Source organism: Stutzerimonas stutzeri (genome assembly GCF_024448895.1).
Taxonomy (GTDB): Bacteria; Pseudomonadota; Gammaproteobacteria; order Pseudomonadales; family Pseudomonadaceae; genus Stutzerimonas; species Stutzerimonas stutzeri_Q.
Map to the genome: position 1 here is coordinate 1 of NZ_JAMOIC010000005.1, position 57,398 is coordinate 57,398.

The 57,398-nt window shown below is 60.6% G+C and carries 51 protein-coding genes and 3 pseudogenes (1 of these 54 running past the window's edge); 25 read left to right on the forward strand and 29 right to left on the reverse strand.

From position 1 onward, the window contains the following. The first annotated feature begins 311 nt into the window (after positions 1-311). The 4 genes from treS to NA619_RS07450 all read left to right on the forward strand — a co-directional run bounded on the left by treS (position 312) and on the right by NA619_RS07450 (position 4,808). The gene (treS, locus tag NA619_RS07435) at positions 312-2,381 is read left to right on the forward strand and encodes a maltose alpha-D-glucosyltransferase (RefSeq protein WP_255961153.1); all 2,070 of its coding nucleotides are present in this window, start codon (positions 312-314) and stop codon (positions 2,379-2,381) included. Between the two features lie 85 nt (positions 2,382-2,466). Next, positions 2,467-3,081 carry a DUF4157 domain-containing protein gene (locus tag NA619_RS07440; protein WP_423836812.1) on the forward strand — a complete coding sequence of 205 codons (615 nt, stop codon included), beginning with the start codon at positions 2,467-2,469 and terminating at the stop codon, positions 3,079-3,081. 83 nt (positions 3,082-3,164) lie between these two features. Continuing rightward, complete coding sequence (locus NA619_RS07445; RefSeq protein ID WP_255961154.1) at positions 3,165-3,347, forward strand: hypothetical protein; 183 nt, start codon at positions 3,165-3,167, stop codon at positions 3,345-3,347. Between the two features lie 153 nt (positions 3,348-3,500). After that, entirely contained in the window at positions 3,501-4,808 is a 1,308-nt protein-coding gene (locus NA619_RS07450) for a diguanylate cyclase domain-containing protein (RefSeq protein WP_255961155.1), read from the forward strand. 43 nt (positions 4,809-4,851) lie between these two features. Here NA619_RS07450 and NA619_RS07455 read toward each other — a convergent pair whose 3' ends face one another. Continuing rightward, positions 4,852-6,624, reverse strand: a complete 1,773-nt coding sequence (locus tag NA619_RS07455; protein WP_255961156.1) for a sensor domain-containing phosphodiesterase — start codon at positions 6,622-6,624, stop codon at positions 4,852-4,854. A 465-nt stretch (positions 6,625-7,089) separates the two neighbouring features. On the opposite strand from NA619_RS07455, the gene NA619_RS07460 reads away from it, so the two are divergent. The 7 genes from NA619_RS07460 (at position 7,090) to NA619_RS07490 (ending at position 17,228) form a co-directional block, all read left to right on the forward strand. Beyond that, positions 7,090-8,091 (forward strand): NAD(P)H-quinone oxidoreductase, encoded by a 1,002-nt coding sequence (locus tag NA619_RS07460; RefSeq protein ID WP_255961157.1) that lies wholly within the window; start codon positions 7,090-7,092, stop codon positions 8,089-8,091. A 339-nt stretch (positions 8,092-8,430) separates the two neighbouring features. Further along, positions 8,431-10,497: a hybrid sensor histidine kinase/response regulator gene (locus NA619_RS07465; protein ID WP_255961158.1), complete on the forward strand. Its 2,067-nt coding sequence runs from the start codon at positions 8,431-8,433 to the stop codon at positions 10,495-10,497. A 182-nt stretch (positions 10,498-10,679) separates the two neighbouring features. Then, on the forward strand, positions 10,680-10,877 hold the full coding sequence (locus NA619_RS07470; protein WP_255961159.1) for a DUF2934 domain-containing protein: 198 nt from the start codon (positions 10,680-10,682) through the stop codon (positions 10,875-10,877). Between the two features lie 118 nt (positions 10,878-10,995). Continuing rightward, positions 10,996-13,044, forward strand: a complete 2,049-nt coding sequence (locus NA619_RS07475; protein ID WP_255961479.1) for an ATP-binding protein — start codon at positions 10,996-10,998, stop codon at positions 13,042-13,044. A gap of 246 nt (positions 13,045-13,290) precedes the next feature. Beyond that, on the forward strand, positions 13,291-13,947 hold the full coding sequence (locus tag NA619_RS07480) for a 3'-5' exonuclease (RefSeq protein WP_255961160.1): 657 nt from the start codon (positions 13,291-13,293) through the stop codon (positions 13,945-13,947). A 214-nt stretch (positions 13,948-14,161) separates the two neighbouring features. Beyond that, positions 14,162-16,408: an AAA family ATPase gene (locus tag NA619_RS07485; RefSeq protein WP_255961161.1), complete on the forward strand. Its 2,247-nt coding sequence runs from the start codon at positions 14,162-14,164 to the stop codon at positions 16,406-16,408. Positions 16,409-16,496: 88 nt separating this feature from the next. After that, the gene (locus tag NA619_RS07490) at positions 16,497-17,228 is read left to right on the forward strand and encodes a hypothetical protein (RefSeq protein WP_255961162.1); all 732 of its coding nucleotides are present in this window, start codon (positions 16,497-16,499) and stop codon (positions 17,226-17,228) included. Between the two features lie 154 nt (positions 17,229-17,382). Here NA619_RS07490 and NA619_RS07495 read toward each other — a convergent pair whose 3' ends face one another. Further along, positions 17,383-18,156 carry a nuclease-related domain-containing protein gene (locus NA619_RS07495; protein ID WP_255961163.1) on the reverse strand — a complete coding sequence of 258 codons (774 nt, stop codon included), beginning with the start codon at positions 18,154-18,156 and terminating at the stop codon, positions 17,383-17,385. Positions 18,157-18,465: 309 nt separating this feature from the next. Between NA619_RS07495 and NA619_RS07500 the strand changes: the two genes are divergently transcribed. Then, positions 18,466-19,032 (forward strand): DUF1993 domain-containing protein, encoded by a 567-nt coding sequence (locus NA619_RS07500; RefSeq protein ID WP_255961164.1) that lies wholly within the window; start codon positions 18,466-18,468, stop codon positions 19,030-19,032. A gap of 59 nt (positions 19,033-19,091) precedes the next feature. Here NA619_RS07500 and NA619_RS07505 read toward each other — a convergent pair whose 3' ends face one another. From NA619_RS07505 to NA619_RS07540, 8 genes and pseudogenes are all read right to left on the reverse strand, one after another. Beyond that, positions 19,092-19,478, reverse strand: coding sequence for a cupin domain-containing protein (locus NA619_RS07505; RefSeq protein WP_255961165.1), 387 nt, complete (start codon positions 19,476-19,478; stop codon positions 19,092-19,094). 91 nt (positions 19,479-19,569) lie between these two features. Continuing rightward, a complete protein-coding gene (locus tag NA619_RS07510; RefSeq protein WP_255961166.1) occupies positions 19,570-20,382 on the reverse strand; it encodes an AraC family transcriptional regulator in 813 nt (270 codons plus the stop codon). 101 nt (positions 20,383-20,483) lie between these two features. Further along, complete coding sequence (locus NA619_RS07515; RefSeq protein ID WP_128119777.1) at positions 20,484-20,681, reverse strand: helix-turn-helix transcriptional regulator; 198 nt, start codon at positions 20,679-20,681, stop codon at positions 20,484-20,486. Further along, entirely contained in the window at positions 20,678-21,055 is a 378-nt protein-coding gene (locus NA619_RS07520) for a hypothetical protein (protein ID WP_255961167.1), read from the reverse strand. Before NA619_RS07520 ends, NA619_RS07515 begins: the two co-directional genes overlap by 4 nt. 289 nt (positions 21,056-21,344) lie before the next feature. Continuing rightward, positions 21,345-21,509, reverse strand: a pseudogene (locus NA619_RS07525) (IS3 family transposase); the annotation flags it as partial. A gap of 106 nt (positions 21,510-21,615) precedes the next feature. Continuing rightward, complete coding sequence (locus tag NA619_RS07530) at positions 21,616-24,141, reverse strand: TonB-dependent siderophore receptor (protein ID WP_255961168.1); 2,526 nt, start codon at positions 24,139-24,141, stop codon at positions 21,616-21,618. 240 nt (positions 24,142-24,381) lie between these two features. Next, positions 24,382-25,338: a FecR domain-containing protein gene (locus NA619_RS07535; RefSeq protein WP_255961169.1), complete on the reverse strand. Its 957-nt coding sequence runs from the start codon at positions 25,336-25,338 to the stop codon at positions 24,382-24,384. Beyond that, positions 25,335-25,826 carry a sigma-70 family RNA polymerase sigma factor gene (locus tag NA619_RS07540; RefSeq protein ID WP_255961480.1) on the reverse strand — a complete coding sequence of 164 codons (492 nt, stop codon included), beginning with the start codon at positions 25,824-25,826 and terminating at the stop codon, positions 25,335-25,337. The genes NA619_RS07535 and NA619_RS07540 overlap by 4 nt, the downstream gene beginning before the upstream one ends. A 670-nt stretch (positions 25,827-26,496) precedes the next feature. Between NA619_RS07540 and NA619_RS07545 the strand changes: the two genes are divergently transcribed. Continuing rightward, a complete protein-coding gene (locus NA619_RS07545; RefSeq protein WP_255961170.1) occupies positions 26,497-26,928 on the forward strand; it encodes a nuclear transport factor 2 family protein in 432 nt (143 codons plus the stop codon). A gap of 103 nt (positions 26,929-27,031) precedes the next feature. On the opposite strand, the pseudogene NA619_RS07550 reads toward NA619_RS07545, so the two are convergent. From NA619_RS07550 to NA619_RS07600, 11 genes and pseudogenes are all read right to left on the reverse strand, one after another. Further along, positions 27,032-27,463 (reverse strand): annotated as a pseudogene (locus tag NA619_RS07550) (HipA domain-containing protein); the annotation flags it as partial. Between the two features lie 341 nt (positions 27,464-27,804). Beyond that, a complete protein-coding gene (rbsD, locus tag NA619_RS07555) occupies positions 27,805-28,209 on the reverse strand; it encodes a D-ribose pyranase (protein ID WP_255961171.1) in 405 nt (134 codons plus the stop codon). Continuing rightward, positions 28,206-29,114, reverse strand: coding sequence for a ribokinase (gene rbsK / locus NA619_RS07560; protein WP_255961172.1), 909 nt, complete (start codon positions 29,112-29,114; stop codon positions 28,206-28,208). The genes rbsD and rbsK overlap by 4 nt, the downstream gene beginning before the upstream one ends. Positions 29,115-29,161: 47 nt before the next feature. Beyond that, complete coding sequence (locus NA619_RS07565) at positions 29,162-30,160, reverse strand: LacI family DNA-binding transcriptional regulator (protein ID WP_255961173.1); 999 nt, start codon at positions 30,158-30,160, stop codon at positions 29,162-29,164. A gap of 6 nt (positions 30,161-30,166) precedes the next feature. After that, positions 30,167-31,150, reverse strand: coding sequence for an ABC transporter permease (locus NA619_RS07570; RefSeq protein ID WP_255961174.1), 984 nt, complete (start codon positions 31,148-31,150; stop codon positions 30,167-30,169). Next, positions 31,147-32,715, reverse strand: a complete 1,569-nt coding sequence (locus NA619_RS07575; protein ID WP_255961175.1) for a sugar ABC transporter ATP-binding protein — start codon at positions 32,713-32,715, stop codon at positions 31,147-31,149. Before NA619_RS07575 ends, NA619_RS07570 begins: the two co-directional genes overlap by 4 nt. Further along, the gene (locus NA619_RS07580) at positions 32,712-33,668 is read right to left on the reverse strand and encodes a sugar ABC transporter substrate-binding protein (RefSeq protein WP_255961176.1); all 957 of its coding nucleotides are present in this window, start codon (positions 33,666-33,668) and stop codon (positions 32,712-32,714) included. The genes NA619_RS07575 and NA619_RS07580 overlap by 4 nt, the downstream gene beginning before the upstream one ends. Before the next feature lie 146 nt (positions 33,669-33,814). Continuing rightward, positions 33,815-34,987, reverse strand: coding sequence for a patatin-like phospholipase family protein (locus NA619_RS07585; RefSeq protein WP_255961177.1), 1,173 nt, complete (start codon positions 34,985-34,987; stop codon positions 33,815-33,817). Between the two features lie 279 nt (positions 34,988-35,266). After that, positions 35,267-35,677, reverse strand: coding sequence for a hypothetical protein (locus NA619_RS07590; protein WP_255961178.1), 411 nt, complete (start codon positions 35,675-35,677; stop codon positions 35,267-35,269). A gap of 1 nt (position 35,678) precedes the next feature. Next, positions 35,679-36,635: pseudogene (locus NA619_RS07595) on the reverse strand (DUF6402 family protein). 9 nt (positions 36,636-36,644) lie between these two features. Continuing rightward, positions 36,645-37,157 carry a PAAR domain-containing protein gene (locus NA619_RS07600; RefSeq protein WP_255961179.1) on the reverse strand — a complete coding sequence of 171 codons (513 nt, stop codon included), beginning with the start codon at positions 37,155-37,157 and terminating at the stop codon, positions 36,645-36,647. Positions 37,158-37,345: 188 nt separating this feature from the next. Here NA619_RS07600 and pnuC point away from each other — a divergent pair, with 188 nt between their 5' ends. From pnuC to NA619_RS07635, 7 genes are all read left to right on the forward strand, one after another. Next, positions 37,346-37,909 (forward strand): nicotinamide riboside transporter PnuC, encoded by a 564-nt coding sequence (pnuC, locus tag NA619_RS07605; RefSeq protein ID WP_255961481.1) that lies wholly within the window; start codon positions 37,346-37,348, stop codon positions 37,907-37,909. Between the two features lie 112 nt (positions 37,910-38,021). Further along, the gene (locus tag NA619_RS07610; protein WP_255961180.1) at positions 38,022-38,393 is read left to right on the forward strand and encodes a hypothetical protein; all 372 of its coding nucleotides are present in this window, start codon (positions 38,022-38,024) and stop codon (positions 38,391-38,393) included. A 2-nt stretch (positions 38,394-38,395) separates the two neighbouring features. Continuing rightward, entirely contained in the window at positions 38,396-38,581 is a 186-nt protein-coding gene (locus NA619_RS07615; RefSeq protein ID WP_255961181.1) for a DUF1289 domain-containing protein, read from the forward strand. Between the two features lie 266 nt (positions 38,582-38,847). After that, positions 38,848-40,683 (forward strand): ABC transporter ATP-binding protein, encoded by a 1,836-nt coding sequence (locus NA619_RS07620; protein WP_255961182.1) that lies wholly within the window; start codon positions 38,848-38,850, stop codon positions 40,681-40,683. 125 nt (positions 40,684-40,808) lie between these two features. Further along, positions 40,809-41,333 carry an AAA family ATPase gene (locus NA619_RS07625; RefSeq protein ID WP_255961183.1) on the forward strand — a complete coding sequence of 175 codons (525 nt, stop codon included), beginning with the start codon at positions 40,809-40,811 and terminating at the stop codon, positions 41,331-41,333. A gap of 107 nt (positions 41,334-41,440) precedes the next feature. Further along, a complete protein-coding gene (locus tag NA619_RS07630) occupies positions 41,441-42,070 on the forward strand; it encodes a Type 1 glutamine amidotransferase-like domain-containing protein (RefSeq protein WP_255961184.1) in 630 nt (209 codons plus the stop codon). Between the two features lie 185 nt (positions 42,071-42,255). Continuing rightward, positions 42,256-42,660, forward strand: a complete 405-nt coding sequence (locus tag NA619_RS07635) for a hypothetical protein (RefSeq protein ID WP_255961185.1) — start codon at positions 42,256-42,258, stop codon at positions 42,658-42,660. Positions 42,661-42,911: 251 nt separating this feature from the next. On the opposite strand, the gene NA619_RS07640 is transcribed toward NA619_RS07635, so the two are convergent. Next, positions 42,912-44,834, reverse strand: a complete 1,923-nt coding sequence (locus NA619_RS07640; RefSeq protein ID WP_255961186.1) for a methyl-accepting chemotaxis protein — start codon at positions 44,832-44,834, stop codon at positions 42,912-42,914. A 398-nt stretch (positions 44,835-45,232) separates the two neighbouring features. On the opposite strand from NA619_RS07640, the gene NA619_RS07645 reads away from it, so the two are divergent. After that, complete coding sequence (locus NA619_RS07645; protein WP_255961187.1) at positions 45,233-46,708, forward strand: YdgA family protein; 1,476 nt, start codon at positions 45,233-45,235, stop codon at positions 46,706-46,708. Positions 46,709-46,793: 85 nt separating this feature from the next. Here the strand turns inward: NA619_RS07645 and NA619_RS07650 are convergent, their stop codons facing one another. Both NA619_RS07650 and NA619_RS07655 read right to left on the reverse strand, forming a co-directional pair. Beyond that, positions 46,794-47,954, reverse strand: coding sequence for a sensor histidine kinase (locus NA619_RS07650; protein ID WP_255961188.1), 1,161 nt, complete (start codon positions 47,952-47,954; stop codon positions 46,794-46,796). A 245-nt stretch (positions 47,955-48,199) separates the two neighbouring features. Next, complete coding sequence (locus NA619_RS07655; protein ID WP_255961189.1) at positions 48,200-50,011, reverse strand: bifunctional metallophosphatase/5'-nucleotidase; 1,812 nt, start codon at positions 50,009-50,011, stop codon at positions 48,200-48,202. Between the two features lie 221 nt (positions 50,012-50,232). Between NA619_RS07655 and NA619_RS07660 the strand changes: the two genes are divergently transcribed. Further along, positions 50,233-50,724, forward strand: coding sequence for a DUF4126 family protein (locus tag NA619_RS07660; RefSeq protein ID WP_255961190.1), 492 nt, complete (start codon positions 50,233-50,235; stop codon positions 50,722-50,724). Between the two features lie 286 nt (positions 50,725-51,010). On the opposite strand, the gene NA619_RS07665 is transcribed toward NA619_RS07660, so the two are convergent. The 3 genes from NA619_RS07665 to NA619_RS07675 all read right to left on the reverse strand — a co-directional run bounded on the left by NA619_RS07665 (position 51,011) and on the right by NA619_RS07675 (position 54,284). Further along, the gene (locus NA619_RS07665; RefSeq protein WP_255961191.1) at positions 51,011-51,817 is read right to left on the reverse strand and encodes a hypothetical protein; all 807 of its coding nucleotides are present in this window, start codon (positions 51,815-51,817) and stop codon (positions 51,011-51,013) included. A gap of 517 nt (positions 51,818-52,334) precedes the next feature. Then, positions 52,335-53,174, reverse strand: a complete 840-nt coding sequence (yghU, locus tag NA619_RS07670; RefSeq protein ID WP_255961192.1) for a glutathione-dependent disulfide-bond oxidoreductase — start codon at positions 53,172-53,174, stop codon at positions 52,335-52,337. Positions 53,175-53,381: 207 nt separating this feature from the next. Further along, positions 53,382-54,284, reverse strand: a complete 903-nt coding sequence (locus NA619_RS07675) for an alpha/beta fold hydrolase (protein WP_255961193.1) — start codon at positions 54,282-54,284, stop codon at positions 53,382-53,384. Positions 54,285-54,384: 100 nt separating this feature from the next. Here NA619_RS07675 and NA619_RS07680 point away from each other — a divergent pair, with 100 nt between their 5' ends. Next, a complete protein-coding gene (locus NA619_RS07680) occupies positions 54,385-54,966 on the forward strand; it encodes a TetR/AcrR family transcriptional regulator (protein ID WP_255961194.1) in 582 nt (193 codons plus the stop codon). Between the two features lie 107 nt (positions 54,967-55,073). Here the strand turns inward: NA619_RS07680 and NA619_RS07685 are convergent, their stop codons facing one another. Next, positions 55,074-55,856 (reverse strand): IclR family transcriptional regulator, encoded by a 783-nt coding sequence (locus tag NA619_RS07685; RefSeq protein WP_255961195.1) that lies wholly within the window; start codon positions 55,854-55,856, stop codon positions 55,074-55,076. 612 nt (positions 55,857-56,468) lie between these two features. Here NA619_RS07685 and rpmB point away from each other — a divergent pair. Continuing rightward, positions 56,469-56,705, forward strand: coding sequence for a 50S ribosomal protein L28 (rpmB, locus tag NA619_RS07690; protein WP_019339373.1), 237 nt, complete (start codon positions 56,469-56,471; stop codon positions 56,703-56,705). A gap of 11 nt (positions 56,706-56,716) precedes the next feature. Beyond that, positions 56,717-56,872 carry a 50S ribosomal protein L33 gene (gene rpmG / locus NA619_RS07695; protein WP_045423166.1) on the forward strand — a complete coding sequence of 52 codons (156 nt, stop codon included), beginning with the start codon at positions 56,717-56,719 and terminating at the stop codon, positions 56,870-56,872. Between the two features lie 219 nt (positions 56,873-57,091). On the opposite strand, the gene NA619_RS07700 is transcribed toward rpmG, so the two are convergent. Continuing rightward, a protein-coding gene (locus tag NA619_RS07700; protein WP_255961482.1) for an aspartate aminotransferase family protein crosses the window boundary here: on the reverse strand, positions 57,092-57,398 show its 3' portion. 1,019 nt of this gene lie beyond the right edge of the window; 307 of the gene's 1,326 nt are visible here — the last part of the coding sequence; its start codon lies beyond the right edge, outside the window — the gene reads right to left on this strand; the stop codon is at positions 57,092-57,094.

Below are 57,398 nucleotides of genomic sequence, written 5' to 3' on the forward strand. Positions count from 1 at the left end.
TACGTTGAGCTGGGTGCAGCCATACTGCTTTCGTTGAAAGGTTCAGGACTAACGATATCTATTGCCCAGTATCGGCACAGCGCCAGCTGTAGGAGCCAGCTTGCTGGCGATCTTTTCGGCACACCGCGGAGGTCCGGATCGCCAGGGAGCTGGCTCCTACGAAAACGCGTGGTGGCGCGGATTGAGGTTGAGGTGGGTAGAAGGCTGCTTTTGCTGAAGTAGTGATCCACGCGATTTCAATGCAACGATGCCGGCCCGCCCTACTCAAACGTCTACATTTCCCCTCAGCGCACCGGGAACCAGACGTCGTTATGAGCACACCAGACAATACCTACATCGAATGGCTGGAAAGCCAGTCCATGCTTAAAGCAGCCCGTGATCGGGCCCGACTCTACGCCGGTCAGGCGCGGCTCTGGCAGCGCCCTTACGCCCAGGCGCGACCGCGTGATGCCAGCGCGATCTCCTCGGTATGGTTCACTGCCTACCCAGCGGCGATCATCACGCAGGAAGGTGGTTCGGTGCTGCAGGCGCTGGGCGATGATCGTCTCTGGAGTGCCCTGTCGGAGCTTGGCGTGCAGGGCATCCACAACGGCCCGATGAAGCGCTCAGGTGGCCTGCGTGGGCGTGAATACACGCCAACCATCGACGGCAACTTCGACCGCATCAGCTTCGACATCGATCCCAACCTCGGCACTGAGGCGGAGATGCAGCAGCTCAGCCGCATGGCGGCCGCGCACAACGCCATCGTCATCGATGACGTCGTCCCGGCGCACACCGGCAAAGGCGCGGATTTCCGTCTTGCCGAAATGGCTTACGGTGATTACCCCGGTCTCTACCACATGGTCGAGATCAACGAAGAAGACTGGCCCCTGCTGCCCGACGTGCCCAAGGGCCGCGACGCGATCAACCTGTCGCCGCCGGTGGTCGACCAGCTGAAGGAAAAGCACTACATCGTCGGCCAGCTGCAGCGGGTGATCTTCTTCGAGCCGGGCATCAAGGACACCGACTGGAGCGTCACCGGCATCGTGACGGGCGTCGATGGCAAGCGTCGGCGCTGGGTCTACCTGCACTACTTCAAGGAAGGCCAGCCGTCGCTGAACTGGCTCGACCCCACGTTCGCTGCCCAGCAACTGATCATCGGCGATGCGCTGCATGCCATCGACGTCTCAGGCGCGCGCGTCTTGCGCCTGGATGCCAACGGCTTCCTGGGTGTCGAGCGTCGCGCTGAAGGCACCGCCTGGTCCGAGGGCCATCCGCTGTCGGTGACCGGCAACCAGCTGATTGCTGGCGCGATCCGCAAGGCCGGTGGTTTCAGCTTCCAAGAGCTGAATCTGACCATCGACGACATCGCCTCGATGTCCCACGGTGGCGCGGATCTGTCCTACGATTTCATCACCCGCCCGGCCTATCACCATGCGCTGCTCACCGGTGACACCGAGTTCCTGCGGCTCATGCTGCGCGAGGTGCACGCGTTCGGCATCGATCCGGCCTCGCTCATCCACGCGATGCAGAACCACGATGAGCTGACCCTGGAACTGGTGCATTTCTGGACGCTGCACGCCTACGACCATTACCACTACCACGGCCAGACACTGCCCGGCGGCGTCCTTCGCGAGCATATCCGTGAGGAGATGTACGAGCGCCTGACCGGCGAGCATGCGCCGTACAACCTCAAGTTCGTCACCAACGGGGTGTCCTGCACCACGGCCAGCGTCATCACCGCGGCGCTGGGTATCCGCGACCTGAATACAATCAAAGCGGCCGACATCGAACAGATTCAGCGCCTGCATATCCTGTTGGTGATGTTCAACGCCATGCAGCCCGGCGTGTTCGCCCTTTCCGGCTGGGATCTGGTCGGCGCGCTGCCGCTGGAAGCCGAACAGGTCGAGCATCTGATGAATGAAGGCGACACCCGCTGGCTGCACCGCGGCGGCTACGATCTGGCCGACATCGCACCGGAAGCCGAAACGTCCTCGGAAGGCCTGCCCAAGGCGCGCGCGCTGTATGGCAGCCTGGTCGAGCAGCTGAAGAACACCGGCTCGTTCGCCTGTCAGCTCAAGCGCATCCTCAGCGTGCGCCGTGCCTACGACATCGCCGCCAGCAAGCAGATCCTGATTCCCGATGTCCAGGCGCCGGGCCTGCTGGTCATGGTCCATGAGCTGCCTGCGGGCAAGGGCGTGCAGATCACCGCGCTGAACTTCAGTGCTGAAACCATCAGCGAGACGGTCACCCTCCCCGGCGTTGCGCCCGGCCCGGTGGTGGACATCATTCACGAAAGCATCGAAGGCGACCTCACCGAAAACGGCGAGATGACCTTCAACCTCGACCCCTACGAGGGGCTGGCATTGCGGGTCGTGAGCGCGGCGTCGCCGGTGCTCTGATCCCGTCGGGAGGCGCTTCGCCTGGCGGTCCGGCGCGGCTATAGTGCGCGCCGGCTGCACCGCCGTGTCCTGACGAGCGTTTCCCGTGAGAGTGTTCCGTAATCTGCGCGCAGCCCTGGCTGCTGCGCTCAGCGTCCTGGCGTTCGCCGCTCATGCCCAGACCGTTTGCCCGACCGGGCAGCAGCCAGTCTGTCTCAGCAGCTGTGTGTGCTTACCTGTTTCCCCGCAGAACTACGAAGCCTTATCCGAGCGAGTGCATTGGCTGGCCGCCGCCGGGCTCGAAACCTGGATACGCCAGTCCCGCGATCAGCTGGCGCTGCTGGAAAGTCAGCCCATTCCGCTGCATATCCGCTCGCAGCTGGAGCCCTATTTCGATCTTGCGGTGCTGGAGACCGCCCGCTACCGGGTCGGCGACGACAACGTGTTGACCGCCGCGAACACCCTGCTGCGCAATCCCGACATCGTCGCCGTGACGCTGATCGACATCATCGTTTTCCGCAATGCGGCCGACGCCCAGGACAACGTCGCGCTCTGGGCACACGAGCTCAAGCACGTGGAGCAATACCTGCAATGGGGCGTAGGCGAATTTGCCCGCCGTTATACCCGCGATTTTCGCAGCGTCGAGCAGCCCGGCTACGCCATGGAGCTGCAGATCGAGCGAGAAGCCGCCTTGCGTGAGGGTGCCGAAGGCGCGCCCTGACACCATTCAGCCGATTGCGGCAAACAGAGGGATCGGCTGCAGCCCCGTCCGGTCACACCCTTATCGTCCATAAGGAGTGCGCCATGTCTGTCACCGTGACCAAGCTTCAAGGCAACGAGATCCCGCCGGATATGCGTGGGCCTGACGTCGAGGTCGTGTTTCGGGTCATCGATCAGCAGGGCAACGAGCAATACCTGCTCGACGATGTCGAGGCTGCGCAGCTCGCCGTGCGTGCCAGCGACGAAGACGCCTCGCCGAACAGTTGATTCGGCGCCCGCATATTCACATCCATCCTCAGGTTATTTCGAATACGACTAACCGTTGAATCCCTTCGTGATCATCCTCTGCCAAGCCGAGCCGATATCCATGGAACAGCCATAACGGCACTCCACCCTTCGCCCGCCTGAGGTTTTGCGGCCGTGGATTCAGCGACACCCCTACCCGATCCGGTGCTGATCCAGGCGCTGCTCGATGCAATACAGGAATTCATTGTCTTGAAAGACGGTGAAGGTCGCTGGCTCATCGTTAACCGGATCGTGCTCCAGGCCTACCATCTGGAAGGCGTCGATTACCTCGGCAAGACCGATCTCGAGCTCGCCCGGTCGAGCCCGCAGTTCACCGACGCCTTCACCTACAACGTGCACACCGACGAGCAGGCCTGGCAAAAGGGATCGGCACTGATGGTCGAGAAGTCGTTCATCGGCCTCGATGGCCGACTCAACACCTGGGAAGTCGTCAAGACGCCCTACTTCGACGCCCAGGGGCGGCGTGAGCGGATGGTCATCGTCAGCCGCAACATCACCGAGCGTATAGACGCCCAGCACGCGCGTCGGGAGAGCGAGCGCAAGTACCGACTGATCGCCGAGAACATGAGCGACATCATCGGCGTGTTCAACATCGACGCTTCACTGAAATACGTATCGCCCTCTCTGGCGACGGTGCTGAGCTATCAGGCCATCGATGCCAGCGCCGCGGCGGTGATGAGTATCGTGCATCCCGACGAACAGGCGGCGATGCGACGCGCTTTCCAGACGCTGGTTCAGCGCAAGGCCGTGCAGGAAAAGGTCGAAGGCCGACTGCGCAACGCCAACGGCAAATACCTCTGGTTCGAAATCGGCTATTCCATGGTCATCGCCGACGATGGCGAAACCCTCGAAGGCGTGGTGTTCGCCTGCCGCGATATCACGGCACGCAAGGAACATGACGAGCTGATGCGGCTGATGGTCAATCAGGACCCGCTGACCGGCGTGCACAACCGGCGTTATCTGATGGATCAGTTGCAGGCCCGGCTTGGCCCGCATGCTGCCGGCCGACGTGCTTTCGCCGTGCTGTACATGGACCTGGATCGCTTCAAGAGCATCAACGATTCGCTCGGGCACGCCATCGGCGACGAGTTGCTGTGTCAGGTGGTCGATCGGCTGCGGCAGGGCCTTCGTGCCAACGACCTGCTGGCGCGCATTGGCGGCGACGAGTTCGTGATGGTGCTGGCCGATGTGGATCAGGATCAGGCGCGATACATCGCCGAACGGCTTTGCGCCAGGCTTCAGGACAGCTGGGAGCTGTCCAGCGGCGCGCTGCGAACCACCTCATCGGTGGGTGTCGCCTTGTATCCGCGCGACGGAGATTCGGCTCACACCCTGCTGCGCCGTGCGGACGAGGCGCTGTACGCCGCCAAACGCGCCGGGCGCTCACAGGTGAAATTCATCTGCGAAGTCATCCCGGCCTGACGCGCTTCCTGCCGGCGCAGCCTGCGCCGGGATTCCCTGTCGTTCAGCTTGCCTGAGCGTGATCCCCGACCCAGCCCAGCAGCCGGTCAGCTTCCATCGGCCGCGCGATATGGTAGCCCTGCCCTTCGTCACAGCCCCACTCGGCGACCAGATCACACACCGCCTGGGTCTCGATGCCCTCGGCCACGACGCGCAGATCGAGACGCTTGGCCAGATCGATGATGGTGCGCACCAGGCGGCGATCCTTTTCATCGGCGCCGAGGTTGCGGATGAAGGATTGGTCCAGCTTCACCGAAGTGGCCGGCAGGTCGCGCAGATAGGTCCAGTTGCTGTAGCCGGTGCCGAAGTCGTCGATGGCCACCTCCATGCCCAGCGAGCGCAGCCGGTGCAATTGCCGGCTGACCTCCGCGGGGTTGGCCATCAGCGCGCTTTCGGTGAATTCCACTTCAAGCGCCCGAGGGTCCAGATGATAGGTATCCAGCAGCCCGGTGACGTGGTCGGCAAACGAGGGCCCCTCCAGGTCGGACGCCGATACGTTGATCGCGACCTTGAAGCGCGCGCCCAGTCGCTGCCACATCGCTGCCTGTGCAATCGCCTGCTCGGCCACCCACAGGCTCAGTTCGCGGATCAGCGCCGTTTTCTCCGCCAGCGGGATGAACTCGGCAGGCCCGATGGCGCCGAGCGTTGGATGGGTCCAGCGCAACAGCGCCTCGACCGATGTGCACCTGCCGTCCGCCAGGCTGATCCGTGGCTGGTACACCAGCCTCAACTGCGCGCCCGTGCGCAATGCCTCGGAAAGGCCGCTTAGCAAGGTAAAGGAACGCTGCTGAGCGGCGTCGAGGCCCGGCTCGTAAGTGGCCCAGCCGATGCCGCACTCGCGAGCATCGTCAGCCGAACTGATCGCCAGTCGCAGCCAGTCCTGCTCGAGAATGCCTGCCTCCAGCGGCAGCACACCCACACCAATTCGGGTCCTGATCGGAATGCTGTTGCACATCACCGGGGATTCGAAGGCCGTGATGATCTGGTCATAGAGCATCGCAGGCGTGCCCTGCGGGACGTCATTGGTAAGAAAGGCAAATCGCGTGGGGCTGATGCGGTACAGGCAACTCCCGGCGGGAAGCTGCGCCTGCAGCCTGTGCTTCATGCTCTGCATCAGCGCGACGGAGAAGTCGTAACCCAGCACCCGGACAATATCGTTCAGACGCGTCGGTGCGATCACATCGACCACCACCAGCACCATGCCCTCGTGAGCGGCGATCTGCGCCACGTCGTCTTCCAAACGCACGCGGTTGAAAAGCCCGGTGGGTTGATCGATGAAATTGGCGCGGCGCAACGACAGGATGCGTGCCATCGTCAGCTTGGCCAGATGGTTCAGCATCGACAGCTCATGGCTGCTCAGCGCCCCACGGGGTTTGGTATCGATGACGCACAGGCTGCCCAGGCCCAGCCCTTCAGGCGTGATCAGCGGCATCCCGGCATAAAAGCGAATGCCGGGCTCGCCGGTGACCAGCGGGTTGTCCATGAAGCGCACATCCTTCGCGGCATCGAGCACCTGGAACGGCTCGTTGGCGAGGATCGCGTAGGCGCAGAACGAATCCCGGCGGGGCGTCTGCTGCGCGCTCAGCCCAACCCTGGCGGTAAACCATTGTCGCTGCTCGTCGACGATCGAAATCAGCGCGATGGGTGCGTTGAAGTATTCAGCCGTCATGGCCACGATCTGCTCGAACACGTCGTCTGGCGTCGAGTCCAGTCGGCAGAGTTGAGTCACCTGTAATTGACGCTGCGCTTCGTTGATGGGGGTAGGAGCACCAGCCATAGGATCTACTGCCTGGAAATGATGTGGACGGGCCCCTCGAGCGAAGGCCGGTGGATGTAAGGTCGAGCAGGGACACAACGAATCGTGGCGCTGGCATCGCGTCTTGAGGCGTATCGGCCGGTCCGTTTGTTCCTTGATGGGCATGTCGACAAGAGGCGCACCGCGCTCCGAGGCTCTAGAACGTGGCATTCGAAGCCTCGGAGCACCGCGCGCCCGGACGCGCACCTGCCTACGCAGTGCGTTGAACGACACAAGGGTGTGCGAGCCTAAAAGCAGGAACGCCAAGGCGACACGGTGAGCCCAATCACTATCGGTCCATATCTGAACGGGCCTGGTTACAGCCGAGACGCTACGTGATGGATACCCGCGCCAGCGTTGCCTGTTGGCACGTGGGCAGCCTGGCACTACCGTGTGGCTACGGCTCAGAACGAAACCTGGCTATCTGGCCAATGAAAGGAGTACTGCATGACTGTGGAAAACATGCGCCATGTCGATCACCGTCCGGGTGGCGACGCCGATTGTCTGCGGCTGGTTGACGGCCCCGTGCCCCAGCCGGGCCCGACGGATGTGCTGGTCAAGGTCGCCTATGCCGGCATCAATCGCCCGGATGTCTTCCAGCGCTCCGGCAGCTACCCGCCTCCGCCGGATGCCTCGCCGCTGCTCGGTCTGGAAATCGCTGGGGAAATCGCTGCCCTGGGTGCCGAAGTGGATGGCTGGAAGGTCGGCGACAAGGTCTGTGCGCTGACGCCCGGCGGTGGCTACGCCGAATACTGCGTGGCGCCGGCGGAACACTGCTTGCCGGTTCCTGCTGGGTTTTCCCTGCTCGAAGCGGCTGCCCTGCCTGAAACCTACTTCACCGTCTGGAGCAACGTCTTCGAGCGCGGCCGTTTGCAGCCCGGCGAATCCTTCCTCGTGCACGGCGGTTCCAGCGGCATCGGGCTGACGGCGATTCAGCTCGCCAAGCAGTTCGGCGCCAAGGTCTTCACCACGGTCGGCAATGGCGAAAAAGCTGAAGCCTGCCAGCGTGCCGGGGCCGATCGGGTCATCAACTATCACGAGGAGGATTACGTCGAAGTCATCAAGCAAGCCACCGACGGCAATGGCGTGGATGTCATCCTCGACATGGTGGGCGGCGACTACATCGCGCGTAATCTGAAGTCGCTGGCCATCGAAGGGCGGATGGTGCAGATCGCCTTCCTGAAAGGCAGCAAGGTCGAGCTGGATACCTCGGCGATCATGCGCAAGCGCCTCACCTTTACCGGCTCGACCCTGCGTCCACGCAGCCGTGAGGACAAGGCCGGTATCGCCAAGGCGTTGCAGTCGAAGGTCTGGCCATTGCTGGAACAAGGCCTGTGTCACCCGGTGATCCACGCCACCTTCCCGCTGGCCGAAGTGGCAGAAGCGCATCGCTTGATGGAAAGCAGCAAGCACATCGGCAAGATCATGCTGGAAGTCGCACCGCAATAACGGACCAGCCCCGAGCGCGCCCACGCACTGCCTGGGCGCGCTGCCGGGATGTCTGCATCTGCACCTTCCGTGCCCGTAGAACGTTGGCCGGGAGAAGCGGCTATCGCCTACCCTTCATCTCTCCAGTCCCGACCCGCGATCGCCACCGGCCATGCCGCGCGCGCCGCCGTCACGAGCATTGGGTTCGTCGCGCCATGCATGCAGGCGTGAACGCTTGAGACGCCTCGCTGTTCCAAGCTAGACAGCCACAAGCCTTTCGCGGCCTCTGCCCGAGCGGTTGAATGCATGACCGCCTGCTGCCGATACACCCTGATCGCGGCTTCAACATAGAACGCTGATATGTCCGACAAGAATTCCAACGACCCAGCCTTCCTGCATGGCGGCGGTGAAATGGGCGCGCTGATGCGGGCTCACGATTGGGCCGCCACGCCATTCGGTCCCGTCGATGGCTGGTCACAACCCCTGCGCTCGATGGTCGGCGCCTGCCTGAACTCGCCATTGCTGGGCACGGTGCTCTGGGGCCCGGAACTGCGGATGCTCTATAACGACGCTTATGTTCCGTCCCTGGCTGACCGTCACCCGGCCGCGCTGGGTCGGCCGGTAGCGGAAGTCTGGGGTGAGGTCTGGGACATGGTGGCCGCGCCTTTCTATCATGCGATGCGCACCGGTGAAGGTTTCGCGCAGGACCGGGTCGAGCTGCCCATGGTGCGTAACGGTCAACTGGAAACCACTTATTGGAACTTCAGCGCCACGCCGATCTTTGGCGAAGACGGCAGCATCGTCGGATTGCTCAATCAGGGCATCGAGATCACCGGCCAGGTCATCGCCGAGCGCCAACGCCAGGCGGCCAAGCAGCAGTTGCGTGAGATGAACAAGCAGCTTGCGCATGAGGTCGTTATCCGCACGGAACAGCGCAACCTGATGTGGGACACCTCCCTCGACCTGATGATCGTGATCGACTTCAACGGCGTAATCCAGCGGGTCAACCCGGCCTGGACGGCGCTGCTCGGGTATGAGCCTGACGAGTTGATAGGCCATCACGTCAACGAGTTCATCGCCCAAGAGGACCACCAGGATACGGTCAATGCCTACCTCTCAACCGCCGTCGGCAACCCTGTGCGGATCGTCAACCGGTACCGTCACAAGAACGGATTGCTGCACTCGATTTCCTGGGTAGCCGCACCAGCCGGCGATATGACCTACGCTACCGGCCGCGACATCACGAAGGACATAGCGCGCCAGGCCCAACTCGACTCGACCCATGAACAGCTGCGTCAGGCGCAGAAAATGGAAGCGGTCGGCCAGCTCACTGGCGGGCTGGCCCATGACTTCAACAACCTACTCGCGGGTATTTCCGTCAGCCTGGAGATGATCGATAACCGCATCGGCCAGGGCCGGCTGGGCGACATCGCCAAGTACCTGACCGTCGCCCATGGCGCCACCAAGCGTGCCGCCGCCCTGACCCACCGCCTGCTGGCGTTTTCCCGCCGCCAGACGCTGGCACCGAAGCCCACCGATGCGGCTGCGCTGGTCAATGACATGCTCGACATGATCCGCCGCACCGTGGGCCCGAACATAACCGTCGATAGCGTCCCTGCGCCGGACCTGTGGCCCGCGCTGGTGGACCCCTCGCAGCTCGAGAACGCCCTGCTCAATCTGTGCCTCAATGCCCGTGACGCGCTGGTGGACAGCGGCTGTATCGTTATCGAGATGAGCAATCGCGTGGTCGACGCCGATGGCGCCCGGCAGCAGGACATTCCCGAAGGGCAATACCTGGCGTTGCACGTAACCGACAATGGCACCGGCATGTCGCCCGAGGTGCTGGCCAAGGTCTTCGAGCCGTTCTTCACCACCAAGCCGATCGGAGAAGGTACGGGCCTCGGCCTGTCGATGATCTACGGCTTCGCGCAACAGTCAGGTGGGCAGGTGCGCATCACCTCAGCGCTGGGCGCCGGCACCACGGTCAGCCTCTACCTGCCGCGTTATCAGGGTGCGGCCGAGGTCGAAAACAGCGTCAACGCGAAGGCGTCCACCACTGCCGGTCAAGGAGGCGGAACCGTGCTGTTAGTGGAGGATGAGCCCGCCATCCGGTTGCTGGTCGCCGATCTGCTGCTGGATTTGGGTTATCGCACCCTTGAGGCCGAGGACGGCGCCACTGGCCTTGAAATACTGCAATCCAATGTCGGCATCGACCTGCTGATATCCGACGTCGGCCTGCCCGGTGGCATGAACGGCATGCAACTGGCCAATGCCGGGCGCCTCAATCGGCCCGAACTGCGGGTGCTGTTCATCACCGGTTATGCCGCAGATGCCCTGCCCATCAGCCTCGAGCCCGGCATGTCCGTGCTCACCAAGCCCTTCGCCGTAGCCAGTATTGCCGACCACATCCGTGCGTTGATCGGCTGATCTGCCCCAAAGCCGCCGACATGGCGGCGAATTCCAGCGTTTTAGTGGCACTCGTCGGCCTCCCGTCCAGAAGCTGGAACCATCGTGCGCTTCCCTGCCTCTGCTCTATACAGGGTGCGAATTGCATCGAACCGCGCTGAGGCGGCGCCCCAGAAGCCTCGGCACACGATGAGGGCAACGACATGAGCGACGAACAACGTATTCGCGACAGGGCTTACGAAATATGGGAAGCCAACGGCCGACCTGAAGACCAGGACAGCGAGCATTGGGCGCAAGCGCGTGACGAGATGGAGCCTTTCTACAAGGAAGGCGACGCCACCGCCGGTAGCGTGGAGAGCAGCGTCTCCATCCCCATGCCGAAGTCGGACCGGGCTGACTGAAATGGCCTCGACCGGCGCAGCGCCAACAGTGCCTGCTCCCCGGTCAACGGATCCACAGGCTTACCCCGCGTTCGAGCGGCGTTCGTGCCCATCCAATCACAGGTCCCCTTTCGTACCGATTATGCAAACACCCGACTACCAGGCCATCTTCGAGGCTGTGCCCAACTTGCATTTGATCCTGGCACCGGATCAGGATTTCACCATCCTCGCCGCCAGCAACGCGCAACTGCGCGCGACCCACACAAGTCGGGAGCAAAGTATCGGCCGGCCGGTTTTCGAGGTGTTCTGCAAGAATCCTGATGAGCCGGAAGAGTTCGGGACCAGCGTGCTGCGCGCTTCGCTGGAGCGCGTCTTGCGTACCCGTGCGCCCGATCGGATGGCAATTACCAAGTACGACATCCGGCGGCCGGCAGCCGAGGGCGGCGGGTTCGAGGTGCGCTACTGGAGCCCGTTGAACGTGCCGGTGCTCGACGATAATGGTGAAGTTCGTTACATCATCCATCAGGTCGAAGACGTCACGGCTGGGGTCCTCCACCGCGACGCCGGCTCGCTCAACCACCCGGACGAGCGCTTTCGCGCCGCCCTGCTGGCTTCCGGCACCGGCACCTTCAACTGGACCCTGAGTGACGGCAGACTCTACTTCGACAGTGCCCTCGAACAGATTTTTGGCCTGACGCTGGGGCAGAAAGTCACCAGCCTCGACGACTTCGTTCGACACGTACACCCAGAAGATGCCGAACAGGTCCGCCTGGCCTTCGAGCATTACGCCCATGGCGAAGATTTCACCGTTGAATTTCGTATTGCCCGCGCCGGTACTGACAAATGGCTCGCATGCAAGGCCAAGGCATTTCGCGATGCCGACGGCAAGCTCTCCTACGTCGCCGGCGCCTGCACTGACATCAGCGCGCGCAAGCGCGCCGAGCATGCCTTGCGCGTCAGCGAAATTCGCCTGCGCCAGCTCAACGAACACCTCGAAGCCCGTGTGGCGGCCGAGGTCGCCGAGCGCACCCGGACCGAAGAAGCGCTGCGCCAGGCACAGAAAATGGAAGCCGTCGGCCAACTCACCGGCGGCATCGCCCACGATTTCAACAACCTGCTGACCGGCATTATCGGCAGCCTCGACCTCATGCAGCGGCGCCATCGACGCGGCGATATGGGCGATGTCGAACGCTATATATGCGCGGCCGTCACCTCTGCCCAGCGTGCAGCAGCACTGACCCAACGGCTGCTGGCCTTTTCGCGGCGCCAGGCCCTCGACCTGAAGCCCGTAGACGTCAATCGGCTGGTGGCATCCCTTGAAGACCTGCTGCACCGCACCACGGGTGAAAACATCAAGCTCGTCACCTCGCTCAGCGGTGGCCTGCAACCGGCCTGCATGGACGTCAACCAGCTCGAAAGCGCTTTGATCAACCTCGTCATCAACGCCCGTGACGCCATGCCTCACGGCGGGCAGATCCACCTGTCCACCAGCAGCTACTACCACGGCGTCGTGCCCGACCCGAAGAAACGCGGCCTGACCGAGGGCGAGTACATACTCTTGCGCGTCACCGACACCGGTACCGGCATGCCGCCCGAAGTGATCGAACGGGCATTCGAACCCTTTTTCACCACCAAACCCATCGGCCAGGGCACTGGCCTTGGGCTGTCCATGGTTTATGGCTACATCAAGCAGGCCAAAGGCTATATCCAGATCGAATCCCTGCCCGGCGCCGGGACCAGCGTCTGCCTGTACCTACCCGTTCACAAAGGCGAAACCACGCCCGTGGAGGTCGAGCCAGAAGGCGCGCCCCAGGGCATGGGCGAAACCATCCTCGTGGTCGAAGACGAATCAGTGGTGCGCTCGCTGGTAGTCGAAGTGCTCAACGACCTTGGCTACCAGACGCTCGAAGCCGGTGAAGCCACCGAAGCCCTGACCATCACCGAGAGCAATCAGCGCATCGACCTCATGGTTTCCGATGTCGGCCTGCCCGGCATGAACGGCCGCCAACTCGCCGAGATCGTCCGCCAGCAACGCCCCGGCCTGAAAGTCCTGTTCGCCACCGGCTACGCCGAAAGCTTCACCGCCAGCGACTTCCTCGGCCCGGACATGGGCGTGATTACCAAGCCATTCGCTATAGACGCCTTCGCCACCAAAGTCGGGGAAATGCTCGGCACGCAGGACAATTGAACGGGGCCGCTGCAGCCTGCTAAAGGCCAGCCGCCCTGCCCCGCGCCAGCCCTAAGCGAAACCGTACATCCGGTAGCCCTATAAATAGCGTGGATTAAGCCCTCTGCTGCTTTACCGCCGCTATTGCCCTGAGTAACGTGGCGAAGCGGCGCTGCCCAACGCAACGCACCGCTCCACACTCCCCGCCCAGGCAAGGGCTCAGCGGCAGTAGCTCGGGTAGTTGCCCGAGCACCATGGAAGGTATAGATGGCCCGCTTAGATTCTGTGGACTTCAGCTCTGCCAGCACCGACGCCAGTGCCCATAGCGGCATAACCTTTTCGAATCTCGACTGCTTCAGCATGCTTGGAGTGCGCTCGTTCACGCGCGCCTTAGCCACCAATCCGCTCTCCGGCCGTGATGCAAGCGAAGACGGCGTCCCCATCATCGTCCCCGAACGCGCCGGCCGCCGCGGCGCCTTCCCTGAACTCATCCACCGCGAAGGCCATTGGCAGGATTGGGACTGCCTCGTCACCCGCATCCGCGACGAACAAGGCAACGGCCGCGTGCTCAACGACATGGCAATTATCTACCGCAACAACGCCCAGTCCGAAGCCGCCGAACGCGCCCTGACCCAAGCCGGCATCGCCTACGCTTCAGGCACCAGCGCCATAGGCCGCGGTGAACTCTACGGCAGCGAAGACAGCGTCAAGTTAGTAGGCATGCACTACAGCAAAGGCTTGGAGTTCGGGCTGGTGCTGATACCGGGTCTCGGCGAAATGCCGAAGAAGGGCGAGGCCGAAGCGGATGAGGCGCGGTTGTTGTATATGGCGATGACGCGGGCGAGCGATCGGTTGGTGATGACGTATCAGGTGCATTCGGATTTTACGAGGCGGGTGCAGGATGCGATTGGAGGGGTGAGGTAGGGGGGTGGGGTGATCAGTGGGATGCGCGTAAGTCAGAAAATAAACTGTCCTTTTTTCTCGCGAGCGGCCCAGGACGAGTGTGTAAACGGTCCATGCCCCGGCGCGCGCAATCGTCTCCCTGCCATGCCTGCGAGCTAAATGGGTCGCTTTATTGGCGCCCCTGCACCATGTCTAAAGTCCCGAACCGGCTGGCCGAAACCTTAGAAGAGAAGGTGTGCAAACCTGCGAATCCTTGCACACCTCTTATCTTGCGATACATCAAAAGCTCTGCCGTACCAGCGGGACGGCTTCAAGGCATGGACAAGAGGAAGATATGGATATAATCCTTGAGCGTTGCAACAACATTGACTTCGGCAAGATCGAAATAAAAGAGCAAGCTCTAAATATCAAATACGCCATCAACGGCACAGGAAAAAGCACAATAGTTAAATCAATACAGTGTGCAACCCTTTCTGCAAACACCGGAAGAGACCACCTATCAACCCTCACCCCCTTCAAATTCCGAAGTTCGAACGAGCGACCGGCGGTCTCTGGAATTGAACAAATATCATCCGTGAAAATCTTCGATGAAAAGTACATCAACGATTTCGCGTTTCAGGCCGATGAACTAGTCAAAGGTAGCTTTGAGATTTTCATCAAAGGACCGGACTACGAGCAGGGAATAGCGGAAATCAATGCGCTAATTGAAGTTATAAAAAATCAGTTATCGCAAGATCCTGAACTCGATGAGCTCATCGATGATTTTGGTGCAATTAGCAGCAGCTTTGGCAAAGAGGTGAAAGCCGGCATACATGCGTCGAGCGCTCTCGCCAAGGCATTTAAGGGCGGAAATAAAGTTAAGAACATTCCTGCTGAGCTAGAGCTATATAAAGACTTCATTCAGCATAGCGAGAATTATAGATGGTTGAAATGGCAGCAAGATGGGAAATCATATCTGGACATATCGTGTCATTGCCCTTTTTGCACAACGGAAATTGAGCAAAAGAAATCAATTATACATAAGGTCAGCGAGGTCTACGAACCTAAATCAGTGGAAAACCTCAACAAGATTGTCAGTACGTTTGAAAAACTTGAGAGATATTTTTCGGAACCAACAAAAAATAAGGTATCGGAATTTGTACGTTGCATTGAAGGCTATACGAAAGACCAGATTGAGTATTTACTAGAAATAAAAAGTCAAATTGAGCGTCTCCGCAAGCTATTTATTGATGCTAAAACGCTAAACTTTAACTCATTCAAAGATTTCAACAAGGCGATAGACGCGGTATCAAATCTAAAAATAGACCTAGATCTATTCACGCACCTCCAATCTGAAGAAACCAGGCAAAAGGTTTCCATAGTAAACAATTCAGCTGATCAAGTCATAAAAGACGCCGGCAGACTACAAGGCTGTATCAGGAAACAACAAATTCTTATAGAGAAGCTTGTACAAAAGCACAGCGTCGCTATAAACAATTTTTTAAAAAACGCTGGATATAGTTATCAGGTAACTTTAGCAGAGGATCAATCTAATCAGCATAAGCTCAAGCTGATACACAATGACTTATTCGGCGAGATAAGCGATGTACAGTCACACTTAAGTTACGGTGAGAAAAATGCTTTTGCGTTGATACTCTTCATGTTTCACGCCCTAAAAGATAAGCCTGATCTGATTGTTCTTGACGACCCGATATCTTCGTTTGATAAAAACAAGAAATACGCAATCATTGACATGCTCTTCAGAAAAGAAGATGCGTTTAAAAACAAGACCGTTCTGCTGTTGACCCATGACTTAGATCCAATAATAGACATGGTCTACCATCATGGAGATCGTTTCTCGGCGCCATTCGTCACATTCATCGAAAACAGACATGGGCAATTATCCGAAAAACCGATCGACAGGGATTGCATAAAAACCTTTATCGAAGTTTGCAAAAGCAACCTAAGCGATAAGATAAACGATATTAGTAAACTTGTTTATCTAAGAAGAACGCTAGAGATCACTGGCGACAATTCGGCAGCCTTTCAAGTGATCTCGAATCTTTTACACAAAAGAGATGCCCTGGTATTTAAGAGCGGTGACATTAGCAGGCCGCTCTCAACCGATGAATATAACGCCGGCTGCGTCTATATCAGTGGTCACATATCAAGCTTTGACTATAAGCAGCTGCTGAAAGTGGTTTGTGACAACAAGGCGCTTGCACAAATTTATGCAAACTGCACTAGCAACTACGAGAAGCTACATATTTACCGAATAATGTTCGACGGTAAAGCCAGAGAGATTGAGTCAGACGTTATACAAAAATTCATCAACGAAGCATTTCATGTTGAGAATAACTACATTTACCAACTCAATCCGTGTGACTTTCAGCTAGTTCCGCAGTATGTCATAGATGAGTGCGATAGCTACGTGAGTAAAATAAGCTATGAAACAAAGGGGGCAGATTTATTCTCTGGGCAGTTTAAGGAGGCTCACGATTAAATAAATCTGTCCCCTTCCATCACTAGGGAACGAATGAGCACAGCCCTTTCTGGTTATAAAAATATTTGATATTCGTTTTGGAGGACCAATGAAAAAAAGACTCACTGTTATTATGCCAATATGCTTGCTACAAGCCTGTTCTTTTACAAACAAGCCTTTTGAAAAGGTCGTCAAGAATTCAGATTATATCAGCACGGTAACAGATCTTAAGATTGGCGAAGAGCGCATTGTTCGCGTTAACGGCAAGGCTTATGAATCAACATTAATTGTACAAAGAAGCAACAGCATTCAATGCCAACGGGACATTTCCTACAAGGATGGCATCGCTGAATATCGGATTCCATCCGGAACATATAGCACACTCGGGCTCATCGAAGTCGAGCCAAACAAGAAGCTTCCTTTCTTCGAAGGAGCTTATCAAGTAAGCGCTATCGGCGGCTCTAGTGGCATGTCACTCTACTTTCCGATAAATCCTGATGGCTCTCTCTACAAGTCTTACTACACAGACCCGTACGGCAACCTATATAAGACCAAAGGTGAGCTTAAAGAATGGGGTGGCAGCGGCATTTCCAGTGACAGGTGTATCCCGCCCACACCTCATGAAGTTGCAAAGACTTCAGTCTGCGCAGTCTATTATGACGGAGCCAATCGGGTTAATGGACTCCTGGCCCCAACCGTAACCCTTGACAACGGCAAAGAAAGAAGAAAGCTCATTATTATGGCTAATGCCGAACTGAATTTCTGTGGAGTCGGCATCGATATTTACGAAGCATCCGATATACTCCATTTTGCTGTTCGCGAGATTGCTGAAAGCCAGTAAAAAGGAAAAGGGGACAGACTTATTTATCTGCCATATAACATGAGCCAAAAATAAATCTACCCCCTTATTCTAAAGCCTACTCCTTAACCACAAAATGAAAAGGGGACAGATTTATTTTTCGTGTGGGCATTTGGCACCCGTCCCTGTGCCGGTTTCATGAAAGGCTCTGCATCGTTCGGCATTTGGGAAATGCAGAACATCCCCAAAACTGCTGGCCATCTTTTGCTCCGGATTTAATGGTTCGAACCAGCAACGCATTACCGCATTTCGGGCATTGCCGCTCTGCTGTCGGATCGCTACGCCGCTTCAGGCTTTGCACATGCTCGCGATGGGTGGCTAATGTCGGTGCTCGGCGGCCAGTTTGGAGGGCGTGCAGCATGGTGGTGACTTCCGCCTCGGTGAACACTGGCTGCTGAAATGATTTTATGTAGCTGATAAAGCCGATGCCCTGGGTCACGTTGGCCGGCATGTTGGTTTTGAAGGTGCTGCCGCCGACGAAGGTGATGACCGAGTGGAGATGTTCCGGGCTGATGCCAAGTAGCGCCTCAATGGCCTTGAGATGCTTGTAGTTCTGGCGCAGAGGGTTCTGAAATTTGTAGGTGCGTTTGTAGATTTTCTGCGTCCACTGCGCCTGCTTTTCGCTGCCGAAGATCCAGCCGCTCATGCTCTTCGTTTCCAGTACGAAGATGCCGTAGCGGGAGAGAAAGATGTGGTCGATCTGTGTGGTGCCGTCGGGCGTGTTGAGCGTGACGTTGTGAAGGCGGGGGTAGCTTTGCTTGTCGAGCTGCAAGTGCGCGTAGAGGCGCACAAGCGCTTCGCCAACGTGCCCCTTGGCCCACGGTGTTTTGAATAGGCCGAGCAGCAATATGGCCGGGATGAACCAGGCGAGCATGCTGAACATTGGCGCAAAGATCAGGCTGAAATCCATTTTCAATCCTTCGCGGCGGGGCGCGATCTAGCCTCGGGTGCTTCGTATCGAACCGAGGCCCTTCGTTATTCCTATGATTCGCGGCCAAATACGGCGGCGGAATGTTTGATACCTGTAGCCCGTTAGGTCGGCATCGAATGCGACTGCTTAATAATGGCTAATGGCCTTGATGTGCTCAAGTGGGTTCGGCTAATAGCGCGGTAGCCGGGATGTACGCGTTGGGAAGGCATTTATTGCTCAGGTGGCTAGCTCCAGTAAACCTGTCACTCTAAGCCGCGTAGGATTGCCATCTCACAAAGGTAAGAAGCCATGCAGCTGACGACACTCCTTGTCCCAACCTATACCCAAATGCTCAAAACCCTGTCCGGCTGGCTGAAGAAGGCGCAGAACCAGCTGCCGGAAGCCGAGGCGCAGGCGCTGTTATCCGCACGGCTGGCGCCCGACATGTACCCGCTGTCAACTCAGGTTCGCTTTGCTTGTGTGCAGGCGCGAGAAGCCATATGCCGTCTGAGAGGCGAGGCGTTCCCGGCTTCGATCACCGATCTGTTGGACGAAGGGCGTCAGGCTGTCAAACAACCCGGATCGCTTGCGGATGCTCATGCGCGGATCGATGAAACGGTCGCGGTACTGGACGCTCTCTCAGCCGATGGTCTGGACGCAGATGCAGATATGCCCATCGCGCACCAACTGCCAAACGGCATGATTCTCGACCTGAGCGCAGAGCAATACGCCCGTGACTGGACGCTGGGTCAGTTCTACTTCCATGTCATGACTGCTTATTCGATATTGCGTAACCAGGGGATCAATCTCGGCAAGGCCGATTACGTGGCCCACATGCTGCCCCATCTGCGTCCGGAAACGATTCCAAAGGGCTAGGGGCGGAGAAAGGGGACAGGTCTATTGATCTGTCCCCTCCGCTTGCGGGTTTCGCTCAATCAGATCCAAACATCATTCACAGCCGTCCGCTCATTCTTCTCATCGCCGGTATTCAAAACGCCCCGCGGCTCGATCAATAGCAGCTTTATCTCCTTTGGAGCATGGGGCTTGTGCTCGATTCCCTTCTTGACCACGTACATCTCGCCGGCGCGCACGGTCACCTCTCCGTCTCGAAAATAGATGACCAGCTCGCCCTCCAGCACGATGAAGGTTTCGTCGGTATCAGAATGGGTATGCCAGATGAACTCGCCCTCCAGCCGAGCGAGTTTGAACTGGTAGTCGTTCATTTCGGCAACCACCTTTTGCGCCCACTGGTCATGGAACAGCGCAAATTTTTCGGCGAAGTTGATGGCGGAATAAGGGGAGGGCGTTGGGTGCGTGGTCATGCGAGGCTCGCTGTTCGTTACGGTTGAGCCATACGTTAGCGGCGCTCCAGCGCGCGGTATTGCATGATCGTGCAAGCCCGGCACGCAGCTGCTAACGGCTTGTCAGCATCCTCAACCAGCGTGCCGGCGATATGCCGAAGGCTTGGGTGAACAGGCGGGTCATGTGGCTTTGATCAAAGAAGCCGCTCTCAAGCGCCGCATCGGTTAGCGGCTGGCCTGCGAGTAGCCGATAACGCGCCTCGGCGAGGCGCCGCTGAGTGATGTAGCGATAGGGGCTGGTGCCGTACAACGCACGGAAGTCGCGCGACAGGCTCCAGCGGTCGCGCCCACTGGCCTCCACCAGATCCTCCAGCGTGATGCTCTGGTCTAGCCCGTCATGGATAAAGGTACGGGCGCGCTCGGCCGCCACGTAATCAACCGCTTTACGGCCACGCGGCTTGCCGCCGGCGACCTTCAGCGCCTGCGCCAGATCGTAGATCGCGTCGTCCTCTTCGAGCGGGTCGAGTGCCGTATCGAGGCTGTGAAGCAGGCGAGTGGTGGCAGCTAGCAGCCGAGGGTCATGGGACAAGCCGCCTGCTATGAAGGGCAACGGCTCGCCGCCCAGTACGTCCTGAATCAAGGACGGTTCGATATAGAGGATCCGGTAGCGAAAGCCCGCATCGGTGCCTGCCTCGCCATCATGGATCTCGTCCGGGTGCAGCACGATGGTGCCGCCGGGCAAGCTGTGCCGCATCGCTTGCCGATAATGAAAGCTCTGTACGCCTGCAAGCGTACGGCCGATGGCGTAGGTGTCGTGTCGGTGGGGTGTATAGCCGTGCCCACGAAAATAGGCCTCGATGCGCTCCATCTTGGTCGATGGCGCGGCGCGCTCAAGCCAGTCGCGTTCAGTGCTGAGTCTGTTCATCGGTCGGCGATAAGAGAATGCAAGGCTGAAGCATACCCGGCAATTAGGGCGTGTAGGCATGCGCTTCTATGGCAACCCGCTTACGTCCCTTGGATTACCCCTTATTCCTCCGGAGGCTGAAACAGCGCCTCGATGCTCGACTCGAACAGCCGGGCGATCTTGAAGGCCAACGGCAGGCTGGGGTCGTATCGGCCGGTCTCGATGGCGTTGATCGTTTGTCGCGAGACACCCAGCTTCGCGCCTAAGTCAGCCTGAGACCAGCCACGCTCAGTGCGCCGCTCGCGCACATGGTTGATCACCGGTAGCGCCTCCAGGCGAAGAAGCTGCCCGCTGCCCACAGGGGGGCCATCAGGCTCCAGACCATGAACATCGAAAGGCGCGGAAAGCCCGCGGTTTCCAGAAATCCGTAGCTGAAGGTGATCAACGCCGTGCCGACAAAACCGACCGCCAGGCCCTCCAGATGGACCTTTTGTGCAAGCTCGTCGAGGTTGCGCACGTAGCGGATCACCACCGTAGCGAGGGCGATCAGGGGCAGCACAGGCAACAACGCTAAGACATTGCGCAGCGTACCGTCCTGAACATTGGCGAGCAGATGGGTGCTGATCACCAAAACGCTGAGGTAGAGGACCATAGTCAGGGAGAGGTGAACGAGAAATCGGCGGCGATGACCCATGGGCATACATCCTCTGATGGAAAGTACGCTTTACATTAGGGCTGGTTAGCAAGTGAGTCAAGGTCACTTTACATTCGCTAAGGGTTGGCATGGTCCGCAAAGCGTCGGGCGGCGGTTATGGGGTCAATCGAACCTCATGCTCGCAATCCTAAGAGCGCTCTCGACGGCTCCTATGCGCCTGCAATGATGCGTCCTGGGCTCGGCGCGTGGGAAAGGGTTCGCCGTTTTCCACCCTACGTAGTAAAAGTTCGCCAATTCGGGATGATGGGGTAGGTGGGTGACGCTTCGTTTGCCGACCGTGCTTGCGAACCACGTCAGGACGGTCTTTGCGTTGAATCCCGTAACGCTCCTGAGCCTCTCTATAACTCAGCTCGCCTTTTCCGATCTGGTCGACGACTGTTCATTTAAAAGTCATCGTGTAGTCCCGCTGACTACGCTTTTTTGCTGCCTCCATCCCGTCCCTCCTGAAAAACAGATCAGAAGGTGTAAACCCTATTTAGGACGGGACATAGCAAACAATGGGGAACCAATGATGGCCGCCGTTTGGTAAGCACGTTCTGTTACCAGAAGGTACCGCGCAGGGTCAGCATGTGGTTGCGGGGATCGCCGTACCAGTTAGTGGCTGATGTCGATCCGACGGTGGAGTAATACGTTTTGTCGAAGATGTTGTTCGCGTTGTAGGTGAGGGTCCAGTGCTGATCAATCTGGTATTCGGCCAATGCATTCCAGACGGCATAGCCTGCCTGTTCAAAGTCATAGCTATTGGTCGCCCCATTGCTAGTGACGGTACCGCTGTAGTAGTTAGAGCTTTGCAGGTTCACACCGCCGCCCACTTTGAAGTCCGACAACACACCCGGTAGTTGATATGTCGTAAACAGCTTGAGCAGGTGTTTGGGTGTCTGGGTGCTCAGCAGTGTCTTGGCGCTCTTGTTGTGGTTCTGGTTATAGGTATAACCGGCCATCAGCATCCAGTCAGGCATGATTTCCCCCGACATCTCCATGTCGAACCCTTTACTTACCACTTCGCCGTTACCAATCCAGCAGCAACTGCCGGAGAAGTCATAGTCGTTGATTGGATAGGAAGGATCGCGCACGCCCTGATGGTCACGGGTGGTGTAGTACAACGCAAAGTTGGTGTTGACGTTGCCGCCGAACAATTCGCCTTTCAGGCCCGTCTCATAGGTCTTGCCTTCCATGGCTTCGAGCGAAGCCCCCGAACCGGTCAGCAGGCTTACTTGCGGCTTGTAAATTTCCGAATAGCTGCCGTAGACCGACCACTCATCGTTGAGGTCATACACCAGACCGCCATACGGTGTGACCTTAGTTGGCTCGCGCATGGAAATGTCCGACGAGGTCTTCCAAGCACCTGCTGACAGAGTCTTGTAGGTCTGGTCGAATTTGTAGCGCTGCACTCGCGCCCCCAGGATCAAGTGCAGCGGCTCGGCGAGTTGCAAGCGCAGGCTACCGTAAACGCCATATTGTTTCTGGTCGTTGGGGCTGTAGTCTCTGCTGTAGTTGGTGTTGTTGGCGGGCTCGGCAAACGGTGTGCTGCCGGGGTCGTAGGGATTTATCGAGCCGCCGACAACGCGGGCGACCCCCAGCCAGCGGCTGGTCACGTCCTGATAATCGGCACCCACCACCAAGTCATGTTGCAGGCCAAACATATCGAAAGTACCGGACAGGTTGGTGTCCCACATCCGTTGTTGGTTTTCCTGCTTGGCCGTTGTGCTGCTCCACGACAACCCGGACCCGGTGGCCTTATCAACCCCGACACCGCTGACGGTGGTGGTCTTGAAGTAACCGACATCCCAAAGATCGGTATAGGAAACGTTGAGTTTCCAGTCATCTGAAAGCTTGTGGTCGATCTTGGCAAAAACCTCGCGCCCCGTGGTATCGGTATAAGCCCAGCTTTCGCCCAGGCCGGTGTGCCTTGGCAGGCCGATATCGGAGCCATCGAGATAGCGAGGCACTGAGTTCTGAGTGCCGTTCTCATGAGCTTTGTTGTAACGAATACCGGCCGTGAGCATGGTGTCGTCGGTGATATCAGCCTCAAGAACGCCATAGACAAACGGCTTTTCTGTGCTGCGGTTGTCGACGAAATACTGCCGATCCGTGTTGGCCACAACCAAACGTCCACGCAATTTGCCATCAAAGGCAATCGGGCCGGTGAGGTCCACTTCCTGGCGATAGTTGTCCCAGCTGCCCGCCGACGCGGTGAGTTTCAGCTGATAGGTGTCCATCGGGCGCTTGCGCACCATGTTCACGATGCCACCCGGATCACCGGTGCCACCAAATAGAGCCGATGCGCCACGCAGTACTTCAATGTGGTCGAATTCGGCCATGTCGTAGACGTTGGACGAATAGAAGCTCCCCAATGAGCTACCCAGAGCCATGGGGGCGGCACCATCGAGCTGGAAGTTTTCAACTTTGAAACCACGGGACAGGATGTCAAAGGTCCGATAAGTACTGTTCTGCACCGTGATGCCGGGCGTCATACGCAGCGTATCGTTGATATCGGTCAGCTGCTGATCGGCCATCATCTGCTGGCTGATGATGGAAATCGACTGAGGCGTTTGGCGCAGGCTCATGGGGGTTTTCGAGCCGACACTGGTCAGCCAGGTGGTATAAGAATTTGAGTTCTCGGTCGCCTGGCCCATGCCCTGACCCACGATAACGCTCTCGCCGAGGTTCAGGCTGCCAGCGCGGATGTCGCTGGTGCCGGTGCTGATCAGCAGCACCGAGTTATTCTCGAGACGAAAGGCCAGACCGGTGCCGCTCAGCAGCTGCACAAGCGCTTCGTCTATCAGGTAGCTGCCGTCGAGCCCTGGGCTCTGCTTGCCGCTGGTCAGGCGGGAGTCCACGGAAAGTAGGATGCCGGCTTCACTGGCGAAGCGGTTCAGCACCTGATCTAGATTGCCGGCGGGGAGGGCGTAACTGCGGGCCTTTTCGCTGATGGCTATCTGGGCCTGGGCCTGGGCCGTGGGCAAGGTAAGCAGCAATGGGCCACCGACCAGCAGGCCGGCGAACAGTGTTTGGCGAACTGCGAGGCTGAGCCGGGAACGGGGTGTAGTGGGCAGATACGGCATTCTGGATCGGTCCTCTTGAGAATACTTCTTGATTGAATTCAAGAGGTATCCCGTACGAGCAGGTAAAACCTACAAGGGGGCGTCGAAATTTTTCTTAAGCAAGTTGGAAGGGCTGTCGCCACGTTGGGATGAGCGCGTGTAGGTGGTGCCTTAGGTTCGGTGTTCTGCTTACTCCACCTCCTGCATCCAGGCCTGCGCTGCGGTAACGGTTGCCGCTGAAGCTCCTCCCACGCATCGGCGCTAAGCCGGGCCGACTGTGGTCCAGTAACGGGTCAGGCTGTGTATTCGTATCGGTAGCGACTGTTGCAGCGCTATCAGCACCCGATCGGTGTCGGCCAGCGGGAATACGCCAGTCAGTTCCAGGCCGGCCACGGCCGGGTCGCAGCGCAGGACACCGGGGCGGTGGCGCGATAATTCGGCAAGGAAATGACCGAGCGGCATGCGCTCGGCGATCAGGCGGCCTTCATGCCAGGCAATGGCATTGGCATCGGCACGGTCGAGCTCGCCAAGGCGCTTGGCGCTGAACCATTGGCGCTGCCCGGCCTGCAAGCGGCTGGCCACGGCATGACGGGGGCGCAACTCCAGTTCGCCGTCGAACAAGTCGACGCGGCTGCCGCCGTCCATTTCGAGAACCGAGAAGCGCGTGCCCAACGCCTGGATCTCGCCAGCGGTGGTCTCGACGATTAACGGGCGACCTGCCGCGTCATGGCCGCTGTCGAGCAGCAATTCGCCAGCGAATAAGCGGATGCGTCGCTCGCTATTACTGAAGTGAATGTCCACAGCACTGCCGCTGTTCAAACTCAGCCCGCTACCGTCGGCCAAGACGCGCTGCAAACGTTCGCCAGCGCCGCTGCGCAGGTCGGCCAGGGCTTCGCGCCAGGGCAGCTGCGAGTGGGCGACATAACCGCTACCACCAGCAACCAAGAGCAGGCCGAGCAGTTTGAGCGCCTGGCGCCTGTAGGCGTCTGGCCGCTCACGCAGCACCTGGCGGGCGGTCTCGAACGGCACTACCGCTAGGGCACCCTGCAGTTGTTCCAGGCGCTGCCAGGCCCTCAGATGTTCAGTGTCGGCTGCCTGCCAGGCTTCGAAAGCGGCGCGCTGGAAGTCGTCCAATCCACCATCCCAATGCAGCATCAGCCAATGGCTGGCCTGCTCGACGATGGCGGGCTCGATGGGCGCTTCTTCAGAGCGACTCATTCGGCGTAAAGCACCTGGTAGCAGGCCTGGATGGCGCGCAGCATGTACTTCTGCACTGAGCTGACGCTGACCTGTAGGTGTTCGGCGATTTGCACATAGGTAAGCCCCTCGAACTGGGAAAGCAAGAAGGCTTCACGCACTTTCCCAGGCATGCCGTCGAGCATCGTATCGATCTGCATAAGGGTCTCGACGATCATTGCGCGTGTCTCCAGCGAAGGGGTTTCCGGCTCGGGCAGCGCGGCGAGGCTGTCGAGGTAGGCTTGCTCAATGCGTTGGCGGCGCCATTGGTCGACCACTAGATTGCGCGCTATCTGGGCCAGATAGCTGCGGCCTTCCCCGGTTGCTGGCAAGCGACCGCTGGTCAGCAGACGCAGGAAGGTGTCCTGAGCGATATCCGCGGCTCGTTCACGATCGCCCAAGCGACGACGCAACCAGCCCTGCAACCAGCCGTGATGATCGAGGTACAGGCCATGCACTCGCCGGTGCATCAAGACTGGATCAGGAAGCGTGATGGACACCCAGAATTCTCATAAGAGGCAATGGAGATAAGAATCGATCGCATCTTAGTGGAGGCGGGTTGCCTTGGGAATGGGAAATGTCCGCCTCGATGCCGGCGCTGTCGGTAATGCGCCTGGGCGGGAGCACGTGGGGCAATGTCACTACCACTCAAGCGCGAGCGTCCGCGCGCAGCTGATGCCCCAGGCAATGGCTTTGAGTTTCATAGGGTGGACAACGCTCGCTTGCCCACCACATGCCTGCCGACAGCGCGTCGCTCGACGTGGCGCACCGTTCGGCTACCGCCGCGGCTAATCAGGAAGGTCGAAAAAACCGAAGCGGAAAAGGAGACAAATTTATTATCCGTTCCCTCCGCTCGCTGGTCGCTCTCAATCAAAGCCAAACATCATTTACAGCCGTCCGCTCATTTGTCTCACCGCCGGTCTTGAACACGCCGCTCGGCTCGTCAGCAGCAGCTTTATTTCCTTGCAGCACTGGCTATGCTCGACCCCCTGCTTCACCAATCCAGACGACATCAGATCCCTGCAGCTGGCGAACGGAGCTTGCCTTAAACGCAAAATCAACTAAGTTGTACGATGACAGACAATCTGTCATCGGCAACCTGCCGCGTTGTGCCTAACAATTAGAAGAAGGGTCATTTGCATGAGAAAGCTAACACTGGTCATGGGGTTTCTGTGCTTGTTCACCGGCTATGTGGCCGCGGCTCCCGCCGATGAAAGCGAGGTAGCGACAGCAGTAGATAAGCTCACCCAGGCCATGCTGCATAAAGACATCGACCAGCTGGAAAAACTGACAGCGGAAAACCTTACCTACGGTCATTCCAGCGGCAATATTCAGGACAAAAAGGCCTTCATCTCAGATATCGAGACCGGCAAAAGCGCGTTCAAGGAGCTGAAAATGCTCAATCAGAAGATCACGCTTTCAGGTGACGTGGCGATGGTGCGCCATCACTTCTCGGCTCAAGCCATCAGCAAAGAGAAAGGCATCGTTCCGACCGAGATCGAGAATTTCCAGATCTGGCAGAAACAGGACGGCCAGTGGCTATTGATCGGTCGTCAGGCGTTCCGCTTCTAACACGCCAAGCGCAGTGGAGAAGGGGCATATGGGTTAAGCATGTATTTTTCGTTGGGCTTTGGCTTGAAGGCTATCCGCGACGTTGCCCGCCGTCATGCTGGTCTCATAAATCCCTATCCAGCTGCGCCGTCATTTCGCTTATGACGATGGCGTTGATGCTTCTCAGCAGTCTTACTTCGCCAGCCAGCGTGGCACCGAGCTCCGGACGCTGCACCAGAAGTTCTTCGTTCTGGTGCAGCACTTCATTCAACAGCTTCGGTGCTTCCATACGCACCTTGTCTACCAGCTTGCGGATGGTCTCGCGGGCGGTGGTTGGCTTGATGTCCATGGCTTCGCCTGCGGTGACGAGCAGTGGCGCGGTGATTGCGGTCAAGCGCTGAGCGCCTTGGGTTGGCCAAGCCAGGGTGGCTTGCTCCGGCCGCTGATCGCGATCACATGCGCGTGTGCCGTAGACGGCCGTGCACAGCAAGTCGTAGAAGGGCGATAGGTGCACACCCTTGCCGGACATCAGGAAGCTGAGGTTTTTCAGGTGGGCGTCTTCATTGTCCGCATGATCGAGCGGATTTTTATCTAGCTCATGAGTGGGAGCCGATTATCCGCACGGGTGTGAGGTTTTTAATGAAGAGGCGGTCATGAAGGGTGGCGGGATTGCCGGACATACGCGTGGAAAAGGCTCCGCCGTTTTCCACCCTACGCAGCTGATCTACGTTTGTGCGGCGTTGGGGTTTGGCGGTGGGCTGAAGCCCACCCTACGTCGGGTAGCTCAAGCCCTCCCCGCCGCAAAGGCGCTTTTGTAGGGTGGGCTTCAGCCCACCGGTAACCACTCATGAACTGATACGCATGCGATGCGCGCGAGCACGGAATGTTGATCGATCCTTAAAAGGTCACGCCAGCGATTAGCGCGATATTGCTGTAAGGCCGGCATTCCCCAGTCCGTATCTGCACACGAGCCTCTACGCACGCGGCTTTGAGTTCGTCATGGCTGACCAGCTGGCGCTCGCCCAGCTCTCCGGCCGCGTACAGCGCCTCGATTGCGTCCAGTCCTGAAGGGGCCACTTCCAGGGTTTCGCGGGCCAGTAGATGACCCTGCACCTGCATTTCGCTCAGCACGACCTGCAGCGTGGTGGCGAAATCTGGCACGCCGGCGGTCAGCGCCAGATCAATGCAGGGCGTGCCGGGCGGGACGGGCATGCCGGCGTCGCCGATGACGATGATGTCGCCGTGCCCGAGTCGGGCGATGGCGGCCGAGAGGGCGGCGTTGAGCAGGGGAGTCTTCTTCATGCAGGCAACTCGTGGCGGTAGGGAATAGAGGGTTGCGCGCCCGGCCGGGTGACGGCCAGCGCAGCGGCTCGCTGGCCAAGGCCAATGGCCGCTTCCAGGGGTTGCCCGGCTGCCAGGGCCGCGGCGAAGCCACCGACGAAGGTATCGCCAGCGGCGGTGGTGTCGACCGCAATCACCGGGTGAACGGGCAGATGAAGGTGACGCGTTGCATCGGCGTAGAGCACGCCCTGGCTGCCAAGGGTGATCAACACACGGCGGGCGCCACGCCTCAATAACATTTGCGCTGCAAGCAATGCGCTCGGCGGCGAGTCGACCTGAATACCCGTGAGTAGTGCGGCCTCGCTTTCATTGGGGATCAGGTAATCGACCAAGCCGTACCAGTGAGTCGGCAAGGGGCCTGTGGCCGGCGCCGGGTTGAGGATGACCGTGCGGCCCAGTTCGTGAGCGCGGTAGAGGGTGGCTTCGACGGTCGCCATGGGCACTTCCAGCTGCGCAATGACGATGTCGGCAGCCTCCAGCAACGCATCGTGATCCGCCAGCCTCGCCGGGGTCAGTTCGCCGTTACCGCCAGCGGCGATGATGATCGCGTTCTGGCCGGCATCATCTACCAGAATCGCGGCAATGCCGGTGGGCACGCCGTGCGCATGGGTGACGGCGCTGCAATCAATGCCTTCCGCTATCAGGCCGGCGCACAGTTCGGCGCCGTAGGCGTCATCCCCGACGCAGCCAATCATCGCGACCTTTGCACCGAGGCGCGCAGCGGCGACGGCCTGGTTGGCGCCTTTGCCGCCGGGCGCCGTGGAGAAGCCATGGCCGGCGAGGGTTTCGCCGCCGACGGGGAGGCGAGGGGTCCGAACGATCAGGTCCATGTTCAGACTGCCCACCACAACTACCTTTGCTTGCATTGCTGATGTTCCTCTCTCTCGGCGAAACGCCGATGCGACGGGGCTGTTCAAGCCGGTGGTGTCGCGCTGGATTCGCGCAGCACCAGGGTGGGTTCGATGACTTGCTGTTCGGCGGGCAGATCGGGCGTGCGGATACGCGCGAGCAACCTCGCGGCCGCCTTTTCGCCCAGCTGGCCGATGGATTGGCCGACCGTGGTCAGCGCGGGGTACAGGTAGCGGCTGACCTGGATATCGTCGAAGCCCACCACCGATAGCTGCTCCGGCACGCGTACATCCCGTTCGGCCGCTGCACGCAGCACGCCGAGGGCAATCATGTCGTTTCCGGCAAAGATCGCCGTGGGCGGCTGGTCGCTATCCAGCAGTACCTGCGCCGCCGCATAGCCCGCCGGGCTGGTGAAAAGGCAATCGACAACCGGCAGGGCTTCCACCTTTGCACCTGCCAGCGCACGTCGATAGCCCGCAGCACGCAGCTGCACGACCTGCGTGCTGGCCGGCCCGCCGATGCAGGCGATACGGCGATGGCCCAACTCAAGCAGGTGCTGCGTGGCGAGAAAGCCGCCGCGTTCATGATCGACCTGCACGCGGTCAGCGGTAACGCCATCCAGCGAGCGGTCGACCAGCATCAGCGGCACGCGCAGACCGGCGAGCGCCTCGGCAAAGGCCTTGTCGCTGGCCACGGTAGCGACGATCAGGCCATCGATACGGCGTTCCACCAGCACCCGCAGGTAGCGCAGCTGCTTGTCGATGTCGTCGTCAGAGTTGCACAGGATCACGCTGTAGCCGTTGCGCTCGGCATGGTCCTCGATGCCCCTCGCCAGCTCGGCGAAGTAGGGGTTGCTGGCGTTCGGCACCAGCAACCCGAGGGTGCCGGTGGCGCGGGCGCGTAAAGAGCGCGCCACCCCGCTGGGGACATAGCCCAGTTCGGCAATGGCGGCCTCGACCTTCTCGCGCACCGGGTCGCTCACCGGCCGTGTGCCGTTAACCACGTGGGAGACGGTGGTGTAGGAGATGCCGGCGCGCGCTGCGACGTCCTTGATGGTGGCCATGAATCCTCAGCCCCTGCGCTTGGCGCGGTGGCTGCGGTAGGTGTCGAGGATGACCGCCACCACGATCACGGCACCGGTGATGATGCGTTTGGTCGGCTCGGTGGCGCCGATCTGCGCCAGCCCGGCGGCCAGCACGGAAATGATCAATACGCCGAAGAAGGTGCTGATCACCGAACCGCGCCCGCCCATCAGGCTGGTGCCGCCGATCACCACGGCAGCGATGACCTGCAGTTCCAGGCCGGAGCCGGCGTTCGGGTCAGCTGCTTCCAGGCGCGAAATCTGGAACAGCGCGGCCAGGCCGGCGAGCAGGCCCATCAGCGCAAACACTGAGACCTTGTACGGCTTGGGGTTGATGCCAGCCAGGCGCACCGCCTCTTCGTTGGTGCCGATGGCCACCAGGTAGCGTCCGAACACGCTGCGGGTCAGCAGCAGGTGCGCCGCAACGATCACCAACAGTGCGATGACGAACGCGGGCGAAATACCCGCCGCGACCGGCGTCGACAGCCAGGCATAGGCGTCGCCGATGTAGGCGGTGCGTGAGTCGGTGAGCTGGTAAGCCAGGCCGCGCGCCATCTCCAGCACACCGAGGGAGACGATGAACGACGGAATACCCCAGGCCACGGTGATGGTGCCGGTCACGGTGCCGGCCAGTGCGGCGCAGGCCATGCCGAGCAGCGCCGACGGCACGATGCCCCAGCCAAAGCCGAGCATCGCCACGCTGACTACCGCAGCAGCCAAGGCAAGTACCGACCCCACCGACAGGTCGATTCCGCCGATGATCAGGATGAGGGTCATGCCGACCGACAGCACCATCAGGTCCGGGATCTGGTTGGCCAGGGTGGTGAAGGTGGCGTAGGACAGAAAGTGACTGCTCAAGGACGAGAACAGCACGATCATCGCCAGCAGCGCGCCTGCCAGGCCGAGGTACGTGCCCAGGCCCTGGTGCGTGCCGCTGCGCTTGGCGGCAGGCGTGACGGAAGGGGTGGTCATTGGGAAAGCTCCTGTAACGGGGGCGCGACATCGCCGAGCATGGCCTCGCGGCTGCGGTAGCCGGCGAAAGCGGCAGCCAGCAGACGGTCCTGGCTCCAGTCGTCGCGGTCGAATGTTTCAATGAGGCGGCCGGCGGACAACACGCCGATACGGTCGCAGATCAGCATCAGTTCGCGCAGGTCGCTGGACACCACCACCAAGGCTTTGCCCTGGCGCGCCAGCTCGCCGAGCAGGCGGTAAATCTCGAACTTGGCGCCGACATCGATGCCACGGGTGGGCTCGTCGAACAGCAGCACGCGGCAATCGCGTTCCAACCAGCGGCCAATCACGACCTTCTGCTGATTACCGCCGGACAGCTCGACCACCGCCTGATGCGGCCCATTGCAGCGAATCCGCATCGAGTCGATCTGCCGCTGCGCAAGGGCCTGCTCAGCCGCCGGACGCATCAGCCCGTGGCGCGAGACGGCCGGCATGTTGCCCAGTGCCAGGTTGGCGGCGATGGGCTGGCTCAGCAGCAGGCCTTCGCCTTTGCGGTCTTCGGTGATCAGCGCAATGCCGTGGCGCACGGCTTCGGCCGGTGAGCGCACGCGTACCGGCACCGGAGGATTGCCGAGCGAGACCTGACCACTGTCGGCGCGGTCGGCACCGTAGATCAGGCGCAGCAGTTCGGTGCGGCCGGCGCCGATCAGCCCGGAGATACCGTAGATTTCCCCGGCACGGACAGTGAAGGACACATCCTCGACCTTGCCGCGACGGGTGAGGTTGTCCACTTGCAACAGCGGCGCGCCGATCTGGCGTTCGCCCAGATCGATGGCTTCGCCGACATCGCGGCCAACCATCAGGGTGACGAGCTCATCGCTGCTGTAGCGGTCGATGGGCTCCACCGCTACCAGTTGGCCGTCACGCAGCACGGCGACGCGCTGCGCCACTTTCGCCAACTCTTCCAGGCGATGCGAGATGTACATGATGGCGACCCCGGCTTCGCGCAGCCGCTGGATCTGCGTGAACAGCAGGTCCACTTCGCGGGCAGTCAGCATGGCCGTTGGCTCGTCGAGTACCAGCACACGGCAGTCGCCAATCAGATTGCGGGCAATCTCGACCATCTGCTGATGACCGACGCCCAGGGCGGCTACCGGCGTATCCGGGTCTACCGATTCCAGGCCGACCTGCGCCATGGCCTGGCGCGCCATCTCGCGCAAACGGCCACGGGCAATCCAGCCGCCACGGCTGGGCAAATTGTCGAGAAACAGGTTCTCGGCCACGGTCAGTGTCGGAAGCAGGTTGAGTTCCTGCAGCACCATGCGCACGCCAAGGCGCTCGGCCTCGCGCCGGCTCGCCGGGGCATAGGGTTGACCGAGGAAGCTCAGCGAGCCGGCGGTGGGCTGCTCCAGCCCGCAAAGGATCTTCGACAGCGTGCTCTTGCCGGCGCCGTTCTCACCGGTCAGCGCCAGCACCTCGCCGGCGCGCAATTGCAGGTCGATTCCGCCCAGCACCGGCTGGGCGTAGGTCTTGCCGATGCCGCTGGCGGCGAGAACGGTCTCGCCGCCTACTACAGCGTGGGTCACGGCTTGGTCACGAGTTCGACGGGGGTTTCGATGACGCCGTCTTTGGCATCGGTGGATTCGCCCTTGACCAGCTTGAGCGCCGCTTCGATACCGAACACGGCCTGCTGGGCGGCAAACTGGTCGGCGGTGGCGAGCACGCGGCCGTCCTTGAGCATGGGCTTGATGGCATTGATGTTGTCATAGCCAACGACCTGCACCTGACCCTGCTTACCGGCCGCGCGCACTGCGGATACCGCGCCAAGCGCCATGCTGTCGTTACCGGCCAGCAATGCCTTGAGGTTCGGGTACTCGTTGAGCATGGCGGAGGCCACGGCGTTGCCGCGGTCGATCTCCCAGTTGCCCGACTGCACGCCGACGATCTTCATGCCGGCTGCTTCCATCGCATCCTTGAAGCCTGCGGTGCGTTGCTGGGCGTTGGTGGTGGTGGAAACGCCTTCGATGATGCCGACCTCGTCACCGGCCTGCAGCTTGTTCTTGGCCAGATACTCACCGACCAGACGCGCGCCCTTACGGTTGTCGGGGCCGACGAAGGGCACATCCAGACCCTTGCTCTTCACCACGTCCGGATCGAGACGGTTATCGATATTCACGACCTTGATGCCGGCATCGCTGGCTTTCTTGATCACCGCCACCAGGGCCTTGGAATCGGCCGGCGCGATGACCAGCGCATCGACTTTGGCGACGATCATCTGCTCGATGATGCGGATCTGCGCAGAGGTGTCGGTTTCGTCCTTGATGCCGTTGGCGATCAGCGTGAACTGGTCAGGGTTCTCTTTCTGGTAAGCCTTGGCGCCGTCTTCCATGGTGCGGAAGAACTCGTTGGCGAGGGACTTCATCACCAGCGCGACCTGGGGTGTTTCACCTTCGGCAGCTTGAGCGCTGGAGAGACTGATAAGGGCAGCGGCACCAAGCGCAATGGCGGCGCAGAGACGGGCAGGACGGAAACCGAACATGGGCAAACTCCTTGGCTATTGTCATTATTTTGCATGCGCAAACGTTTGCGCGTACTTAAAATTATGAAATGGCCTGGATTTTGTCAAACCCGTTTGTACCGCCGTTCATCGTTGAGGGTGCTGATATGCCATAGCGAAAGCAGCCGCTATGGACGCTCGATCCCTAGAAATGCCTTGAGTTCGGCTTTCTTGGCCATCGCATCCTGATAACCCAGTTCGATCAGCTCGCTGCAGTAGCCGGGTTCGAACAGCAGGTAACTCAAAAGCCCACCACCGCCTTCGCGCGTGCCGCCAGGGCCACGCAGAAAAAGCCTGAGGGCCGCAGGCAGCTCTCGCCGATGGCGGGCGGCAATCTTGTCTAGCGGTTGGCTGGGCGAAATCACCAGCACCTCGATGGGCGTCAGGCCGTAGGCGCGCTTGCGCTGTTCGATAGGCACCAGTTTCCCCAGTAGATTTAGGCGCTCCAGCAGCTCGATATCACTCTCCACGTTGTCGATGAAGGTACTGTTGAGCATGTGCCCGGCGATTTGCGCCAGGCTCGGGATGGTGCCTGTCGGCCTTGGTGTTGGCGCAGTCTTGGTCTGGTCATCTATCGGGTTGCCACTGACCCCGACCACCAGCACCCGCGTGGCGCCCAGGTGCAAGGCGGGGCTGATCGGTGCGGTCTGGCGTACCGCGCCATCACCAAAATACTCGCGGTTGATCTTTATCGGCTCGAAGATCAGCGGAATGGCAGTGCTGGCCAGCAAATGGGGTATTGCCAGGCGGGTCGGCACACCCACCCGACGATGGCGAAACCATGGGTCGATGGCTGCACGCCCCTGGTAGAAGGTCACCGCCTGGGCCGACTCGTAGCCGAACGCCGTCACAGCCACCGCGCGTAATTGCCGATGGCGTATCGCCGCGGCGATGCCGGAAAAATCCAACTCGCGCTCAAGCAGCTTGGCCAGCGGCGAGCTGTCGAGCAGCGCGACGGGAACCTGCTTGCCGAAACCGAGAACGCTATGGCCGAGGAAGCGGCTGGCCTGGTGCAATACGCCCGGCCAGTCACTGCGGTACACCTGATCAGTATGAAAACTGCCCCAGATAATGCTCAGCCGCCGCACCGCCTCGCGAAAATGCAGCGCGCCGCACGCCAGGCTGACGGCATTGATCGCGCCCGCCGAGGTGCCGACGATCACCGGAAACGGATTGCGTGAGGAGTCGGGCAGCAGATCAGCAATCGCCGACAGCACGCCAACCTGATACGCCGCTCGTGCGCCACCGCCCGACAGGATGAGCCCGGTAGCACCTGGGTTGGTTGCCGTGTCCTCGGTCATCAATGATTCCAGTTCGAGGGTTTCGGTGGCGCTTGGGCTCGCCAGAACAATGATTTCATCCCGGGTACTTATCACATGACGATCGAGACCGCGAATGGAGTGAAGCCGGTCGACCCTGCATCCGTACCTTGGCGTTCTCGCCGTTTGGCTTACCGTGCGGCAGAACCAGCTGTGCTGCCCCTTCGGGTTAGGTCGTGCAAGTACACGTGGCTATGTGACATGACATGCTGCATGGAATACAACCAGGCTGCATTCAATTTAACTTCCCTCTCTTGCGGCTCAGCCGTTCGGCACGACCTCATAGGGCGTATTGCTGATGAAGATGTTGCGCCAGTCCGGGCGCCATTGAGGGATGCTCAGGGTAAAGCCCTGGGCGCGCTTGTCGAAGTCGATCCAGGTCACGCCCAGGCTTTGGCTGTCCTCGCTCGCCCGCATGTCCACGGAGCGCGAGGTAAAGAGTGGGCTGCGAAATACCTTCGACCGATCCGCCCGGTCGACGATGCGTACGTACGATAGGCCCCCGCCAGGGGCCAGCAAGCCCTGTACCGGCACGCTCTCGATGAGATGGCCACCTTGCGGGCTGACGTGCGAAACCGACGGCGGCGCGTTCAGCGCACCGTTCAGGCTCCAGCCAAAGAGCAGGGCGAACGCGGCGAGAAGGCTGCATGCAGCGAGAGTAGCTTTTTTCATGTCAGCGTTTCGGCAGAGTGATGGCGGGCGTGCCAAGTGGCAAGGGCTCGCGTAGCAGATCGGAAAACACGCGGAAGTCTCCCCCTCGTTTGTATTTTGACCGGTAGTCGGCGAAATGGCTGTTCAGCACAAGCATGTAGCGTTTGCTCTGCTCGTCCATGTAGCGCCTTTGGTTCTGGGCACTCATTCCGAAGAGGGACTGCTGTGTGATGCCGCGGGAGACCGCATCGACGCCCGCATTGTGCGCCGTGGCCTCCAGCAGGCTGGGAGCGATACCATCGAAGTTCCAGAAGCCCAGCGGCTAGCTGAACACCGAGCCATCGTCGTTGAAGTCGTAGTTGTCTTCGGCATAAAACAGCAAGGTTCTCGGGCGAAACAGGATGCGATCTGCATGAACCTCTACGTCACCCTCGGCCGCTACACGTAGGTTGAAGTCCGCCAGCGCTCCGCGCAGGTCGTTGAGGCCTTCGCTGCCCCACTTGGAAAAGGTGATCGTGCGTGAGTTGAAGTAGCCGAAGCGCTCCACCGCGCTCGCCAGGTTAGGGAAAAGCAGGGGGTAGCAGCCAAGCCCCTTGTCGGCATAGGCCTTGAGCAGATGCTTGCGGATTTCACCCAGGGCGGCGGCGTTGTTCCAGCTTCGGCGCAGCTCGGCGAGAGCCGGCTGGACCTTGTCGAAACTGGCCACCCAACTCATCTTGACGATGCTTTCCTCGATGTACTGCGCTGGGGGCCATTCGGCGTGTTCCTTGACCTGCTGCAACATGCCGCCATTTTCCGTCGGCCAGGGTTGTCCCTGAAACCAGTGGCGCATCAGCGCGGCGGAAACCGGCCAATCAATGGCATCCATGGCTGCCGGAATATCGGTGATCTTGAACAGCCTGGCCTGAACTGGGGCGCCTTGCGTATTGCTCGCAGGGCTAAGGTTAGATTGTGCGACGACTGGCTCCGTGCTCGACATGCTGCGCCCTCAGCCAATGTAGATTTCGGTTTGTGGCGCGAATTCGACGGATACGGTCTCGGCCGTATAGGCCGCAGCACGTTTGGTCTTGCCGTGCTCGTCAGTGACCCCTTCGATGACTTTTCCGGAGGCCGTCTTTAGCTTGTAAGGGCGGTTGGCCAAAGGCAGGCCGGTATCGCTATCGCTGAGCACGAAATGCTCGTCTAACTGGTTGGGTATCGGCGCTGGCGCAGTGAAGGGCGCCGTGCTCACCGACGAGCCGACCAGGATGTTGCCGGAGCCAGTCACGATGCTGCCTCCGTGCGTCGTGGGGCTGCCGAGGAAGGCAACCGGCTTACCATTGACCAAGATGGTGGCTTCGCCTTCTGATATCGCGCCACCACAGCTACTGGTGTCACCGACTCGGGCAGCAGGTAAATTGTTGAACAACACGTCCTGCGAACCAACCGCTATCGGGTTGGAGCCGTGGCCGGAGATGGGGCAGGAGTGGGTGTCGGATAAGCGAGCAGCGGGATTGGCCATACGAGTTCCTTTCGTATCTAAAAGTGAAGGGTCAAAACCCTAACAAGTCTGCGGGCGTTCATCGACTCCGCCATCCCAAGGAATCCGACTTGTTAACGTTTTTTGCCTTCCATGGGGTGTCCGGATTGCGCCGCATCAGTGTCCACCGCTTGCCGTATCATGCGCACCCCTTTTTCTTTCATCAGCCCATGACCACCCTCGAACTCATCGCCTCCGCCCTCGGCGTTCTTGCCGTCTGGCTTACCGTGCGGCAAAACCCGCTGTGCTGGCCCATCGGTTTGGTGATGGTGTCGCTCTATGCCTGGTTCTTCTTCGAGGCGCGGTTGTATTCGCAGGTGTTGCTCAACGGAGTGTTCGCGGCCATGCAGCTGTATGGCTGGTGGCAGTGGACGCGTGGCAGCAGCGGGGAAGGCGGCCGGCCGGTGGTGGGTGCGACGGCGATGGAGATCGGCGTTGGCCTGCTGGCGGCGACGCTGGGCAGTCTCGGGCTGGGTTTGTTGATGGCGACGGCTACCGAAGCGGCCTACCCCTGGCCGGATGCGGCGTTGACGGCGTTCAGTCTGCTCGCTCAGCTGTGGATGGCGCTCAAGCGTTGGCAGTGCTGGGTATTGTGGATCGTGGTGGACGTGCTCTACGTGGCGTTCTTCGTTTTTCAGGAGTACTGGCTCACCTCGGGGCTGTACGGGTTGTTCACCATGCTGGCGGTGATGGGCATACGTGAGTGGCTGCGGTCGAGGCTCTCGGTGCAATGAAGCCTTAGCCGGCCAGCCCCTGTGTGTGAGGCTCTGGTGTGATGGTCGGTTAGACTGGCCGAAATGGCCCCCGCGAGGCGAGGGCCTTACCCCCTCTCGACAGGACCACAGGATGCTTCCCAGCAAACGCGACCAGACCCGTATCGAGCGGCAGCTGTCCAGCTGCCTTACCGAGGCTTGCGAAGAGGGCAAGGCGCAGATCGTCGGCTTTAGCTGGCTCACCCACGGGGTGGATTACGGCCGCTTCCCCGAAAGCCTGCAGGTCACCTGGATCTTCAACACCGAGGCGCAAAAAACCGATGCGCTCGCCCAGGGGCAGGATGACCTTATGCGAACCCTCACCCGAGCGGCGCTGGATGAGGCCGGAATCGACATGGAGAAACTGATCGCTCCGGTGCGCTTAGACAGCGAAGAGGCCTGCAAACGGGCCGATGGTGGTGACTGGCAGCGTCGCTTGGCTCGCAGTGCCACGACCCGGCACTGACCGTGGCAAAGGACATCGAAAACCCCTGCGTTTCCGTCTGCCAGTTGAGTGGCGAGCTGTGTCTCAGCTGTGGGCGAACCAAAGAAGACATTCGCAAGTGGAAGCGGATGAAGCGCCCGGAAAAGATGGCTGCGGCGCAGCGTGCAGCGTTGCAGCTGAAACGCCTGCAGGCTGGCAAAGGACCTTGATCAGGGGTTGAGGGCTTGCCTTGCAGCACCAGGGCCGCACCTGTTTGGCTGCTTCTCAGAGGCAGCAAGCCGTGGCCCGCGTCCGTTGGGCTGTGATCACGATTCGGTTTGCAGTTGATGATTTACACTCCTGTAACCCGCGTGCCAGAGCATGTGGTTTTCACGTCTAAACACAGCGCCTGCCCTCGGGTGCGATGTCATCGACCGGCCCCGCCGTCGGTTGCCACTAGCAAGAACCCGCCCACTCGCCAGAGCAAACTGTCCCCATGTTGTTTCGCCGTTTCGAAAACCTGATCGATGTCTTCAAGCCCAGCCCCGACGTCGCGCCGCCCGCCGGCATGCTGCGGTTCTACGCGCATTACCTGAAGCAGGTCTGGCCGTTGATGATCGCCGTGCTGGTGATCGGCTTCTTCGCCGCGCTGATCGAGGTGGCGCTGTTCAGCTTCCTTGGCCAGCTGATCGACATGGCGCAGACGACCGATGACGCGCGGACCTTTTTCACCGAACACCGTAACGATCTGCTGTGGATGGCGCTGGTGGCGCTGATCATCCGGCCCTTCGTGTTCGGCCTGCATAACCTGCTGACCCATCAGGCGATCAACCCCGGGCTGACCAATCTCATTCGCTGGCAGAACCACCGGTACGTGCTCAAGCAGAGCCTGAATTTCTTCCAGAACGATTTCGCCGGGCGCATTGCCCAGCGCGTCATGCAGACCGGCCCGTCGCTGCGCGATTCGGCCATGCAGGTGATCGATGCGATGTGGCATGTGGTGGTCTACGCCGGCAGCGCGCTGTACCTGTTCGCCGCCGCCGACCTGCGCCTGATCGTGCCGTTGGTGTTGTGGATTGTCAGCTACAGCGCGGCCCTCTGGTACTTCGTGCCGCGCATCAAGGCGCGCTCGGCGGCCGCATCTTCGGCGCGCTCCAAGGTGATGGGCCGGGTGGTCGACGGTTACAGCAACGTCGCCACGCTCAAGCTGTTCGCCCATTCCAGGGAAGAGGAAAGCTACGCCCGTGAGGCGATGCAGGAGCTTCTGGATAAATTCCGCCTGCAGTCGCGCACCATCACCAGCCTGGATTTCCTCATCACCTGCATGAACGGCCTGTTGATCGTCGGCACCGGTGCACTGGCGCTGTGGCTGTGGAGCGAAGCGCTGATCACCACCGGCGCCATCGCCCTGGCGCTGGGCCTGGTGATCCGCATCAACAACATGGCCGAGTGGATCATGTGGGTGGTCAACGGCATCTTCGAGAACGTCGGCACCGTGCAGGACGGCATGAAGAGCATCGTCCGGCCCCGCGATGTGCTCGACCGTGAAGACGCCAAGCCGCTGCAGGTTGAGCAGGGCGGCGTGCGCTTCGACGACGTGCATTTTCACTACGGCAAAAAGGGTGGCGTGATCAGCGGCCTCACCATCGACATCCGTCCCGGCGAGAAAATTGGCCTGGTCGGACCTTCGGGCGCCGGCAAATCGACACTGGTCAATCTGCTGCTGCGCCTCTATGACCTGGAAAGTGGGCACATCCTCATCGATGGGCAGAACGTCGCCGACGTCAGCCAGGAAAGCCTGCGCGCCAACATCGGCGTGGTGACGCAGGACACCTCGCTGCTGCACCGTTCCATTCGCGACAACCTGCGCTACGGCAAGCCCGACGCCAGCGATGAACAACTCTGGGCTGCGGCGCGCAAAGCCCGCGCCGATGCGTTCGTCACCACGCTGGACGACGGGCAGGGTGGGCTTGGCTTCGAGGCCATGGTCGGAGAGCGTGGGGTGAAGCTGTCCGGCGGCCAGCGCCAACGCATCGCCATCGCCCGGGTGCTGCTCAAGGACGCGCCGATCTTGGTGCTCGATGAAGCCACCTCGGCGCTGGATTCGGAAGTCGAAGCGGCCATTCAGGAGAGCCTGGACACGCTCATGGACGGCAAGACGGTCATCGCCATTGCGCACCGGCTGTCGACCATCGCACGCATGGATCGACTGGTGGTGATCGACGAAGGCCAGGTGATTGAGACCGGCACCCACGCAGAACTCATCGAACGCGGCGGCCTGTATGCGCGCCTGTGGCAGCACCAGACCGGAGGTTTTGTCGGTGTGGATTGAGGCGAAAGGGTGCGGACGGGCGATGGACCGGGGCGTCGAACTTCAGGGAATTCGGACATGACAATCGCGGCTCTGCTTATCGGCCGGCCTCTCGCTTTCCTGCGGAACGAAAGGCACGTGGCTCGATGAAAGTGCTGGTGCTCACCGGGGCGGAATCCACCGGCAAGAGCTGGCTCGCCGCGCGGCTTCAGCAGCGCTTCGGCGGTGTGGTGGTTGGCGAATACGTCCGTCATTTCATCGACCACGAACGGCGTGACACCTGCCTGGATGATATCCCCGCCATCGCCCGCGGCCAGCTCATGTGGGAAGACGCCGCACGCGTTGGGGCGCCCGGGCTGCTGATCCTCGATACCCATCTGCTGAGCAACATGGTCTGGAGCCAGACGCTGTTCGGCAGCTGCCCGCCATGGCTGGAAGATGAACTGCTGGCGCGCCGATACGACCAGCATCTGCTGCTATCACCCGACGGCGCCGAATGGCATGCGGATGGCCAGCGCTGCCAACCGGATATGCGCGAGCGCTGGCAATTCCATGAGGCCTGTCGGGCGTGGCTTGAGAGCCATCGTCAGCCTTTCGTGGAGATTGCCGGCGATTGGGCCAGCCGCGAAGCGCAGGCAATCGAGCGGGTCCACGCGCTGCTGGATGAGTGATGCGCTAGCCGCACTCGTTTGGGACGTGATTGTCTTCTTTTTGCCTGGCTGATGACTTCGCTGCTGACAGCGACGGGTCCGCTCCATGTCCACAAATCGAGAACGCTATGAATATTTTCCTGACATCTTCATTCGCGGAAGTCGCGGACTTGTTTGTCACCTTCACTCAAGGTGCATGCCGTGGCCAGAGGGTTACGTTGATTCCCACGGCAAGTCTCGGCGAGGAAGTGAACGCTTACCTTATCGCCGCCAAGGATGCGCTCGTTGCAGCTGGTCTGGTGATCGACGAGCTCGAAGTGTCGACAGCCAGTCAGGCAGAGATTGCCGAAAAGCTTGAACGTAACGCGTTCATTTACGTGGCCGGCGGGAACACCTTTTTCCTCTTGCAGGAGCTGAAGCGGACCGGTGCGGACACTTTGATCGTAGAGCAGGTCCGGGCAGGCAAGTGTTATATCGGCGAGTCCGCCGGTTCTGCCGTGCTTGCCCCCAGCATCGAATACTTGCAGAGGCTGGATGACCCCAGCGCCGCTCCGGATCTCGACTCCTATGCGTCGCTCGCATTGGTGGATTTCTACCCGCTACCTCATTACAGGAACGCACCATTCAAAGAGGCAGTCGAGCAGGTATTGATCGAGTACAACGGCACGCTGGACCTTCGCCCATTCGGTAACCACCAGGCGATTGCCATAGCGGGCAATAACGTCGATATCCAGACAAGCACGAAACCCTCTGAATAGACGGGGCGATGGCTAACGCTAGGGCGCGGCATGTTTATGGGCGGTGGTGGGCTGAAGCCCACCGATTCGTAGCTCAGCGCCGGGATTTATCGACACCTCTGACGCTCTCATGTGGGTAGCCTGCGGCTCAGCCGACGTCGAGTCTTTGATGCGGGTGGGACGGCGTTTCGATAAGGGGAAAGCGCGTGGACAGTCGGGAATTCGTTTGGGCGCATTTCAAGCTCAATGCCGAGCAGCGCCTGCGAGGGTTCAACTTCTTCGTGGTGCTGGCGATCTTTGCTGATGGCGGGGTGCTGGCGGCGCTGGAGCGAGGGTTTTCGCCGGGGCTGCTGGTGCTGCTGGGCGCTTTCACCGTGTTGCTGGCGATGGTTTTCTGGCTGGTCGATGCGCGCAGCCGCCAGCTGTTGCAGCTGACCATTACGGCGCTCAAGGAGATGGAGTTGGAGTTTCCCGCCAGCCACCGGCTGTTCGCTCACGATGCGTTGGGGCAAAGCTGGATCATCAGTTACACCTTCGCCATTCGCGCGCTGTTGCTGGCACAGATGGGTTTTGGCCTGGGCGTGCTCGGCTACGGGCTGTACCACTGGTAATTGATGTCGGTCAGACCATCGACAGGCTCAGCCTGTAGCGAGCGCGTCCGTCCTCTTTTGAACCCTATGAATCCGGGATCTGGCTGAGTTCATCGACAGCACGATTTCGCGCTGCTCATGTGAATGGCTCGTCACGCGCTTTGCCGATGCCGGCGCGGTTGATCGATCAGGCGCCGAAGCGCCTGTGCATGACGGTCCGCTGGCGATGTACACCAGCGGCGGTGTTGATGTCGCTTGCTCAGCCGTGACGCTTAAACGCGGAACCGACGTACCTGGTTCTGCAGCTCGGTGCCGAGCTTGGCCAGTTCCAGGCTGGCGCTGGCGGTTTGCTCACTGGCGGTCGAGGTTTGATCGGCGATGTCCTGCACGCTGACGACGCTGCGGTTGATCTCATCGACGACGGCACCTTGCTGCTCGGCGGCGGCGGCGATCTGCTGGGTCATGCCCTGAACCCTGGATATGCTCTGAGTGATGCTGTTCAGGGCTGCGCCGGCTTCGCGAGCCAGTTCCACAGTGCTGGTGGTCAGCGCACGGCTGTCGCCCATCCGTTGTACGGCTGTGGCAGTGCCTTGCTGCAGTGCGGAGATCAGCGTTTCGATCTCCTGCGTGGATTGCTGGGTGCGCCGGGCCAGCCCGCGAACCTCGTCGGCCACGACCGCGAAACCGCGTCCGGCTTCACCTGCACGGGCAGCTTCAATCGCCGCGTTCAGGGCGAGCAGGTTGGTTTGTTCGGACACCGCTTTGATCACATCGAGCATGTTGCCAATCGTGCCGCTTTCCTGCTCCAGCGCACCCATGGCGGCGCTGGAACGCTCGACTTCGCTGGCCAGCCGCTCGATCTGGACAACCGTCTGGTTGACGATCTGCGCGCCGGACATGGCGTCGGCCGCGGCCTGATCCACCGAGGAGGCCGCTTCCACGGCGTTGCGGGCGACGTCTTGTACGGAAGTCGCCATCTCGTGCATGGCCGTGGCGACCTGTTCGGTTTCCAGCTTCTGGCTATTGGTGCCGGCCATGGTCTGCTGGGTGATGGCGGACAATTCTTCGGTGGCGCTGGCGATCTGCGTAGCACCGTCGCCGATGTGGCTAACCAGCCTACGCAGGCTGACGGTCATCTGGGCCAGGCCGGCCTGCAGCTGGCCGATCTCATCCCCCCGACGAACAGGTTCAGTCTGGCTCAGATCGCCATTGGCGATGCGCTGCACGTCAGCCAGGGCGGCGCGCAGTGCCGGGACGATCTGCTGGGTGATCAGCCACGCCGCGGCGATGCCGATCAACAGGGCCACCAGAATGCTCACACTGAGCTGCTGGACTGCTCGCTGCACATCGTCTTCGCGGGACTTCATCTGGCTGCCATAGAGCGAGTCGGTGCCTGCCACCAGTGCATCGCCCTGGGCCTTGATCGCGGTGATGACGGCTTGAATCTGCAGCAGCGCGGCCTGGTTGATATCCAGCGCGGCGCGGTAGCCCTTCATGTGGCTGTCGAGTGCGTCGACACTGGGTGCATCCAGTTCGCCAAAGGCGCTGCGCAGGAGGGGAATGGTCGCTATCGCGTGTTCTGCCTGTGCAACCGCCTTGGCCAGGTTTTCGGGGTTGCCGCTATAGGTGTATCCGCGGACTTCAAAGCGCGCGCGTTGGAAATCCAGCTGCAACTGGTCGAGCGCCTTGGTGCGTTCGAGCAGTGTCTGGGCATCTGGGTAATTACTGTCGATCTGGGGTTCCAGCGTGGCGAAAAGCGCAACTGCCGCGTCGGAATGCTCGCCCAGTTGCCCCCGTGCAGCGCTGCTCTGGCGATAGGCTGCGGTGAGCTTGCCGAACTCGTCGCTATAGCGTTGCACTGTCTGGCCCAGGCTTTCCAACACTGCCCGGTCTTCATCAAGGCGTAGTGTGCCGAGCAATTCCTTACGGTGATCGGAGACTTCGGTCAGGGCAGCTTGCATCGCTTCGCCAAGGGCAGCGTCGCCATTGCTGGCAACAAAGGCGCTACGGGCCAGCCTGAGGCTATAGACATCTTGCAGCAGGTGATTGACTGCACTGCTGCGGTCCATACGTGAGGACAGGCTGCTGATGCCGCTCCAGCCCGCCCAGGCGATTATCAGACTCAGCGACAACGACAGGCCGAAACCTGCAATGAGTTTCATCGAGACGCGGGTGTTGGCGAGCCACTTGAACATTTGATGCTCCACGGCCCGTCAAGCAGGCGTCGTCTGGATGGTCAACGCGACCAATGTAAGGACTTCGGCTGTTCATCTGTCAGCTTGAATTGAGCCGACGAACGAGCGGCGTGGCTATCATGAACGCTCCGGTAGAAGCCCTCAGAAAGCGCTCAGCAGGACGCCATGGCGAAGCGGTCGGTAAACCGCCGCGAAGAAGGGCGGTGACGCAGGTCTGGCTCAGAGATCTGCGGGCTGTTCGCCTGGTGATGCCGCATCGCGATTTGTTGCGACGTTCTCACCCTTTTCATCACATTGCATGGCGCGCTGGAGCCTGCGAAGACGCGCTGATAGAGTGCCGCCGCTTGCCAACCACCGGCTGACAGGACGTCTGCCCAGCCGCCGCACAGGACGTTTTCATGAAAAAGCTCGCACTCGCCGTTGCCGTACCTCTGGCCCTCATCGGGGCCGCCACCGTTTACACCAGTACTCAGGTCGAATCGACCGCGCGCGATGCCGTCGACCAGGCCAATCTCAAGCTGCGCCAGATGAACATCGGCGCCGGTGCCGACGTCAGCTTGACGATGCTCAGCTTCGACCGCGGCCTGCTCTCCAGCGAAGCCCGCTATCAGATCGACTTCGAAGCGCCTGATGACGAGGGCAACACCCAGCAGTATTCGGTGCTGCTGCAGGATCGTCTCGAGCACGGCCCGTTTCCTGTTTCGCGTCTCGCCCGTGGCCGCCTGATGCCGGTCGCTGCTCAGAGCCACGTTCAGCTCGAGCGCACACCGCTGACCGAAAAGCTGTTCGAAGCTGCCGGTGACGAAGCGCCGCTGATCGGCGAAGTCACCATTGGCTATGACGGCCGCCAGCATGGCGAGCTGCGCTCGGCGGCGTTCAACATCGAGGATGCCGAAGGCACGCTTCGCGTTTCGCCCGGCAGCGTCACCTTCGAAGCGGCAGAGGACGCCACCTCGTTCAGCATGGAAGGTGAGTTGAAAGAGATCGAGCTCAACCTGACCGGTGAATCGGGCAAGCCGGTACGGATGAGCATCCGCGGCGTCAGCATGTCCGGCGACAAGGCGGAGGATGCCAACGGCTTCGCGCTGGGTCCTTCGGCCCTGACCGTCGAGCGGATGGACATCCAGGCCGGCGACGCACCCGCTGTAGTCATCCGCAAGGCGTCTTTCGAAGAGTCGCTGGGCCTCGGCAGCCGTGGGCTCGACCAGACCGCCGCCTACCGCGTTGGCGAACTGGAGGCGCAAGGCCACACGTTCAGCAACATCACCCTCGCTTTCAGCCTGCGCCACCTTGAAGAAGCCAGCCTTAAGGCGCTGGTCGACAGCTACAAGGCGATGCTCGAAAACGGCGCCAGCCAGGAAGATGCCATCGCCAACATGACCGAAGCCCAGCAGAGCGAGCTGCAAATGCAAGCCATGCAGCTGCTGGAGCACAAGCCGACCCTGGCGCTGGACGAGTTTGGCTTCCAGACCGTCAACGGCGCTGCCCGGCTCGCGCTGGTGCTTGATCTGCAGAGCCCGAATGCAGACGCCTTCACTCCTGACGCAATGGCCACCAGCATGCTCGCTGCGCTCAAAGCCGACGCCGGGATTGACAAGGCTCTGGTGCGCGACATCGCCAGCCTGATCGTCAAGCACCAGCAAGGTGACGAGCCGAACCCGGCTGCACTGCAGCAGGAAACCGATGCCGCCACCGATCTGTTCAGCGGTATGGCGCTCAATACCGGCTGGTTCCAGCTGCAGGGTGATCACCTCGCCAGTTCACTGCACTATGCCGACGACAAAGTGACGCTGAACGGCCGCGACATGAGCGTGCAGGAGTTCATCGGCTTTGCCTTCGGTTCGGCTCAGGGCGCTGGACTGCTCGGTCAGTAAGTCACGGGCTGCATGAAAAAGGGCGACCTTCGGGTCGCCTTTTTCGTGTGTGAATGCGAAGTGCATGGTCGTCCACGCGCCAGCTCTAGTCACTCGGGTCGGTTGCGCGTCTCAATATCTGCCCGCCAAGCGGCAGCTTCACGGTAAAGGTGGTGCCTAGCTCGGCGGTTGATTCGACGACGATAGTTCCCTTGTGTGCCGCTACGATCTCGCTGGCGATATACAGCCCCAGGCCCAGCCCTGAGTGCGGGCCGTGTTCTCCTGCAGCGTACTGAGAATGACGGCTCATAGGATTGAAGATGTCTGCGATTGCATCCTTGGCAATGGGTTCTCCCTGGTTATGCACGGTGAAGACCGCATGCGCCTGCTCGACGTGCATACCTACCTTGATGGCTCCAGTTTTGCTGCCATGCTGCACCGCGTTGCTAATCATGTTGGAAAACACCTGTTCCATGCGCGATGCGTCGAACAGGCCAGTCAGGTTTCCACTGGTGTCATAGGCAATCTGGCGTTCGGGGTTGTACGCCCGCACTTCCTCCACCATGCCTTCGCACACCTCCGCCAGGTTGACCTCGATCTGGTGAACCGGGATGCCCGATCCACTCTGTGAGCGAGTGAAATCGAGCAAGTCGGTGACGATCTTGTTGGCTCGTTTGGCACTGGTGTAAATCCGCGAGGCGAGCATCGTGGGCTTAGCGTTCAGATTGTCATCCAGAAGCAACACTTCGGCACCTAGCTGGATGGCGCCCAAGGGGGTGCGCAGATCGTGACCGAGAATGCCGAGAAAGACATTGCGCGTGCTGGTCACCGTCCGTGAATAGCTGGCAACGGATTCGGCGAGCGACTGGTCGATGGCCTCGTTGAAGCGCGTCATATCCTCGACTTCGAAGTCCGTGCCATTCTTTATTTCCTGCAACCACTTTCGAAGCACGCTGGAGCGCAGAGCATGGTACTCAGAGACCATTTCGTTGATGCTGAAGCCCGCATCATGGCGCAGGGTGGCGTGGGTTTCCGCCGCCGTTTCGCCGTGGCCCTTGTTTGCCTTACCGATGGATTTATCAATCTGCTCGGTCGTCGACTGACTGGTGCGAAGGTCCTCGGCGATGGTCCTCAGCATCTGCTCGGCATGGTCGCGCAGGGCGTCAACATCCATCGAACGGGATGCTCCGGGGATGCTTCTGGCGAAGTCTTCCCACGACTGGAGAATGGGCTCGAGGTTATCGAGGATGAAGTCGGCAAGACGCATGGGGCTGCTCCGCAACAAGGTGGACGCCGCACAAAACGTAAATCGATAACCGGGAGGCTTCTCGCATCCCAGGTTGTCACGCAGTGATCAAAGCGATGAAGTGAGGTAAGAAATGTGCACCCGCCATCCTGGGCGTGGTGTCCTGGACCGCTTGGCTGCGGGTGAGGGTGCCGCTACGAGCAAAACGGGGATAGAAAAAAAGGGGACAGTGAAATATCTGTCCCCTTTGTTCACCGCTAGTTCAATCAGTCCACTCGCTCGACCCGTCCCTCGAGGCTTCCGATGAATGGCTGCGGGAGCGACTCGATGTAGTCCACCAGCGCATCCAGATCCACCGGGCCGACGACGCGATTCTTGCCTTCGTTGAGGATGGTGAAGTTGTCGCCGCCGCCCGCGAGGAAGGAATTCACCGTGACGCGGTAGGTTACCGCCGGGTTGATCGGCGCGCCGGCTGCATCGCGCATCTCAATGATGCGGTTGCCGACGGGGCGGCTGGCCGACCAGCTGTAACGAATGCCGGACGGTTTGAGCAGGCGAGGGTAGCTCTGACCGATCCACTGTTGCTCCAACAGCGTCTTGATCTGCACGCCTGTCAGGTCCATGGAGACCAGATCGTTGGCGAACGGCTGGATGGCGAACAGCTCGCCCCAGGTCACTTCACCGCCTGGCAGGTCTGCGCGGATGCCGCCCGGGTTCATGAAGCTGATTTGCGCATCGGTCGCCACGCGCTGGGCGTCGGCGATCAGGTTGCCCAGCGCGGATTCGCCCGCAGGCGTTTCGGTCCGCGTGATGTCGCCCTGAGCCAGGCCCACCACGCGCTCGACCAAGGGTTTGACCCGGGCATCGGCTTGCGCGACCAGAGCCGCAACCTCCGAATCCGGCGACAGGCCGGCGCCCTGGTCAGCCCAGGTGGTGCGCACGACGGCTGATTTCTCGACGATGTCACGGCTGCGGCGGCTGATCACCAGTTCGATATCGGCATAAGCGGTGCCCGCGGAAAACGCCTGGGTAACGAGGATAGGTTTGCCACCGGCGTTGGGCACCAGCGCGTTCGTGAAGCCGTGGGCGTGACCGGAGAGGACCACGTCCACCTCATCGTCCAGACGTTTGATGATGTCGACTACCGGGCCGGTGACGGTGTCGGCCGCAGGGTTGGTCGGGCCGTCATAGCTGGTCTGCTGGCCGCCCTGGTGCAGCGCGACGACGATGGCGCGCACCCCATGGCGTCTCAGTTCGGCCACGGACCGGTTGATGGCGTCCGCCTCGTCGATGAAGCGCAGGCCGGCCACGCCGCTCGGCGAAACGATGGATGGGGTTTCCTTGAGCACCGCGCCAATCACGCCGATCCGCACGCCTTCCTGGTAATAGATCGAATAGGGCGGCAGCAGGGATTCGCCGGTGGACTGGTCGATCACGTTGCTCGAGACCATCGGAAAGCGCGCGCCTTTCCAGTCGTCTTCGAGGAAGGGGCCGTTGCGATGGTTGCCGCCAGTGTGCAGGCGCAGCAGCTCGGCGCGGCCATCGTCGAATTCGTGGTTGCCAAGGGTGCCGAGCAGATTGCAACGCTGCTGAGTGAAGGGCTGCACGCTGCGGGGCATCTGCATTTGCCGGCTGAACGGGCGGCAATGCGGATTGGCCAACAGATTGAAAAAGCTGATGGAGGGTTCGTCTTCCAGCAGGGCCGAATTGGGAGGCGAGGCGCCGACCTGATCGCCATCATGAACGATAAGCGTGTTGTCGTTGCTCGCCGCCTTCAGGTACGCCGCCAGCACGGCCGCGCCACCAGCCGGCCGACCGGCCACCGTGCGCGGGGAAAGCTGTCCGTGGAAGTCATTGATGCTCAGCAGGTTGAGCGACACCACCGGCTCGGGTCGCCAGGCCGGGTCCCGCCAGCTGCGGCGCTCGGCGGCCTGCTGGCGTGCCTTGAGACCTCCAAGCTGTTCTTCACGAAAGTCCTGCTCGGTGGAGCCGTGCTCCGCTTGTACTTGGGCAGACGCCGGTGCGGCGATGCCGGCCAGCATGGCGGCGAACATCCAATCCAGTATGCGCGTACGCATTTGCGAATCCTCGGGGCGGTGGGGTCCGACCGAAACTAGGAAGCGCAGGTGGCAAGTTGATGACGGCCTGTTGTTGTTTTGGCGCGAGCCGACATGCGGTAACCGGACTGCCAGTGCGGTCGGGGAGGTAGGGGCCGCGGTGGTGTCGTCCGTCGCTCGTTGGCGCGGGTTATCGAACGCCCACGGCTGGGGCCCGGTCGGTAATAGAGACCAACGGGAGAATGACGATGACATCCAATCTGTTATGGGGCGCCCTGGCGCTCGGCATGGTGACCGGTATGCGCAGCATGCTCGCGCCGACGATGGTCAGCCGCGCGCTGGCTTCGCGGGAAGACATCGAAGAGGCAGACGAGCCGGCCCGCACGCTGGCATCGCATCGTGCCCAGCAATTTCTTCTGCCGATGGCGGCCGCGGAGTTGCTAGGCGACAAGATGCCTTTTGCACCGGATCGCACCATCGTCCCCTCGATGATGTTTCGCGCGCTGTCCGGTGGCGTCACCGCCGCGGCCCTGGCCAGTGCACGGCGCGAGCCGGTATGGCTGCCGGCATTGCTCGGCGCAACGGCGGCGCTGGTGGCATCAGAAACCGGACTCAGGATGCGCAAGCCCTATCAGAGCAACACGCTGGCGAATGCTGCGTTGGGGCTTACTGAAGACTGCGTGGCGTTGTCAGTCGGCAGCGCCGGAATACGGAGCGCACTGGACGCGCGGTGAGTAAACCAACGCGTGGTTGGCAGCGGAGGAAAGACGGACCCTTTTAGCCCGCTACGCGTGACAAAGGCGCTTGGTTCGTTCGGCATGGAGCAGTCAGCAAGGTGCGGACGTGCTGGGCTGTACCGCCATTGGGCAAAACGTATATAGGGCCTATCGGATGATGGTCTGGCGCATCAGCATCGAGGCTGCCGGTTAGCAGCGGTGCGCTGTCGGAAGGCAGCAATAGATACAGACGGGCGACTTACACGGGCCGCTGCGCGCGGCCCGTGATCGCTGCGTCAGGTGATCAGCTCGGTCGGCGAATCACGCATACGCGGTCGGTGCAGGTTCCAGCCTGGGTGGCATCCGTACCTTGCGTGGCATCGCGAGTGCCGACCGTCTCACCAGCCAGACCACCGCCTGTTGGCGCTGCGGTAGCGGCCGTCTCCGGATAGCCCGTGCCGGCCCGTTTGGCTGCACTGCCAACTTCATATCGACTGGTATCGGCCGAGCCTGCGTCCATATTGCCGGTCGCGCCTACGCTGGTGGTGTGGCTCGTGCCTACTGGCGTACCGGCATCGAAATGCGCGGTTCCTGATGGGCGCGCTTGGGCGGTCGCACCGGCTTGAGCGCCAGCGAAATGTTTATCCATATGACTTTCGCCGCCTGTCGCCCCGGCATAAGGGCTGGTGGCCCCGGCATAGCCTGGCGTGGCGCCCGCTCCGGTCGTACCGTCCTGGTCGATGCTGATGGCGCCGTTGTACTCCAGCGCATCGCGTGCGCGGATCAACTGATCCTCATCGAACACGTCGACCGCGATTACCAGCGAACCGCGACGCACCGCTTCGGGATAAGCCGAAGCATGGCGGCGATGATCGTCATGCGGTTCATGGCCGAACAGCGACTTGAAGAAATGCGCGACCTTGGACTCGTGATGCTCGCGATCCACCGTGCTGTCGGTGGTGGAGTAAGGCTCATCGTAGGCGTGGATGTGCGCATGCTCGGCGCCTACGGAATGGATCTGCTCCTGAGGGATGCCCCGGGACATCAGATCGCCGTGGGTCCGAGTGGCATCGGTCAGCGTTGCGAACGCTGCTACCAGAGTGTGTTTCATGGGTCACCTCGCGTTGTGTTGAACAACCTGGGTATGCGGAGCGCTGCGTCCTGACGCCATGGCAGCCGAAAGCAGCCATGAACGATGGCTGCCTCGACAGCCAACAAATGCAACGCCCATAGAGGTTGGGTCTGGCACGGCTGCCTTAGTTCAGAACTGAGGATCAGAGGTCGGTGCGCGAGGGTGAATGAGTGCGTGAGTTGCGGTCACCGGCCGAGGGGGCGGTGGAGGGGTTCGAGGTTGCAGCGAGGTGTCGGGGTGAAGTGTTGATCATTGCATCGGCTGGTGTGCCGGTGCGGTGGGTCATCAGAAGCGAGTTCGGTGGTTCTCGCGCGGAGGCGAACACGGGGATTACATGCATTGCGTTGCGCCTGTAATCCATCTGAGGTGGGCGGGGTGGTGCCGGGGCGATTGTGCTGTTCATCCGCCTCCGTATTCGCTGGCGCTCCGGTGCGTGCGGAGCGAAGGTGGAAAAGGCTTCGCCGTTTTCCACCCTACGTTCGGGTTGAGGCTGTGTTCAGTCCAGATCCGCTGCGCTGTGCCGCTCGGGCGCCTGCTCGGATTCTTCGCCCCAGGTGCGGTTGACCTTGCGACCGCGAATCACCCCGGGTCGCTCCGCCACTTCTGCAGCCCAGCGCTGGACATGTTTGTAGTCCTGCACCGAGAGAAATTCGCCGGCCTCGTACAGCTCACCACGGACCAGCACGCCGTACCAGGGCCAGATGGCCATGTCGGCGATGCTGTAGTCGTCGCCGGCGATGTAGCGGTTCTCGGCCAGCTGACGATCGAGCACGTCGAGCTGGCGCTTGACCTCCATCGCGTAGCGGTTGATCGGGTACTCGTACTTTTCCGGCGCATAGGCATAGAAATGCCCGAAACCGCCGCCGAGGAAGGGCGCCGAACCCATCTGCCAGAACAACCAGTTCATGGTTTCGGTGCGGGCGCGGGTTTCGGTCGGCAGAAAGGCGCCGAACTTTTCCGCGAGGTAGAACAGGATCGAGCCCGACTCGAACACCCGCAACGGTTCGCCTTCGACGCTGTGATCGGCCAGCGCAGGAATCTTGGAATTCGGATTGATCTCGACGAAGCCGCTGCCGAACTGATCGCCTTCACCGATCTTGATCAGCCACGCGTCGTATTCAGCGCCCACATGACCGGCGGCGAGCAGCTCTTCGAGCATGATCGAAATCTTCACACCATTGGGCGTCGCCAGCGAATAAAGCTGCAGCGGATGCTTGCCCACTGGCAGCGCCCTTTCCTCTCGCGCACCGGCAGTCGGCGCATTGATGCTGGCGAACTTGCCACCGGACGGCGCGTCGTGCGTCCAGACCTTGGGCGGTACGTAGGTATCAGGCATGGCGGTCTCCTCGAATGGGCTCTTGGGATGTGCAGGCGATGCTACGCGCTCGCGCGGTGCGGTCGAAATCAAGCTGATCGATATTGGTCATCGCTGAAGAGTGGTTGGTTCTGTAGCGGCGTTTGACCCCTTCGCAGACGTGATTGGCCTTGGCTAGCCCGACGCTACATCCGAAAAACGATGCCTACGGCCAGCTGCTCCGCAGCTTTATCTCGCCGCGGCCAGCGCGTCAGTTGGGGCTTGGTGGCATTGCTCCAGCTCCGGCAGCAGATAGTTTGCCCAGAGTGTCGGTGCGAAGGATTCCCGGAAGAATCCGAAGTGGCCGATGCGATCGGCGCCCACTTCACTCGGGGCGATGCGGTGCATGCTTTTCGGTGCGCCGGTATAGAAGCCATGCAGCGATTCGGTGTTGCGCGCCGACATCATTTCGTCATCGGTAAACGAGAGCGACGTCAGGGGTGTTTGCACCGCTGCAAAGGCCTGACGCATGGGATCGCCTTCTACGCCGACCAGATACTCAGGATGCAGGCACCAGCGGCGCCACTGTCGGATTACGCCGGCCGGCAAGTCGCCCACCGCGCCGATGCGGTCGCCGGGAAAGTAGCCAGCGATGGCGGTCAGGGCCGGGGCAAGGCCGTGCCAGAGCAACCAGGCTTTGTGCTTGATCTGCGGACTGTTCTCCCGCCAATAGCCGCTGCCTGCGGCGATGGTGACGATTCGGGTAATCCGCTCGTGGCCTTTGACGAGAGGCAGTATCTGCGCGCCGACGCTGTGACCAATCCAGTACAGCGGTTGCTCATCTGTCGCTTCGGCCACCGCCGCGAGCATTGCGCTGCAGTCGTGGCGGGCCCAGTCGAGAATATCCACCTTTAGGTAGCGCAGGGGGATCTGGCGCGAGCGGCCCATGCCGAGATAGTCGAACGTGATGACCAGATAGCCACGGTCGGCCAGCCAACTGGCGAACGTGGCATAGAAGCGTTGCTTGACGCCCATTGCCGATGCAATCAGCACTGCGCCGCGTGGCGTGCCGCTCGGTTGATACCAGTAACTGGAAAGCAGGTGTCCGTTGCCGTTGTCGATCGATCGCTCTTCAGGCTGTATCGTCGCCATCTTGTTGTTCTCCGCGCTGGTTGGGTTGCCGCATTCGCTGCAGTATACGAACAACAGAATATTATTCTAGAAAATTATTCTAGTTCGCTTTGGAGGCCGGATGGCGCGTAGTAGTCGCAAACAGGAAATCCTTCAGGCTGCGCTCGCCTGCTTTACCGAGTTTGGGGTGGAGGCGACCACCATCGAAATGATCAGAGACCGTTCCGGCGCCAGCATCGGCAGCCTTTACCACCATTTCGGTAACCGCGAGCGGATCATCGCTGTGCTTTATCTGGAGGGCATCGGTGAATACGCCGCGCGATTGGAGGCCGGACTGATCGATACGCTGGATGCCGAGGCGTGCGTCAAATTGTTCGTCACCAGCTACATCGATTGGGTCGTGGAAAACCCGGACTGGGCACGCTTCGTTCTGCACAACCGTGGGAGGGTCGAGGCTGGCGAGATGGGGGAACGGCTGCGTGAGGTCAATCAGGCCCATGGGGAGAGGGTCAGCGCGATTTTGCGTCGACACCGCGACAGTGGCGCCTTCAGACGGATGCCGGGCGATTGCTTTCTGGCGGTGGTGATTGGGCCTTGCCATGACATGGCGCGCAATTGGCTGGCCGGACGCTCGCGTACTGCGTTGGCGGACTGCCGCGATCTGCTGGCGGACATCGCCTGGGCCAGCGTCCGGGCGCAGTGACCGCAACGCATCGCCGAAGCTCGCGCTGGGAAATGCTTGTTGAATCCGCGCCTCCGGGCTGGATGGGTCACCTTTGGTGCGACAGCCCAGCAACATTGATCAGTCGATCAGACACCCAGGCTTTCGATATCGCGTGCGAGCATTTCCAGCTGATGCGCCAGTGAGCCCCGCAGAATTTCCTCACTGAGCTGGAAGGACGGGGCGCCGCAGGTCAGCGCCATGATGCTGCCGTCGGCCAGATGCAGCGGCACTCCTGCTGCCATCACGTTGCGGTCCCAGTCGCCGAGGGACAGGCAGAAGCCGTGCTGGCGGAACTCGGCGAAGGACTGCTCCAGTGATTGCTGCATGGCCGCCCAACCGTCCCCGTACTTGGTTTCCAGCGCAGCCATCAGGTGCTCGCGCTCCTTGTCTGGCGTACCGGCCAGAAAAGCGCGCCCTGCGGCCGTGGTCGCCAGCGGCAGGCGCACCCCGGCATCCATGCGCAGCGTCGAGACCTCTGCCGGGCGGCAGTTCTCGATATAGATCATCGACAACCGATCACGGCAGGTGAGCCCCACTGAGGTATTGGTGCGACGAGAGAACTCGTCCATGTACGGCTTGGCCAGCTGACGCACGCGCAGGTTCGAAACATAGGCATAACCCAGCGCCAGGACGCCTGAGTCGAGCTGGTACTTTTCCAGCTGCTGCGAATAACTGAGGTAGCCAAGCTTGGTCAGGGTGTAGGTCATGCGCGACACCGTAGGCTTGGGCAGCCCGGTTATGCGTGCGATGTCCTGGTTGCCCATCACCACCGAGCCGTGGGTGAAGGCGCGCAGAACATCCAGGCCTCGGGAAAGCGCCTCGACGAACTTGCGATCCTTGGGGTTCTCGATGTCTTCAGCGTCGCTCATGTGATGTCGGTCTGTCTGTAGTGGGCAGCGGGGCGGCACGATAGCAGATCGCCTTGATGGCCTGCAGCGCAGCCGTTAGCGCTGCTGATAGACTGGGCGCCGCCCGATGCCGCGATTTGCGAAAGTTGGGCTTTATGGTAGCTCATAAAATCGTATAAGCATTCCGCACTGCAAAACAAATGTTCGCTCTGTAGATATATCGGCGTAAATACCGAGCCCGCGTAGCCTTTTTGGGTTTGCGAAGCAGGCTGCCCGGCAGAGCTTTGAAATATCAGTGTGATCCGACCAATGAGGCGGCGGGGCCGATAGGAGCGGTATGCACGCCCTGCTTCGACCGCTTGGGCGACGAACGGCTTCTTCTATAAGGAGCCGTCACAACGTAGGCTGGCAGGCGGATTACGGCGGATCGTCTGGATATTGAATGGCAATCCGCGCTTGTTGCTCCAGGGGCTTTCTGATATAAAGCAGCGCTCTTTTCTAGGGGCCCGGTTTCTTCGCTTGTCGCGTAGCCGGTAAGACCCCAACGAAACGTGGCGCTGAGCGCCAAATGACTAGTGAATTCAAGCGGCCAACCCATGCCGGGTTGGGCATGTGGTTTTAGAGGGCTGAGGCATGTCGAGAGTCTGTCAAGTTACCGGTAAGGGTCCGGTAACCGGGAACAACATTTCCCACGCGAACAACAAAACCCGTCGTCGTTTTCTGCCGAACCTGCAGCATCACCGCTTCTGGGTCGAGTCCGAGAACCGCTTCGTACGTCTGCGCCTGACTGCCAAAGGCATGCGCGTTATCGACAAGCGCGGCATCGACGCCGTTCTGGCTGAACTCCGCGCTCGCGGCGAAAAGGTTTAAGGAGAACTATCATGCGTGACCTGATCCGTTTGGTGTCCAGCGCCGGTACCGGCCATTTCTACACCACCGACAAGAACAAGCGCACCACTCCCGACAAGATCGAGATCAAGAAGTACGATCCTGTCGTGCGTAAGCATGTGATGTACAAGGAAGCCAAGATCAAGTAATTGATCGGCCCTTGAAGAAAAACCCGCCTATCGGCGGGTTTTTTCGTTTCGGGGTATCGCCTTTGGGTGACAAGCCAAAAGCTTGCGCCAGGGCGATGCACGCACTGTAGGAGCCAGCTTGCTGGCGATCAGCTGTGCTATTGCGTAGCAAGAAGGCTGTGTCCAGCGACCTACGCGAACCACAGCACGAATACTTCCGGGCGCGATACCGACGCGCTGTCAGGCCGTTTTGCGAATGGCATCAGCCAGACGCTCGATCATTGCATCAATGTGCTCACGCTCGACGATCAGCGCCGGCGACAGCGCAATGGTGTCGCCGCTGGCGCGGGCCAGCAGTCCGTCTTCGAAGCACTGGCGGAACACCTCGTAGCCGCGCTTGCCGACGCCGTCCGCATGGGCTGCGAACTGAATCCCGGCAACCAGGCCGACCGTGCGAATGTCGGTCACGTTGGGCAGTCCCTGAAGGCTGAACAGGGCATCCTGCCAGTAATCTTCGATCTCGATGGCTTTCTGGAACAGGTTCTCG

What these genes read in the sequence shown, in the direction of transcription:
- treS (WP_255961153.1), top strand. Translation starts at nt 312, where the DNA reads ATGAGCACACCAGACAATACCTACATCGAATGGCTGGAAAGCCAGTCC.
- NA619_RS07445 (WP_255961154.1), top strand. Translation starts at nt 3,165, where the DNA reads ATGTCTGTCACCGTGACCAAGCTTCAAGGCAACGAGATCCCGCCGGAT.
- NA619_RS07455 (WP_255961156.1), bottom strand. Translation starts at nt 6,624, where the DNA reads ATGGCTGGTGCTCCTACCCCCATCAACGAAGCGCAGCGTCAATTACAG.
- NA619_RS07460 (WP_255961157.1), top strand. Translation starts at nt 7,090, where the DNA reads ATGACTGTGGAAAACATGCGCCATGTCGATCACCGTCCGGGTGGCGAC.
- NA619_RS07465 (WP_255961158.1), top strand. Translation starts at nt 8,431, where the DNA reads ATGTCCGACAAGAATTCCAACGACCCAGCCTTCCTGCATGGCGGCGGT.
- NA619_RS07470 (WP_255961159.1), top strand. Translation starts at nt 10,680, where the DNA reads ATGAGCGACGAACAACGTATTCGCGACAGGGCTTACGAAATATGGGAA.
- NA619_RS07480 (WP_255961160.1), top strand. Translation starts at nt 13,291, where the DNA reads ATGGCCCGCTTAGATTCTGTGGACTTCAGCTCTGCCAGCACCGACGCC.
- NA619_RS07490 (WP_255961162.1), top strand. Translation starts at nt 16,497, where the DNA reads ATGAAAAAAAGACTCACTGTTATTATGCCAATATGCTTGCTACAAGCC.
- NA619_RS07495 (WP_255961163.1), bottom strand. Translation starts at nt 18,156, where the DNA reads ATGGATTTCAGCCTGATCTTTGCGCCAATGTTCAGCATGCTCGCCTGG.
- NA619_RS07500 (WP_255961164.1), top strand. Translation starts at nt 18,466, where the DNA reads ATGCAGCTGACGACACTCCTTGTCCCAACCTATACCCAAATGCTCAAA.
- NA619_RS07505 (WP_255961165.1), bottom strand. Translation starts at nt 19,478, where the DNA reads ATGACCACGCACCCAACGCCCTCCCCTTATTCCGCCATCAACTTCGCC.
- NA619_RS07510 (WP_255961166.1), bottom strand. Translation starts at nt 20,382, where the DNA reads ATGAACAGACTCAGCACTGAACGCGACTGGCTTGAGCGCGCCGCGCCA.
- NA619_RS07520 (WP_255961167.1), bottom strand. Translation starts at nt 21,055, where the DNA reads ATGGGTCATCGCCGCCGATTTCTCGTTCACCTCTCCCTGACTATGGTC.
- NA619_RS07530 (WP_255961168.1), bottom strand. Translation starts at nt 24,141, where the DNA reads ATGCCGTATCTGCCCACTACACCCCGTTCCCGGCTCAGCCTCGCAGTT.
- NA619_RS07535 (WP_255961169.1), bottom strand. Translation starts at nt 25,338, where the DNA reads ATGAGTCGCTCTGAAGAAGCGCCCATCGAGCCCGCCATCGTCGAGCAG.
- NA619_RS07540 (WP_255961480.1), bottom strand. Translation starts at nt 25,826, where the DNA reads ATGCACCGGCGAGTGCATGGCCTGTACCTCGATCATCACGGCTGGTTG.
- NA619_RS07545 (WP_255961170.1), top strand. Translation starts at nt 26,497, where the DNA reads ATGAGAAAGCTAACACTGGTCATGGGGTTTCTGTGCTTGTTCACCGGC.
- rbsD (WP_255961171.1), bottom strand. Translation starts at nt 28,209, where the DNA reads ATGAAGAAGACTCCCCTGCTCAACGCCGCCCTCTCGGCCGCCATCGCC.
- rbsK (WP_255961172.1), bottom strand. Translation starts at nt 29,114, where the DNA reads ATGCAAGCAAAGGTAGTTGTGGTGGGCAGTCTGAACATGGACCTGATC.
- NA619_RS07565 (WP_255961173.1), bottom strand. Translation starts at nt 30,160, where the DNA reads ATGGCCACCATCAAGGACGTCGCAGCGCGCGCCGGCATCTCCTACACC.
- NA619_RS07570 (WP_255961174.1), bottom strand. Translation starts at nt 31,150, where the DNA reads ATGACCACCCCTTCCGTCACGCCTGCCGCCAAGCGCAGCGGCACGCAC.
- NA619_RS07580 (WP_255961176.1), bottom strand. Translation starts at nt 33,668, where the DNA reads ATGTTCGGTTTCCGTCCTGCCCGTCTCTGCGCCGCCATTGCGCTTGGT.
- NA619_RS07585 (WP_255961177.1), bottom strand. Translation starts at nt 34,987, where the DNA reads ATGACCGAGGACACGGCAACCAACCCAGGTGCTACCGGGCTCATCCTG.
- NA619_RS07590 (WP_255961178.1), bottom strand. Translation starts at nt 35,677, where the DNA reads ATGAAAAAAGCTACTCTCGCTGCATGCAGCCTTCTCGCCGCGTTCGCC.
- NA619_RS07600 (WP_255961179.1), bottom strand. Translation starts at nt 37,157, where the DNA reads ATGGCCAATCCCGCTGCTCGCTTATCCGACACCCACTCCTGCCCCATC.
- pnuC (WP_255961481.1), top strand. Translation starts at nt 37,346, where the DNA reads ATGACCACCCTCGAACTCATCGCCTCCGCCCTCGGCGTTCTTGCCGTC.
- NA619_RS07610 (WP_255961180.1), top strand. Translation starts at nt 38,022, where the DNA reads ATGCTTCCCAGCAAACGCGACCAGACCCGTATCGAGCGGCAGCTGTCC.
- NA619_RS07620 (WP_255961182.1), top strand. Translation starts at nt 38,848, where the DNA reads ATGTTGTTTCGCCGTTTCGAAAACCTGATCGATGTCTTCAAGCCCAGC.
- NA619_RS07625 (WP_255961183.1), top strand. Translation starts at nt 40,809, where the DNA reads ATGAAAGTGCTGGTGCTCACCGGGGCGGAATCCACCGGCAAGAGCTGG.
- NA619_RS07630 (WP_255961184.1), top strand. Translation starts at nt 41,441, where the DNA reads ATGAATATTTTCCTGACATCTTCATTCGCGGAAGTCGCGGACTTGTTT.
- NA619_RS07640 (WP_255961186.1), bottom strand. Translation starts at nt 44,834, where the DNA reads ATGTTCAAGTGGCTCGCCAACACCCGCGTCTCGATGAAACTCATTGCA.
- NA619_RS07645 (WP_255961187.1), top strand. Translation starts at nt 45,233, where the DNA reads ATGAAAAAGCTCGCACTCGCCGTTGCCGTACCTCTGGCCCTCATCGGG.
- NA619_RS07650 (WP_255961188.1), bottom strand. Translation starts at nt 47,954, where the DNA reads ATGCGTCTTGCCGACTTCATCCTCGATAACCTCGAGCCCATTCTCCAG.
- NA619_RS07655 (WP_255961189.1), bottom strand. Translation starts at nt 50,011, where the DNA reads ATGCGTACGCGCATACTGGATTGGATGTTCGCCGCCATGCTGGCCGGC.
- NA619_RS07660 (WP_255961190.1), top strand. Translation starts at nt 50,233, where the DNA reads ATGACGATGACATCCAATCTGTTATGGGGCGCCCTGGCGCTCGGCATG.
- NA619_RS07665 (WP_255961191.1), bottom strand. Translation starts at nt 51,817, where the DNA reads ATGAAACACACTCTGGTAGCAGCGTTCGCAACGCTGACCGATGCCACT.
- yghU (WP_255961192.1), bottom strand. Translation starts at nt 53,174, where the DNA reads ATGCCTGATACCTACGTACCGCCCAAGGTCTGGACGCACGACGCGCCG.
- NA619_RS07675 (WP_255961193.1), bottom strand. Translation starts at nt 54,284, where the DNA reads ATGGCGACGATACAGCCTGAAGAGCGATCGATCGACAACGGCAACGGA.
- NA619_RS07680 (WP_255961194.1), top strand. Translation starts at nt 54,385, where the DNA reads ATGGCGCGTAGTAGTCGCAAACAGGAAATCCTTCAGGCTGCGCTCGCC.
- NA619_RS07685 (WP_255961195.1), bottom strand. Translation starts at nt 55,856, where the DNA reads ATGAGCGACGCTGAAGACATCGAGAACCCCAAGGATCGCAAGTTCGTC.
- rpmB (WP_019339373.1), top strand. Translation starts at nt 56,469, where the DNA reads ATGTCGAGAGTCTGTCAAGTTACCGGTAAGGGTCCGGTAACCGGGAAC.
- rpmG (WP_045423166.1), top strand. Translation starts at nt 56,717, where the DNA reads ATGCGTGACCTGATCCGTTTGGTGTCCAGCGCCGGTACCGGCCATTTC.